Origin of the sequence: Bradyrhizobium sp. 17 (genome assembly GCF_023073515.1) — a bacterium.
Taxonomy (GTDB): Bacteria; Pseudomonadota; Alphaproteobacteria; order Rhizobiales; family Xanthobacteraceae; genus Bradyrhizobium; species Bradyrhizobium canariense_D.
Map to the genome: position 1 here is coordinate 359424 of NZ_JADPJQ010000012.1, position 57189 is coordinate 416612.

At 61.9% G+C, this 57189-nt stretch carries 54 protein-coding genes and 2 pseudogenes (1 of these 56 cut by a window edge); 34 read left to right on the plus strand and 22 right to left on the minus strand.

Going from position 1 to position 57189, the window contains the following annotated elements; genetic code table 11:
- Positions 1-187: pseudogene (locus tag IVB13_RS02945) on the plus strand (hypothetical protein); the annotation flags it as partial.
- Between the two features lie 13 nt (positions 188-200).
- On the opposite strand, the gene IVB13_RS02950 reads toward IVB13_RS02945, so the two are convergent.
- The gene (locus IVB13_RS02950) at positions 201-1283 is read right to left on the minus strand and encodes a COX15/CtaA family protein (protein WP_247487606.1); all 1083 of its coding nucleotides are present in this window, start codon (positions 1281-1283) and stop codon (positions 201-203) included.
- Between the two features lie 93 nt (positions 1284-1376).
- Here IVB13_RS02950 and IVB13_RS02955 point away from each other — a divergent pair, with 93 nt between their 5' ends.
- Positions 1377-1598, plus strand: coding sequence for a DUF2842 domain-containing protein (locus IVB13_RS02955; RefSeq protein WP_007603477.1), 222 nt, complete (start codon positions 1377-1379; stop codon positions 1596-1598).
- 21 nt (positions 1599-1619) lie between these two features.
- On the opposite strand, the gene IVB13_RS02960 is transcribed toward IVB13_RS02955, so the two are convergent.
- Positions 1620-2663, minus strand: coding sequence for a polysaccharide deacetylase family protein (locus IVB13_RS02960; protein WP_247487607.1), 1044 nt, complete (start codon positions 2661-2663; stop codon positions 1620-1622).
- Between the two features lie 126 nt (positions 2664-2789).
- Between IVB13_RS02960 and IVB13_RS02965 the strand changes: the two genes are divergently transcribed.
- Positions 2790-3971 carry a GNAT family N-acetyltransferase gene (locus IVB13_RS02965; protein WP_247487609.1) on the plus strand — a complete coding sequence of 394 codons (1182 nt, stop codon included), beginning with the start codon at positions 2790-2792 and terminating at the stop codon, positions 3969-3971.
- A gap of 183 nt (positions 3972-4154) precedes the next feature.
- Here the strand turns inward: IVB13_RS02965 and IVB13_RS02970 are convergent, their stop codons facing one another.
- Entirely contained in the window at positions 4155-6431 is a 2277-nt protein-coding gene (locus tag IVB13_RS02970) for an exopolysaccharide transport family protein (RefSeq protein ID WP_247336899.1), read from the minus strand.
- Positions 6432-6634: 203 nt separating this feature from the next.
- Between IVB13_RS02970 and IVB13_RS02975 the strand changes: the two genes are divergently transcribed.
- The 3 genes from IVB13_RS02975 (at position 6635) to IVB13_RS02985 (ending at position 10876) form a co-directional block, all read left to right on the plus strand.
- The gene (locus IVB13_RS02975) at positions 6635-7768 is read left to right on the plus strand and encodes a glycosyltransferase family 4 protein (RefSeq protein WP_026232882.1); all 1134 of its coding nucleotides are present in this window, start codon (positions 6635-6637) and stop codon (positions 7766-7768) included.
- A gap of 120 nt (positions 7769-7888) precedes the next feature.
- A complete protein-coding gene (locus IVB13_RS02980) occupies positions 7889-9439 on the plus strand; it encodes an undecaprenyl-phosphate glucose phosphotransferase (RefSeq protein WP_018455131.1) in 1551 nt (516 codons plus the stop codon).
- 180 nt (positions 9440-9619) lie between these two features.
- On the plus strand, positions 9620-10876 hold the full coding sequence (locus tag IVB13_RS02985; RefSeq protein ID WP_247336903.1) for an O-antigen ligase family protein: 1257 nt from the start codon (positions 9620-9622) through the stop codon (positions 10874-10876).
- On the opposite strand, the gene IVB13_RS02990 is transcribed toward IVB13_RS02985, so the two are convergent.
- The gene (locus IVB13_RS02990) at positions 10845-11321 is read right to left on the minus strand and encodes a MarR family transcriptional regulator (RefSeq protein ID WP_051462695.1); all 477 of its coding nucleotides are present in this window, start codon (positions 11319-11321) and stop codon (positions 10845-10847) included. The genes IVB13_RS02985 and IVB13_RS02990 overlap by 32 nt on opposite strands.
- A gap of 146 nt (positions 11322-11467) precedes the next feature.
- Here IVB13_RS02990 and IVB13_RS02995 point away from each other — a divergent pair, with 146 nt between their 5' ends.
- Positions 11468-12664, plus strand: coding sequence for an FAD-dependent monooxygenase (locus tag IVB13_RS02995; protein WP_247487612.1), 1197 nt, complete (start codon positions 11468-11470; stop codon positions 12662-12664).
- Positions 12665-12822: 158 nt separating this feature from the next.
- Here the strand turns inward: IVB13_RS02995 and IVB13_RS03000 are convergent, their stop codons facing one another.
- The 3 genes from IVB13_RS03000 to IVB13_RS03010 are packed head-to-tail and all read right to left on the minus strand — an operon-like array spanning position 12823 to position 15602.
- A complete protein-coding gene (locus IVB13_RS03000) occupies positions 12823-14001 on the minus strand; it encodes a saccharopine dehydrogenase NADP-binding domain-containing protein (RefSeq protein ID WP_204511369.1) in 1179 nt (392 codons plus the stop codon).
- Positions 14002-14015: 14 nt separating this feature from the next.
- Positions 14016-14798 (minus strand): DUF169 domain-containing protein, encoded by a 783-nt coding sequence (locus IVB13_RS03005; RefSeq protein ID WP_247487614.1) that lies wholly within the window; start codon positions 14796-14798, stop codon positions 14016-14018.
- Between the two features lie 54 nt (positions 14799-14852).
- Positions 14853-15602 carry a YdcF family protein gene (locus IVB13_RS03010; protein ID WP_247410286.1) on the minus strand — a complete coding sequence of 250 codons (750 nt, stop codon included), beginning with the start codon at positions 15600-15602 and terminating at the stop codon, positions 14853-14855.
- A 182-nt stretch (positions 15603-15784) separates the two neighbouring features.
- On the opposite strand from IVB13_RS03010, the gene IVB13_RS03015 reads away from it, so the two are divergent.
- The 3 genes from IVB13_RS03015 (at position 15785) to IVB13_RS03025 (ending at position 17677) form a co-directional block, all read left to right on the plus strand.
- Positions 15785-16726 carry an acetamidase/formamidase family protein gene (locus tag IVB13_RS03015; protein ID WP_018455138.1) on the plus strand — a complete coding sequence of 314 codons (942 nt, stop codon included), beginning with the start codon at positions 15785-15787 and terminating at the stop codon, positions 16724-16726.
- 200 nt (positions 16727-16926) lie between these two features.
- Entirely contained in the window at positions 16927-17124 is a 198-nt protein-coding gene (locus IVB13_RS03020) for a hypothetical protein (RefSeq protein WP_007603456.1), read from the plus strand.
- 73 nt (positions 17125-17197) lie between these two features.
- Complete coding sequence (locus IVB13_RS03025; RefSeq protein ID WP_018455139.1) at positions 17198-17677, plus strand: GcrA family cell cycle regulator; 480 nt, start codon at positions 17198-17200, stop codon at positions 17675-17677.
- Positions 17678-17979: 302 nt separating this feature from the next.
- Here the strand turns inward: IVB13_RS03025 and IVB13_RS03030 are convergent, their stop codons facing one another.
- Positions 17980-19536, minus strand: a complete 1557-nt coding sequence (locus IVB13_RS03030; protein WP_247369835.1) for a porin — start codon at positions 19534-19536, stop codon at positions 17980-17982.
- A gap of 405 nt (positions 19537-19941) precedes the next feature.
- Between IVB13_RS03030 and IVB13_RS03035 the strand changes: the two genes are divergently transcribed.
- Positions 19942-20448: a MarR family transcriptional regulator gene (locus IVB13_RS03035; RefSeq protein ID WP_007611061.1), complete on the plus strand. Its 507-nt coding sequence runs from the start codon at positions 19942-19944 to the stop codon at positions 20446-20448.
- 10 nt (positions 20449-20458) lie between these two features.
- Here the strand turns inward: IVB13_RS03035 and IVB13_RS03040 are convergent, their stop codons facing one another.
- The 3 genes from IVB13_RS03040 to IVB13_RS03050 form a co-directional block, all read right to left on the minus strand.
- Entirely contained in the window at positions 20459-21577 is a 1119-nt protein-coding gene (locus tag IVB13_RS03040; RefSeq protein WP_247487616.1) for an alpha/beta hydrolase, read from the minus strand.
- Between the two features lie 277 nt (positions 21578-21854).
- Positions 21855-22826, minus strand: a complete 972-nt coding sequence (locus IVB13_RS03045) for an SDR family NAD(P)-dependent oxidoreductase (RefSeq protein ID WP_247487618.1) — start codon at positions 22824-22826, stop codon at positions 21855-21857.
- Between the two features lie 144 nt (positions 22827-22970).
- Entirely contained in the window at positions 22971-23879 is a 909-nt protein-coding gene (locus IVB13_RS03050; protein WP_247487620.1) for a dihydrodipicolinate synthase family protein, read from the minus strand.
- A 325-nt stretch (positions 23880-24204) separates the two neighbouring features.
- Here IVB13_RS03050 and IVB13_RS03055 point away from each other — a divergent pair, with 325 nt between their 5' ends.
- Positions 24205-24444: a hypothetical protein gene (locus IVB13_RS03055; protein ID WP_162496319.1), complete on the plus strand. Its 240-nt coding sequence runs from the start codon at positions 24205-24207 to the stop codon at positions 24442-24444.
- Between the two features lie 284 nt (positions 24445-24728).
- Here IVB13_RS03055 and IVB13_RS03060 read toward each other — a convergent pair whose 3' ends face one another.
- Complete coding sequence (locus IVB13_RS03060) at positions 24729-25178, minus strand: hypothetical protein (RefSeq protein WP_204511372.1); 450 nt, start codon at positions 25176-25178, stop codon at positions 24729-24731.
- 1201 nt (positions 25179-26379) lie between these two features.
- On the opposite strand from IVB13_RS03060, the gene IVB13_RS03065 reads away from it, so the two are divergent.
- Together IVB13_RS03065 and IVB13_RS03070 are read left to right on the plus strand one after the other, a co-directional pair.
- A complete protein-coding gene (locus IVB13_RS03065; protein WP_247487622.1) occupies positions 26380-26670 on the plus strand; it encodes a response regulator in 291 nt (96 codons plus the stop codon).
- Between the two features lie 82 nt (positions 26671-26752).
- Positions 26753-26959, plus strand: coding sequence for a hypothetical protein (locus IVB13_RS03070; RefSeq protein ID WP_247487624.1), 207 nt, complete (start codon positions 26753-26755; stop codon positions 26957-26959).
- 275 nt (positions 26960-27234) lie between these two features.
- Here the strand turns inward: IVB13_RS03070 and IVB13_RS03075 are convergent, their stop codons facing one another.
- On the minus strand, positions 27235-27423 hold the full coding sequence (locus IVB13_RS03075; protein WP_247487627.1) for a hypothetical protein: 189 nt from the start codon (positions 27421-27423) through the stop codon (positions 27235-27237).
- A 218-nt stretch (positions 27424-27641) separates the two neighbouring features.
- Between IVB13_RS03075 and IVB13_RS03080 the strand changes: the two genes are divergently transcribed.
- Genes IVB13_RS03080 through IVB13_RS03095 form a run of 4 tightly spaced genes read left to right on the plus strand, consistent with a single transcriptional unit; the run spans position 27642 to position 29219 of the window.
- Positions 27642-27827: a hypothetical protein gene (locus tag IVB13_RS03080; protein ID WP_247487629.1), complete on the plus strand. Its 186-nt coding sequence runs from the start codon at positions 27642-27644 to the stop codon at positions 27825-27827.
- A 26-nt stretch (positions 27828-27853) separates the two neighbouring features.
- On the plus strand, positions 27854-28180 hold the full coding sequence (locus tag IVB13_RS03085) for a response regulator (RefSeq protein ID WP_247487631.1): 327 nt from the start codon (positions 27854-27856) through the stop codon (positions 28178-28180).
- Positions 28181-28230: 50 nt separating this feature from the next.
- The gene (locus IVB13_RS03090; RefSeq protein ID WP_247487633.1) at positions 28231-28719 is read left to right on the plus strand and encodes a hypothetical protein; all 489 of its coding nucleotides are present in this window, start codon (positions 28231-28233) and stop codon (positions 28717-28719) included.
- Positions 28716-29219, plus strand: coding sequence for a hypothetical protein (locus IVB13_RS03095; RefSeq protein WP_247487635.1), 504 nt, complete (start codon positions 28716-28718; stop codon positions 29217-29219). Before IVB13_RS03090 ends, IVB13_RS03095 begins: the two co-directional genes overlap by 4 nt.
- 397 nt (positions 29220-29616) lie before the next feature.
- Here the strand turns inward: IVB13_RS03095 and IVB13_RS03100 are convergent, their stop codons facing one another.
- The gene (locus IVB13_RS03100) at positions 29617-30396 is read right to left on the minus strand and encodes a crotonase/enoyl-CoA hydratase family protein (protein WP_247487637.1); all 780 of its coding nucleotides are present in this window, start codon (positions 30394-30396) and stop codon (positions 29617-29619) included.
- A 14-nt stretch (positions 30397-30410) separates the two neighbouring features.
- Positions 30411-30899 carry a tautomerase enzyme gene (locus IVB13_RS03105; protein WP_247487639.1) on the minus strand — a complete coding sequence of 163 codons (489 nt, stop codon included), beginning with the start codon at positions 30897-30899 and terminating at the stop codon, positions 30411-30413.
- A gap of 102 nt (positions 30900-31001) precedes the next feature.
- Here IVB13_RS03105 and IVB13_RS03110 point away from each other — a divergent pair, with 102 nt between their 5' ends.
- Positions 31002-31616 (plus strand): TetR/AcrR family transcriptional regulator, encoded by a 615-nt coding sequence (locus tag IVB13_RS03110; protein ID WP_247487641.1) that lies wholly within the window; start codon positions 31002-31004, stop codon positions 31614-31616.
- Between the two features lie 129 nt (positions 31617-31745).
- Here the strand turns inward: IVB13_RS03110 and IVB13_RS03115 are convergent, their stop codons facing one another.
- The 3 genes from IVB13_RS03115 to IVB13_RS03125 are packed head-to-tail and all read right to left on the minus strand — an operon-like array spanning position 31746 to position 35386.
- Entirely contained in the window at positions 31746-32849 is a 1104-nt protein-coding gene (locus IVB13_RS03115; protein ID WP_247487643.1) for a tripartite tricarboxylate transporter substrate binding protein, read from the minus strand.
- Entirely contained in the window at positions 32846-33631 is a 786-nt protein-coding gene (locus IVB13_RS03120) for a hydratase (RefSeq protein ID WP_247487646.1), read from the minus strand. The genes IVB13_RS03115 and IVB13_RS03120 overlap by 4 nt, the downstream gene beginning before the upstream one ends.
- Before the next feature lie 3 nt (positions 33632-33634).
- Complete coding sequence (locus IVB13_RS03125) at positions 33635-35386, minus strand: acyl-CoA dehydrogenase family protein (RefSeq protein ID WP_247487647.1); 1752 nt, start codon at positions 35384-35386, stop codon at positions 33635-33637.
- A 104-nt stretch (positions 35387-35490) separates the two neighbouring features.
- Between IVB13_RS03125 and IVB13_RS03130 the strand changes: the two genes are divergently transcribed.
- From IVB13_RS03130 to IVB13_RS03145, 4 genes are all read left to right on the plus strand, one after another.
- Positions 35491-36456, plus strand: a complete 966-nt coding sequence (locus tag IVB13_RS03130; protein WP_247487649.1) for a LysR substrate-binding domain-containing protein — start codon at positions 35491-35493, stop codon at positions 36454-36456.
- Positions 36457-36578: 122 nt separating this feature from the next.
- Positions 36579-37790, plus strand: a complete 1212-nt coding sequence (locus IVB13_RS03135) for an ABC transporter substrate-binding protein (protein ID WP_247487651.1) — start codon at positions 36579-36581, stop codon at positions 37788-37790.
- 39 nt (positions 37791-37829) lie between these two features.
- Positions 37830-38282: a VOC family protein gene (locus tag IVB13_RS03140; RefSeq protein WP_247487653.1), complete on the plus strand. Its 453-nt coding sequence runs from the start codon at positions 37830-37832 to the stop codon at positions 38280-38282.
- Positions 38279-39787, plus strand: coding sequence for an AMP-binding protein (locus tag IVB13_RS03145; RefSeq protein ID WP_247487655.1), 1509 nt, complete (start codon positions 38279-38281; stop codon positions 39785-39787). Before IVB13_RS03140 ends, IVB13_RS03145 begins: the two co-directional genes overlap by 4 nt.
- Before the next feature lie 342 nt (positions 39788-40129).
- Here IVB13_RS03145 and IVB13_RS03150 read toward each other — a convergent pair whose 3' ends face one another.
- Positions 40130-40327 (minus strand): beta-propeller fold lactonase family protein, encoded by a 198-nt coding sequence (locus IVB13_RS03150; RefSeq protein WP_247487691.1) that lies wholly within the window; start codon positions 40325-40327, stop codon positions 40130-40132.
- Here IVB13_RS03150 and IVB13_RS40355 point away from each other — a divergent pair.
- The 5 genes from IVB13_RS40355 to IVB13_RS03175 all read left to right on the plus strand — a co-directional run bounded on the left by IVB13_RS40355 (position 40233) and on the right by IVB13_RS03175 (position 46002).
- The gene (locus IVB13_RS40355; protein ID WP_247487656.1) at positions 40233-40844 is read left to right on the plus strand and encodes a hypothetical protein; all 612 of its coding nucleotides are present in this window, start codon (positions 40233-40235) and stop codon (positions 40842-40844) included. The genes IVB13_RS03150 and IVB13_RS40355 overlap by 95 nt on opposite strands.
- Before the next feature lie 320 nt (positions 40845-41164).
- Positions 41165-44245, plus strand: coding sequence for a DUF3987 domain-containing protein (locus IVB13_RS03160; protein WP_247487658.1), 3081 nt, complete (start codon positions 41165-41167; stop codon positions 44243-44245).
- A 295-nt stretch (positions 44246-44540) separates the two neighbouring features.
- The gene (locus IVB13_RS03165; protein WP_247487660.1) at positions 44541-45056 is read left to right on the plus strand and encodes a hypothetical protein; all 516 of its coding nucleotides are present in this window, start codon (positions 44541-44543) and stop codon (positions 45054-45056) included.
- Positions 45057-45195: 139 nt separating this feature from the next.
- Positions 45196-45717 (plus strand): hypothetical protein, encoded by a 522-nt coding sequence (locus IVB13_RS03170; protein WP_247487662.1) that lies wholly within the window; start codon positions 45196-45198, stop codon positions 45715-45717.
- 120 nt (positions 45718-45837) lie between these two features.
- On the plus strand, positions 45838-46002 hold the full coding sequence (locus IVB13_RS03175; RefSeq protein ID WP_247487664.1) for a hypothetical protein: 165 nt from the start codon (positions 45838-45840) through the stop codon (positions 46000-46002).
- A 198-nt stretch (positions 46003-46200) separates the two neighbouring features.
- Here IVB13_RS03175 and IVB13_RS03180 read toward each other — a convergent pair whose 3' ends face one another.
- Both IVB13_RS03180 and IVB13_RS03185 read right to left on the minus strand, forming a co-directional pair.
- Positions 46201-46482: a hypothetical protein gene (locus tag IVB13_RS03180; RefSeq protein WP_247487666.1), complete on the minus strand. Its 282-nt coding sequence runs from the start codon at positions 46480-46482 to the stop codon at positions 46201-46203.
- Positions 46483-46487: 5 nt separating this feature from the next.
- Entirely contained in the window at positions 46488-46856 is a 369-nt protein-coding gene (locus tag IVB13_RS03185) for a hypothetical protein (RefSeq protein WP_247487668.1), read from the minus strand.
- Between the two features lie 186 nt (positions 46857-47042).
- Between IVB13_RS03185 and IVB13_RS03190 the strand changes: the two genes are divergently transcribed.
- Positions 47043-47627 (plus strand): recombinase family protein, encoded by a 585-nt coding sequence (locus IVB13_RS03190; protein ID WP_247487669.1) that lies wholly within the window; start codon positions 47043-47045, stop codon positions 47625-47627.
- A 286-nt stretch (positions 47628-47913) separates the two neighbouring features.
- Here the strand turns inward: IVB13_RS03190 and IVB13_RS03195 are convergent, their stop codons facing one another.
- Positions 47914-49767 (minus strand): caspase family protein, encoded by a 1854-nt coding sequence (locus IVB13_RS03195; protein WP_247487671.1) that lies wholly within the window; start codon positions 49765-49767, stop codon positions 47914-47916.
- Positions 49768-50204: 437 nt separating this feature from the next.
- On the opposite strand from IVB13_RS03195, the gene IVB13_RS03200 reads away from it, so the two are divergent.
- The 5 genes and pseudogenes from IVB13_RS03200 to IVB13_RS03220 form a co-directional block, all read left to right on the plus strand.
- Positions 50205-51593 (plus strand): hypothetical protein, encoded by a 1389-nt coding sequence (locus IVB13_RS03200; RefSeq protein ID WP_247366692.1) that lies wholly within the window; start codon positions 50205-50207, stop codon positions 51591-51593.
- Positions 51594-51803: 210 nt separating this feature from the next.
- Positions 51804-52832: a hypothetical protein gene (locus IVB13_RS03205; RefSeq protein ID WP_247487673.1), complete on the plus strand. Its 1029-nt coding sequence runs from the start codon at positions 51804-51806 to the stop codon at positions 52830-52832.
- 648 nt (positions 52833-53480) lie between these two features.
- Positions 53481-53682, plus strand: a pseudogene (locus IVB13_RS03210) (hypothetical protein); the annotation flags it as partial.
- A gap of 348 nt (positions 53683-54030) precedes the next feature.
- Positions 54031-55716, plus strand: coding sequence for a hypothetical protein (locus tag IVB13_RS03215; RefSeq protein WP_247487675.1), 1686 nt, complete (start codon positions 54031-54033; stop codon positions 55714-55716).
- 104 nt (positions 55717-55820) lie between these two features.
- Positions 55821-57189: the 5' portion of a hypothetical protein gene (locus tag IVB13_RS03220; protein ID WP_247487676.1), read on the plus strand. Its footprint extends 350 nt past the window's final position; the window shows 1369 of its 1719 coding nt (coding positions 1-1369); the start codon lies at positions 55821-55823; the stop codon falls past the right edge of the window.

The window sequence follows — 57189 nt, forward strand, 5'->3', positions numbered from 1 at the left end:
GGCCTACGGCATCGGCAGCTACATCCGCAATTTGCCGGGTACGCCACTGCTCCCGGGCTCCCACACGCTGCCGGGCTATTACGGCCGCCCCTGGGACTACGATTACCAGGGCGCGTATTACGGCGGGAAGCAGGTCGATTATTTCTGGCGCCTGCCCTACTCGTGCGGCATCTACGGCTATTGCTGAAGAGCAGATCCGATCAGCCGGCCTGACCGACGGGAACGGCGCGCGGCTGCGCTTCGGTTGCGCCACGCGTCGCGAGCCGCTCTGTCTGCATCACCGCAAGCGTCAGCACCACGATGGCGACTGCCTGATGCGCGAGCGCGAGATCGATCGGCACCTGGTTGAGCAGCGTGAGGATGCCGAGCAATGCTTGCAGGCTGACCGCGCCCAGCAGCAAAAGCGCGCCGCTTGCCGCCGAACCCGCGCGTGAACGCACGGCGTCGAACGCGTGCAACGCCGCCAGCGCGAACAGCGCATAGGCCGTCATCCGGTGCTCGAACTGCACCGTCAGCACATTGTCGAACATGTTGCGCCACCACGGCGTCTCGAACCACAGCCGCTCCCCTGAGGGAATGAACGCGCCGTCGATCTGCGGCCAGGTGTTGTAGGCGCGGCCGGCGCGCAGGCCCGCAACCAGAGCACCAAAATAGATCTGGATAAAGGTCACCGCGAGGAGCAAGGCGCTGGTAAAGCGCAGCCGCGACGATGCTGCGATCTGCGGACGCCCGGCGAGCCGCCGCACCGTCCAGACGATGCCGGCGAAGATCACGAGCGCGAGCATAAGATGTGTCGCCAGCCGATATTGCGACACCTCGACGCGTTCGGACAGCCCCGAGGCCACCATCCACCAGCCGACCGCGCCCTGGAGGCCGCCGAGCGCGAACAACAGCCACAGCCGCCGCTTCAACTCACCGGACAGGCCGCCGCGCCAGAGGAAGAACAGGAACGGCAACAGATAGGCGACGCCGATGAAACGGCCGAGCAGCCGATGGCTCCATTCCCACCAGAAGATCTCCTTGAACTCGGACAGGCTCATGCCGGCGTTGAGCTCGCGATATTGCGGGATCGTCTTGTAGGCCTCGAAGGCCGCCGTCCACTGCGCTTCCGAAAGTGGCGGCACGCTGCCCGTGACCGGCTTCCACTCGACGATCGAGAGCCCGGATTCCGTCAGCCGCGTTGCGCCTCCGACCAGTACCATCAGCGCGATCAGCGCAGCCACTGAGATCAGCCACCAACGCACGGCGCGATGCGGTTCGGACGGGGCGGAATTCGTCGTCATTCGAGGCAAAACCAGAGCTTGAACCGGACTGCGTGCCCCTTATAGTCCCCCGCTCCCGCAGCGCAAGTTACGCGAAAGCCGCGATATTCCGCCATGACGATCCGCACTCGCAAGTTCCTCGGCACCATCCTGCTCCTGGTGCTCGCCACCGTCTGGGCCCTGCTCGGCATGGCGCTGGCGCAGATGCCGTGGATCGCCGAGTCCGGCTGGCGCCAGGCCATCTATTATGTGGTGGTCGGCATGGGCTGGGTGCTGCCGGCCATGCCGATCGTGAGCTGGATGCAGCGGCCCGATCGGGCCAAGTCGAGTTCGTAGCGCTTCCAGTTCGTAGTGCTTCTAGGTCGCAGCAGTCCCGGTCGGCTTCACCGGCGCAAAAGCGACCCCCGACACCAGCACCCGCATCATGCGCAGCGAGCGCACCCGGCCATCCCAGGAAATGCGCGGCAGCGCGCGCAGATTGGTGCGTCCCTCCGCGTCCACCACGCCCGGGATCGTCGTCACCGCGCTGGCAAAGCCCGCCTCCTCCGCCATGATGACATGGCTGCGCCGGAACGAGGCGCGATCACCGAACGGAAAGGCGAGATGCCGGATGTCGCGATCGAAGGCCGCCTCCGCCACCGCCTTGCCCATCGTCATCTCGCGCAGTGCGGCCGCATCCTTCATGTTGGCGAGAACGGGATAGTTCACGGTCGCACTGCCGATCGTCACCAGCGGATCGGCCGCGAGCCTCGCCAGATCCTCCCAGTTCATCGATGCCTCGCGTGAGAGCGCGGCAAGGTCGACCCGGTAGCGCGTGCAGAGGTCTGCGATCGCAGCCGACACATCCGCCGGCGGCAGCGAGCGCAGCCAGGCCTCGAGGAACGAAAACAGCGCCTGCTTCTCCGTATTGCCAGTCACAGTGAAGCGCTGCTCCTTCTCGCCCATGATCAGGCTGACACGGCTCTCGCGCGCGATCACCTGTTCGAGGCCGAGCCACCACGCCTCACCGACACCGTCGGGAAACGCCGTGGGCACATAGATCGTGAAGGGCACGGCGTGGCGCGCCAGCACCGGATAGGCAAACTCGATCAGATCCTTGCCGGCGCCGTCGAAGGTGAGTGTCACGAAGCGGCGGTGTTCCGACAGCGTCACCGCGCGCCGGCAGACCTCGTCCATGCCGACGAAATCATAGTTCCACCGCTGCAGCGCGCGAATGGCGCGATCGAGGAAATGCGGCGTGATCTCGTTCTCGCGCAGCGGCTGAAACCCGCCGCGCCGGCGCGACCGCACATGCGCAAAGCGCAGGATGGCGCCGGCTCCACGACTGCGCAGCGCAGCCTGGCCCGTGAACCAGGTCAGCTCAAGTCGCAGCCGTTCCAGCCATCTGTCGTCGGATGCCAATGTCTCACCTCGCGCCCGTCGGCGGCCGGTCCCCTCTTATAGTCATTACCCTTTGTTGACATTTCTTTGCAAAGGTCGGCCACAGGCCGAATTACGCATATTTTTGATTTCTCGACAGGTTCGCGAATGACCATGGCTGGGGCGATGCAAAGCCGGACGGCAGAATTGCCAGCGCAGTCGAAAGCGGGCCGCATCGCGCATGTCGATATCGTGACCGATCTCGGCGCGGCCGAGGCCGTCTGGCGCGCCTTCGAGCAGCCCGGTCATCTCTTCACGCCCTATCAGCGATTTGATCTGCTCAGTCCCTGGCAGCGTCTGGTCGGCGAGCAGGAACGCGCCCGCCCCTTTATCGTCATTGCCCGCGACTCCGAGCATCGGCCGCTGCTGCTGCTGCCGCTCTCGCTGCGCCAAAGCCACGGCGTGCGCACCGCCTGCTTCATGGGCGGCAAGCATACGACCTTCAACATGGGCTTGTGGAACGCCGAATTTGCAGCGCAGGTCGCCAGCGGTGATCTCGACGCGCTGCTTGCGCCGCTCAACGAACATGCCGACGTGCTCGCACTGACGCAGCAGCCGCTGCACTGGAACGACCAGCAGAACCCGTTCGCGCATTTGCCACGCCAAAGCGCGATCAACGGCTGCCCGCTGCTCACGATGGAACCGGGCGGTCCGCCGGCATCGCGGATCAGCAACTCCTTCCGCCGCCGCCTCAAGAGCAAGGAGAAGAAGCTCCAGGCGCTCGCCGGCTATCGCTATCATTTGGCGACCACCGATGCGGACATCACCCGCCTGCTCGACTGGTTCTTCCGTATCAAGCCGGCTCGGATGGCCGAACAGAAGTTGCCCAACGTCTTCGCAGAGCCCGGCGTCGAGCAATTCGTCCGCAGCGCCTGCCTTGCACCACGCGGCGACGGCCGCGTCATCGACATCCACGCGCTCGAATGCGACGACGAGGTGATCGCAATCTTCGCTGGCGTCGCCGACGGCCAGCGCTTCTCGATGATGTTCAACTCCTACACGATGTCCGAGCACGCCCGCTACAGCCCCGGGCTGATCCTGATGCGCTACATCATCGACCGCTGCGCCGAGCGCGGCTACCGCTCGCTCGACCTCGGCATCGGCTCGGACGAGTACAAGCGGATGTTCTGCAAGGACGACCAGGACATCTTCGACAGTTTCGTTCCGCTGACGTCACGCGGAAAGCTCGCGGCCATGGCGATGTCCTCGCTGAGCCACGGCAAGCGGATGGTGAAACAGAACCAGATGTTGTTCGACCTGGCGCAGCGGCTGCGGCGAGCGTTCGGGTAGCTCTCGCCATTGCACGACTGCCCACCTTCTCCCCTTGTGGGAGAAGGTGGCGCGAAGCGCCGGATGAGGGGTTGTATCAGCAAGTCAAAATGCGAGAGGCACGCGCGGAGAGAGACCCCTCACCCGTCTCGCCGCTATCGCGGCGAGCCACCCTCTCCCACAGGGGGAGAGGGTGAGAAACGCCTACGCCGCCACGACGCGCGGCGCGTCCCTCGCATCCGACGGCTGCACCGGTCTGTTCAGCATCGTCACTTCATTGAATCCGACGGCGCTGAGCTGCTCGCACATCAGTGCGCGCGCATCCGGCGCCATCGACGCGTCGGGCACGACGACGGCGCGGGCATTCGCCGTCAGGAGCTCCGCAGGAAGGTCGGAGGCACTGCCGGCATCGAGCAGCACGTGGTCGTAGGCGCGCAGCAGCGCGTCGATCGCGAGCGTCACGCGGGGCGACTGCAACAGGCTGCGATCGAAGCCGGGGCGGCCTGCCATGACCAGATGCAGCCGCGAGAGCTTGTCCCGGGTGATGATCTGCGCGAACGACGCCTCGCCCTGCATCAGTTCGGCGAGGCCGGGTGCCGAGGCATCGACGGACACGGCGGCCATGGTCGGCGAGGACGCGGCGAGATCGACCACGACGACCCGCGCATCGCGCGCCAGGTGCCGGGCCAATGTCAGCGTCGACAGCGTGATGGCTTCGCCGCTCGCAGTGCCGAGCACCGTGACCTTCTTCGCCATGGCTCCGGCGGCGCGCAGGCTGTCGGCCAGATGCTCGATCTCCGCGAATTCGGCGACATCGGCATCGGCCGTCATCTCCGGCTGCAGCGGCGCGGGTTCTGCCATGACCGGATCGACGACCGGATCGGCGAAGGGCTCGACGACCACCGGTTGGACGATTTGTTCCTGGCGAGCCGACGCCCGCATGAGCGTTGGCGTGAACACCGCCACCGCACGGGGCGCGGTCTGGCGCAACAACTCTCCGGTGACGACGACGCCGGACGAGAGCAGCAGTGTCGCGATCGTCGCGATCAGCACGATCGGCAGCTTCTTCGGATAGGCCGGCGTGTTCGAGACGACGGCGCGCGAGATGATGCGGCCATCCGTCGGCGCGGTGTCGATGGTCTCGCGGGTGTTGGCCTCACGGTACTTCGCGAGATAGGTTTCGAGCAGGTCGCGCTGCGCCTTGGCCTCACGCTCGAGGGCGCGGAGCTGCACGTCCTGGCCGTTGGTGGCCGTCGCCTGCTTCTTGAGCTGCTCGAGGCTCGCCGACAATTCCTGAACGCGCCCGCTGGCGGCGCGCGCATCGTTTTCGAGCGTGCGGGCGAGCTTGGCGGCCTCGTCGCGGATCTGGGTGTCGAGGTCGGCGAGTTGCGCCTTCAACTCCTTGATGCGCGGATGGTTGCCGAGCAACGTCGACGATTGCTCGGCCAGTTGCGCCCGCAACGCCACGCGCTGCTGGGAGGGCGTGCGCATCGATTCCGAGTTCAAGATTTCCGACGATTCGATTGGCTTGCCGCTCTGGATCATCTCGCGGATCAGGCGCGCCTTGGACTCGGCATCGGCCTTGAGCGCGCGCGCGTTGTTGAGCTGGGTGTTGACCTCGCCCATCTGCTGGTTCGACAGCGTCGTGTTGTTGGTGCCAACGAACAGGCTCGACTTGGAGCGGAAATCCTCGGCCTTCGCTTCGGCCTCGGAGACATTCCGTCGCAGTTCGTCGATCCTGCCGGCATACCACTGGCTGGCGTTTCGGGCCTGGTCCTGGCGCGCATCCTGCTGGAGCACGAGATAGCCGTCGGCGATCGAATTGGCGACGCGGACGGCGAGATCGGGATCGGCAGACTGGAATTCGATCACGATCACGCGTGACTTGTCGACGGCGTAGGCCTGGAGGCGCTCGTAATAGGCGTCCAGCACCCGCTCTTCCGGCGTCATCGAGAACGGATCGCGGCCCATGCCGACCAGCGCCGCAAGAGACTTCAGCGGCGAAACGCCTTGCAGCACCGGATCGAACTCGGGCCGCTCCGCAAGCTTGTTCTTCTTGATGATCTCGCGCGCGAGATCGCGCGACAGCACGAGCTGCACCTGGCTGGTGACGGCTTCGGCGTCGAGCGCCTGCCGTTCCTCGGCGCGATCGCTATTGGGCCGCAGAAACACGTTCTCACGGCCGTCGATCAGGATACGGGATTCAGACTTGTAGCGCGGCGTGATGAGATTGACGATTGCGATGGATGCGACGAGCGCCAGCACCGTCGGAACGATGATCCAGCCGCGCTTGCGCGCCAATGCCGCGCCGAGCGCGTGCAGGTCGATGTCGCCGGATTCGACTGGCGCCGACCGCGGAGCAACGGGCGCAGGCTTTGCTTCAATGCTGGGCTCGAGTTCAGCCCGCTTGGCTGCTGCCTTCGAGACAGCCCGCTTGACCACCGCCTTGTCCTTGCCGGCACGCCAGAACGCTAAACGCATCGAACACTCCCGCAGGCGCAACGCCACGAACCTACCTCAACCAGGGCGATTACACTCCATTAAGGTTGCCGCTGGGTTAATCGCAGCGCCGGGCGGCTCGCGCAGGTGCGTCCGTCACCGTTTGTTAACCACGAGGCCTCTTAATCCGTCTCGATATTTCGTCAGATTGTTCGAGCATTCGCCGTCGAGCGCTGGTTTTGATCATGCCCCCCTCTCCCGACCAGCCGCTTCGCATCCTGCACGCCGTGCGCGCTCCGGTCGGCGGCATCTTCCGCCACATCCTCGACGTCGCCAACGGCCAGGTCGATCGTGGCCATCACGTCGGAATTCTCGCCGACAGTCTCACCGGCGGTGAGCGCGCCGACAAGGCCCTTGCCGAGCTCGCACCGCGGCTGAAGCTCGGCGTGCACCGGATGGCGATCCGCCGCGAACCGTCGCCTGACGATGTCCTGGTCTGGTTTCGCTTGCGGCGCCTGATCGCCACGCTCAAGCCCGACGTCATGCATGGCCACGGCGCCAAGGCCGGCGCTTTCATCCGGATGCGGCGGCGATCCGACGACACCATCCGCATCTACACCCCGCATGGCGGCTCGTTGCATTATCCCCTCAACACCCTCAAGGGCGAGTTTTACGCGCGGCTCGAGCGTGCGCTGATGGATGCGACCGACCTGTTCCTGTTCGAAAGCGCGTTTGCCCGCGACACCTATCAGCGCATCGTCGGCAAGCCGAAGGGCGTGGTGCATTGCGTCTTCAACGGCGTGACGCCGGAGGAATTCGAACCTGTCGTCATGGCCGACGACGCCACCGACCTCGCTTATGTCGGTGAGTTCAGGCACATCAAGGGCGCCGATCTGCTGGTCGACGCGGTGGCGCGCCTGCACGAGGGCGGCAAGAAGGTCACGCTGACGCTCGGCGGTGACGGCGAGGAGACCGCGGCGCTCAAAGCGCAAGTCGAGAGGCTCGGCCTCTCCAGCGCCATCCGCTTCATCGGTCACGTCAAGGCACGCTACGGCTTTTCCAAGGGGCGGCTGCTGGTCGTTCCCTCGCGTGGCGATTCCATGCCCTATGTCGTGATCGAGGCCGGTGCCGCCGGGATACCGATGATTGCGTCCAAGATCGGCGGCATTCCCGAGATTTTCGGCGCGGAGAACCCGGCGCTGTTTGCGCCGAGCAACGCGGAAGCCATGGCGGAGGCGATCGCGGCCGCGCTCGACAATCCGCTGGGAACAGCGCAGCGCGCCTTGTCGCTTCGCGAGCGCATCTCCGCGCATTTCTCGCAGCAGGCGATGGTCGAGGGCGTGCTCGCGGGCTATCGCGACGCATTTACCAATCACTAACCATTCTTAAGACCCGCTTTAGAGAATCTTCCGATTTGTCCGATAACCCAAGCGCCAGGGGATACTCGCCCGGGACGCAAGGACGCGGCCCGCGGGTTTTTGGAATGGACGTGGACGCCCGTGGAACCGCTCAACGCACGCTCGATGCTCGATGCCGCGACCAGCGCCGCGGCGAAGCCGGCTGACCGGCCCTTTGTGGAGCGGCGTCAACGGCTCTCGGCCGCCGCGCTCGACGTCGTCAACCAGAAGGTCGCCCGCGCCTATTCGCCGATCGTGATCACCGGCTTCGTGCGCCTCGCCGATTTCGCGCTGCTGAGCCTCGTCGGCATCGTACTCTATCTCGGCTATGTCATGCCGCACGCCGGCTCCTTCAGCTGGATCTATCCCGCGCAGATCATCGCCGTCGCGGTCTCCGCCGTGGTCTGCTTCCAGGCCGCCGACATCTATCAGGTGCAGTTGTTCCGCGGTCAGCTCCGGCAGATGACGCGGATGATCTCGTCCTGGTCGTTCGTCTTCCTGTTGTTCATCGGCATCTCCTTCTTCGCCAAGTTCGGCAGCGAAATATCGCGGCTCTGGCTTGCCGCCTTTTACGTCCTCGGGCTCGCCGCGCTCCTCTGCGAGCGTCTGGTGCTGCGCTCGCTAGTGCGCGCCTGGGGGCGCGAGGGCCGGCTCGACCGCCGCACCATCATCGTCGGCTCCGACCGCAACGGCGAACAATTGGTCGAGGCGCTGAAGCAGCAGGAGGATTCCGACATCCATGTGCTCGGCGTGTTCGACGACCGCAACGACAGCCGCGCGCTCGACACCTGTGCCGGCGCGCGCAAGCTCGGCAAGGTCGACGACATCGTCGAATTCGCCCGCCGCACCCGCGTCGATCTCGTGCTGTTCGCGCTACCGATCTCCGCCGAGACGCGCATCCTGGAGATGCTGAAGAAGCTCTGGGTGCTGCCGGTGGACATCCGCCTCTCCGCACACACCAACAAGCTACGCTTCCGCCCCCGCTCCTATTCCTATATCGGCGAGGTACCGACGCTGGACGTGTTCGAGGCGCCGATCACCGACTGGGACCTGGTGATGAAATGGCTGTTCGACCGCGTGGTCGGCACCCTCGCGCTGCTCGTGGCCTTGCCGGTGATGGGATTGGTGGCGCTGGCCGTGAAGCTCGACAGCCCCGGACCCGTGCTATTCCGCCAAAAGCGCTTCGGCTTCAACAACGAGCGCATCGACGTCTACAAGTTCCGCTCAATGTACCATCATCAGGCTGATCCGACGGCCTCGAAGGTCGTGACCAAGAACGACTCGCGCGTCACCCGCGTCGGCCGCTTCATCCGCAAGACCAGCCTCGACGAGCTGCCGCAGCTCTTCAACGTGGTCTTCTCCGGCGATCTCTCTTTGGTCGGCCCACGTCCGCATGCGGTACAGGGCAAGCTGCAGAGCCGCCTGTTCGACGAAGCCGTCGACGGCTATTTCGCCCGCCACCGGGTCAAGCCCGGCATCACCGGCTGGGCCCAGATCAACGGCTGGCGCGGTGAGATCGACAACGAAGAGAAGATCCAGAAGCGCGTCGAGTTCGACCTCTATTACATCGAGAACTGGTCGGTGCTGTTCGATCTCGTCATTCTGCTGAAGACGCCGATCTCGCTGCTGACCAAGAACGAGAACGCGTATTGAGTTGAATTTTTCCGTCATGCCCCTCCTTGTGCGCTGTTGCGCACTGGGGCGGGGCATCCGGTACTCCGCGGCGCCGGCCGCTTCCGCAATAGACGCCGCGGAGTACTGGATCGCCCGGTCAAGCCGGGCGATGACAGCGGTATTTGTGGCGTACCAGTTGCGTAAACGTATGAGCGTGTGATGGCGTATGCGGCAACAGCCGGGGAGATGAATGCAGCGGTTCGGGCCGCGCCCGGCGTGTTGGCGCTCCAGCGCGCGCTGGTATGGCTGGTCGGCGCCTCCGGCGCGATCGTGTTCATCGAGCCGAGCCCCTACGAGATCGTGACGTTGCTGGCCACCGTGACCTTCTTCGCCACCGGACTGCGTCTGCGGCTCGCTTTGATGCCGCTGGTGCTGATGCTGGTCCTGCTCAATATCGGCTATACGATCAGCGCGATCCCGCTGTTCGAGCAGTCCGAGGTGGTCAGCTGGATTGCGACCTCCTGGTACATGGCGGTGACGGTCGTGTTCTTCGCGATGGTCACGTCGGAGGACACCGCTGCCCGGCTCGACATGCTCCGCCGCGGGCTCGTCGTCGGCGCGATGGTCGCCTCGCTATTGGCGGTCGCCGGCTACTTCCACCTGGTTCCCGGCGGCGACGACCTCCTGACACTGTACGGACGCGCGCGCGGCACCTTCAAGGATCCGAACGTGCTCGGCGCCTTCCTGATCCTGCCGGCGCTGTTCTCGCTGCAGAGCGTCGTCTCCGACAAGTTCGGCAAGGCCCTCCGCAACGTCATCGCCTTCGGCATCATGTCGCTCGCGATCCTGCTCGCGTTCTCCCGGGCCGCCTGGGGCGGGCTGGTGCTGACATCCGCCTTCATGCTGGCGCTGATGGTGCTGACCAGCCGCACCAACGCGCAGCGCTCGCGCATCATCGTCATGGCGATTTTGGCCGCGGTGCTGGGCCTCGCGCTGATCGCGGTGTTGATGTCGTTCGATTCCACCGCCGAAATGTTCAAGCAGCGCGCGAGCTTCGACCAGAGCTACGACGAAGGCAGGTTCGGCCGGTTCGGCCGGCACATCCTGGGAGCGGAGATGGCGCTCGACCTGCCGTTCGGCATCGGCCCGCTGCAATTCCACCGCTTCTTCCCCGAGGACACCCACAACTCTTATCTCAACGCCTTCATGTCGGGCGGCTGGCTGTCCGGCATCTGCTACCCCGCGCTGGTCTTCACGACCGTCATCATGGGCGTCAGGCACATCTTCGTGCCGGTGCCCTGGCAGCGCGCTTATCTGGCGGTGTTCTCCGCCTTCGTCGGCACCGTCGGAGAAAGTTTCGTGATCGACACCGACCACTGGCGGCATTTCTGGATGATGCTGGGCGCGATGTGGGGCATGATCGCGGCTGCGCAGATCTACAAGATCAGGGCTGGCGACGAAGCTTCTTCAGCTTGAGATCGGGGCGTTTCTCGGGCGGCGTGTCGAGCAGGCCTTTCAGCGCCGCGGTCGCCGCCAGCACGCCCTTGTAGCCCTCATTGGCGAAGCGCAGCAGCAGGCGCAATTCCTGGTCGGAATAGCCGCCAAAAACCTTCTCCATCGCCTGCTGCATCGGCACGTAGAACTGGCCGAGCCTTTCGATCGCCTCCGGCACGACGGCAATGAAGACCTTGCGACGATCGGCATCGTCGCGCTCACGACGGACCAGGCCCGCCTTTTCGAGCCGGTCGACCACGCCGGTGATGGCGCCGGTCGTGAGCCCCGTGACTTCGGCGAGCCGGCCGGCGGTGACGCGGCCTTCGAGGTACAGGATGTCCATGCATTCGAGGTCGGAATTGGCGATTCCGGCAACGTTCGCAACGGTCTGGCCATAAAGCACGCCCTGCGCGGACGACCTGCGCATCGCCTCCTCGAGCTCCTGCAGCAGCGCGGCGCGCGCCTTCGTCCTTGACAAGGCAAACCTCGTATCTTAGTCGATATATATCTTAGTCACTAAGAGATTTAGCGACTGTAATTCTCCTAGCACCACGGAAACGTCGGGAGCAAGCCATGTCCTATCGTCCTCGCAAGGCCCTGATCATCGGCGCCGGCATCGCCGGCCCCGTCGCGGCGGTCCTGCTGCGCCGCGCCGGCATCGAGTCCGCGATCTACGAGGCCTGGCCCTATTCGAAGGGCATCGGCGGCGGCCTTCAGATCGCGCCGAACGGCATGCAAGTCATGGACGAGATTGGCCTTTCGAATGAGCTGATCAGCCGCGGCTCGATCGCGGAATCCTTCGACTTCTATTCGCAAGCCGGAGAGAGGCTCGGCTCGATCAATCGCGACATGGCGCGGCGCTTCGGCCAGCCCGCGGTCAATGTCTGCCGCGCCACGCTGAACGAGATGCTGATCGACAAGGCCTGGTGCGCATGCGTTTCACTTTATTTCGAGAAGCGCCTGATCAAGATCGAGGATCGCGCCGACCAGCCGATCATCGCCTACTTCGCCGACGGTACCACGGCCGAAGGCGACTTCGTGATCGGCGCCGACGGCGTGCACTCGGTGACCCGGCGCCAAGTCGTCCCGGACGGGCCGCAGCCGTTCGATACCGGACTGATCGGCTTCGGCGGCTTCGTACCGCACGCCGTCCTCGATGGCCGGCCGATCGGCCGGCACGTCGAAACCACGTTCGGACAGAGCGGCTTCTTCGGCTACGGCTATTGCAGCCCCGATCCGAACGACGGCGTGATGTGGTGGAGCACGCAACCCGCGCACGGCATGGACGCGGCGATGTTTCGCGCGCTCGACCATGCAACGCTGAAGCAGCACCTGCGCGGCTTCCACCGCGGCTGGCACGATCCGATCCCTGGCATCATCGAGGCAGCCGAGAACATCGTGGTCACCGACACGCTCGACGTCGCCACCCTGCCGACCTGGTCGCGCAAGCGCTCGTTGCTGATCGGCGATGCCGCCCATGCGACCAGCCCCCATGCCGGCCAGGGCGCCTCGCTCGCGCTGGAGGATGCGATGCGCCTCGCCCGGTTGATGCAGCAAGGCCGGGAGCTCGGCGCCACCTTCCAGGCCTTCGAGGCCGAACGGCGCCCGCGCACGGAAAAGATCGTCGCCATGGCCCGCCGCAACGGCAACAACAAGCGCGAGTTCAGCGCCACCGGCGCGTGGATCCGCAATCAGATGATGAAGTGGCTGCTGCCGCTGGGCGCGAAAAGCATGGAGTTCATGTACGCCTACGACGCGCGGGCGGTGTAGTGGCACGAACGCTGTCATGCCCGCCTTGTGCGCACTTGCGCACCGGGGCGGGCATCCAGTACGCCGCGGCCTCTCGATTCAATCGGTGCCGTCTCTGGAATACTGGATCGTCCGGTCGAGCCGGACGATGACACCGTGATTGCGGCAAGTGACCGCCTCTACTTCTCCACCGCGAACGTCAGCCCGGCATTCTCGACCAGCCGCTTGATCAGCTTGTGCTGCATCGCCGCGCCCGGGGTCCAGAAGCCGGCTGCGACGTCAGTCGTGTCCCGCAGCATGCAGATGGCGCATTCGGAGATCATCTTCGAGGTCGAGCCGTAGCCGGGATCGCGGTCGCCGGTGACGCCGGCGCGAACCATGCGGCCATCGGGTGCGATCGCGACATAGAGCAGATCGAACAGACCGTTTTCACGCTCTTCCTTCGACGGCCCCTCGCCCGGCTTCGGTGCGTCGGGGCCGGTCTTGCCCGCATTGGCAGCCATCACGAGCTTGGCGTTGGCCTCACCCTTCTCGCCGGGACCGGTCAGGACCATCTCGTCGTAGACGAAGTCCTGGCCGTAGGGGAATCCCATCAGCATGTTGGAGCGGTGAACGTTGCGCGTGTTGATCAGCGCCATCGTGAACGGCGCGGCCCAGGATTGCAGATCCTCCTCGAAGGCGGCCCTGTTGCCTTTCGGCTGCTTCGGGCCGGTGAAGCCGGGCGTCAGCGCAAAATGATCGTTGAGAATGGCGACAAGGCTGAGATCCTTGGCCACCGCATCGAAGGTCGCCTTAGCGCTGGCGGCGGTGCCGCCCGAGAGCGTGCCCCGCATGTCGCGCACACGCCCTTTCACCCGCGGGGCCGGCGCGCCGAAGACACGTTTAGCCTCTTCCTGGACGAAGAATGTACCGAGCTCGAACGGCACGGAATCGTAGCCGCACGACAACACGATCCGCGCGCCGCTCTCTTTTGCAGCCGCCTCGTACTTGTCGATCATCTGGCGCATCCAGATCGGCTCGCCGCAGAGGTCGAAATAATCCGTGCCCGTGGCCACGCAGGCCGCGAGCAGTTCTTCACCATAGAGCTGATACGGGCCGACGGTGGTGATCACCGACATGGTCTGCTCCGCCATCGCCTTCAGCGAAGCCGCATCCGAGGCATCCGCGACAATCAACGCCGTATTCCCGGGCGCGCCGATCGCATCGCGGACCGATTTCAGCTTGCCGAGGCTGCGGCCTGCCATCGCCCATTTGAGCGCGTGGTCGCTCTTGTAACGCTGGGTCAGGTATTCGGCGACGAGCTGGCCGGTAAAACCGGTCGCGCCATAAACGACGATGTCGAATTTCGCAGAGCTCATGATCCGCCTTTGCTTTACTTCTTCGCGTAGCTCACGCCCATGCCGGCACGGACGTCGCTTTGAATACCATAGGGCGGGATCGGATAACGCAGGCCGTTCTTCGCCAGCGCCTTCATGCCCACAACCGCCTTGGCGAGATGTTCCGGCTTCAGGGCCATCAGCATCTCCTCGTCCGGCACGCCGCCATAGCGCCGTTCGGCGTAGCATGGCAAGGACAGGCTGGGCTCACCGCTCTTGAGCGCCCTGCCCCAGGAATCGGCGCAAGCGGTCTCGCCGACCACGCCCCATTCGAACTTCTTGTAGCCGGTGTATTGCAGCCCGTTGATCAGGATGATCATCTGCCCCGGCGTGGCATAGACGAGACAAATGTCCGGCGGATCGAGCCGGCCGCTCGCCAGCGGACTGACCGCGAGCGCCTGATATTGCCCGAACGGAACCACGTCCAGCGCCTCCTGGCGCTTGCGTGCGTCCTCCGCCGTGCCGTGCCAGACCCCGACATAGTTTTTGCCGGCGAGCCATTTCTCGTCCTGCGGTGCAAGGCCGATCACCGCGCGGCATTGCGCGCCGACGAGATCATCGGCCGTGATGCCCACGGTCCAGCCCAGACGCGCGGCCATGCTGACGATCTGGTCGGTGGTGTGGACCGCGTTCGGCCGCCGGACTTTCGGGATTGCCTCCATGTCCGCGGTCCGCGCGAACAGCTTCATGCCGATCACCGTGGTCTTCAGTCGCAACAGGCTGTTGAGATCGGCGACGAGGCCGGCAAGATCGATGCTGTCTGCACTCTGCTGTTGCATGGCGTCCTCCCGGCCGGCAGTGGCGCGCCGGCTGTTATTGCTTCTTGAACGGTTCTAGTCCTTCGCCGGTCCCGGGAGCAACTCGCCAGTCCGGCCCATCAGGCGGTAGGCGATGAGCCCGATCCATTCGCGCACGGCGACCTCGGTTCGGCCGAGCCCGTCCGTGCCGACATTGGTGAAAGAGAAGAGATCGTCACGCCCGCCCATTCGCCAGTCAACCGGATAGGCTTCGACGTCAAATCCCGCCTTGCGAAAGATCCCCATCGAACGCGGCATGTGAAAGGCCGACGTGACCAGGAGCCAGCGTTCGCCCGGTTTGGGCGCCACCAATTGTTTGGTGAAGATGGCATTCTCGTAGGTGTTGCGGGAGTCCCGCTCGAGGATCAGGCGCTGCTTCGCGATGCCCAGATTCTCCAGGATGGGCGCGGAGTAGTCGGCCTCCCGGGAGTCCGTCGAAACCAGGTTCGCGGTGCCCCCGGTGAAGACAATGCGCGTGTTCGGATAGCGGCGCGCGAGCTCGGCCGGCGCAAACAGGCGATCGGCCGCGTGCGCGACGACCGGCGTGCGGTGCGCCGCCGACAGATCGGTGTCGATCGAGCCGCCGAGCACGATGATGCCATCGGGCGCACCGCGCGACGGATCCCACGGCGGAAAACGCGACTCCAGCGGATAGAGCAAGAGGTTGCCGAGCGGCGAAAACGCGGCGAGCGCCAGCAGGATCAGCGTGGCCGCGGCGAGCTTGCGGCCGAAGGCGGCAAAGCGCGTCGCCATCAGGACGACCGAGACGATTCCGAGCTCGATCATCAAGTTGATCGGCAGCACCGCTGCGCCGAGGGTCTTGGACAGGACAAAAAGCAGGGGAGCCTCGCTGGAATGATCGTGCCTGTTGCGCGCGGGCTTGACCCGCCCGTCGATCTTCAGAAAGCTTCTTGGAAGAGGATCGATTGCCTGGTCAAGCCCGGGCCTGTGAAACGGACGGACGCCACATGACCCATCACCACCTGCATTCCAGCCCCGAGACCTGCCATTGGGGGTTCTTCGAGGCTGCGCTCAAGCCCGTCCTCACCATCGCGAGCGGTGACGAGGTCACGGTCGACACCATCAGTGGCGGTCCGGACATGCTGCCCGACCGCAGCAAATTTCACATTCCGCCCGAGATGCACGAGGTTCATGCCCAGAACGAGCGCATGCTGCCCGGCCACATCCTCACCGGCCCGATCGCGCTCGAGGGCGCCGAGCCCGGCGACGTGCTCGCGGTCGAGATCCTCGACGTCCAGCTCCGGCAGGATTGGGGCTGGAACATGATCAAGCCGCTGTCCGGCACCCTGCCCGACGATTTCCACGAGACGCGCATTCTGAACATCCCGCTCGACCGTTCCCGGATGGTCGCCCGCATGCCGTGGGGGCTGGACCTGCCGCTCAAGCCGTTCTTCGGCGTGATGGGCGTTTCGCCGCCGCCGGCCTGGGGCCGCATCTCCTCGCTCGTTCCTCGCGCCATGGGCGGCAATCTCGACAACAAGGAGCTTGGCGCCGGGGCGACGCTGTATCTGCCGGTGTTCGTCCCGGGCGCGCTGTTCTCCTGCGGTGACGGCCATGGCGTGCAGGGCGACGGCGAGGTTTGCGTCACCGCGATCGAGACCGCGCTTCAGGGCCGCTTTCGCCTGACGCTGCGCAAGGACCTCAGGCTCGATTATCCCCGTGGCGAGACGGCGACGCATTACATGACCATGGCGATGGACCCCGATCTGGACCAGTGCGTGGTGCGGGCGCTGCGCGACATGATCGTGCTGCTCGGCGAGAGGCGCAATTTGTCGCGCGAGGACGCCTATACGCTGTGCAGCCTGGCGGCCGATCTGCGGGTGACCCAGACCGTCAACGGCTCCAAGGGCATCCATTGCATGATCGAAAAGACGATCGTGCACGGCTGAGCCGACCGGCCCACTCCTGACCGGTCGAAGCCACGCCGCCGCCGGCCTGCCGCGCGGCGTGCCTTGTCATGCCTAAATTTCCCTCGCGATTCCAACGGGCTGACCAGGCGCCGCAGCCTGCATTTGACTTCTGCCTCCAAACCTAAATAGAGTCTTAATCGTAACTTTTATGTACCCGAGTAAGAGGCTAGCGTTCGGCCATGGCCACCGAAAAAGCCGAGACTGACCGCATTCCCGTAACCTTGGCGCTCTCGACCATCACCTATCTGGAGAAGCTGGTGAGACAGGGCACCCACGGCACCAGCGTTCCCGGCGTCGCACGTACCTTGATCGAGGAAGGCATCCGTCTCGCCATCAAGGACGGGCTTTTGTCGATTCGCGACAATGGCAGGACGTGAGCGCGCGCCGAACGTGAGGCGGACGGATCTCGAGAGGCGGATGGCCGACATCTGCAACCTGGGACCGTTACACATGCCTGTTCTCTCACCCACCTGGACCGACGAACGCATCGAACTTCTGAGGCAGCATTTCGAGGCCGGGCTCTCCTGCCGCGAGATCGCCGCCGACATTGGCGTCAGCCGCAACGCCGTGATCGGCAAGCTGTCTCGCCTCAATCTCACGCGCGGCCGAACCATCGACGATCGCAAGGTTCACGACAGGGGCCTGGCGCCGGCGCGCGCGCCGCGGACCGTGCCGCGGCTGCAATATGAGATGCTCGCCACGATCTACGGCGAGACCGGTGCGCCGATGGTCACCGGTCCGATCGACGACGCCAATCGCTGCTCGCTACTCGAGCTTGCCGAGAACCGCTGCCGCTGGCCGATCTCGACGCCTGGCGCGGACGATTTCTGCTTCTGCGGCAACTCCGCACCCGACGGCCAGTCCTATTGCGCCGGCCACAGCCGCCTCGCCTACCGGCCGAATTCCCGCGCGCGCGTCATGCGCGGCTAGAGCCAAGTCCTGGAGGCGAGTCCTGGAGCCATGCCCAAAACGAAAAACCTCCGGCAGGGCATTGCCGGAGGTTTCTGGAGGTTTAGCATCAAGTCAGAGCCGCAACTTTCGTCATCGGCTGGAAGTAATATAGCTTAGTAGCTCAGGTAAGTAAATAAATTTGGGCCCATCGATTCGCATGGCACGTCTTCGCCGCCCGCACGCGCCGGATTTTCCGAAGGCCCGCTCGCAAAGAAGCCCACCTCATAAAAAAGCCCCGGCGGTGTCCCGCCGGGGCTGCGTCCTATCCGAAGGTCTTGAGCTTACCAGTTGCGCTGGGCGCGAACCAACAGGCTGTAGGTGTCCTGGTCCTTCAGCTCATAGGTCGCCGCGGGCTTGGCAACGCTGGTGAGCGCCGGCGTGGTGATCACGCCCGAGTACTTCTGGTCAAGATGGCTGTAGGTGAAGTCAGCCGAGAAGGTCAGGTTCTTGATCGGGGTCCAGCGGGTGATGACACCGATCTGGCCGATGTTGAAGTCCGGGTTGCAGGCGCCGGTCAGGGTCGCGAACGCGGCGCTGCCGCAGATCATGCCCTTGGCGGTGCCGCTGTAGTTGACGGCAGCCCACGCACCATAAAGCGCCGAATTCCAGTACGGGCTCCAGTTGTGAGTGTAGGCCCCACGGAAGCCGTAGGTCTTGGTCAGCTCGAGGCCGCTGCCGGGTGCGAACACCGCGTCAGACACGCCGGCGAAGCCGATGCTCTGATACGCGCCGCCCGAACCGCCGAACATCGAGTAGCTGGTCGCTGCCAGCTCCTGGAAGTTGTAGCGGCTCGCGCCGTCGGTGTAGACGCCCGAGATGTTGATCACGTCGCCTGCACCGGTCGGGATGTTCTTGATCGACAGCGCCAGCTGGACGGCCCAGCCCCACTTGTCTTCAGGATGACCGGTAACTTCGCTCGCGCCGTAATAGCCGACGTGGTTGTCGTGCGCAGCGACCGAGGCCTGGAACAGGCCCCAGGCCTGGTCGACGCGGAGCGTGCCGACGAGATCGGGGGAGCGGGTGCCGCCGAGATCGTTGGAGCCGTAGGCACCGCCGAGGACGCCGGCGGTGGACATGCCGGCCGTATTCCAGAGCGCGGTCTGGAACACCTGCGTCTGGTCCTGGGCCGAGACGATCGCCGTCACGCCCTGGCCGAGATCGGCGGTGTAGGTGAACTGGGCAACACCGTTGGTGGTGCCGCTGCCGCCGACGAGCTGGTCGAAGTTGTTGCCGGGATAGTTGATCCAGGGCGCGTCGAACTGCGACACGGCCTTACCCATGGTGAAGCCGGCGAACTGGATGAAGGCGTAGTAGACGCCGAGCGCGCCGCCCGAGATCGTGCCGTCGGTGCCGTTGACGGCGCCGCCGCTGGAGCCGATCAGGCTCGTGCCTGCGGCGTTGAGGCCGAGCGTACCGCTGTACTGGGTCGCACCCGTTCCCGAACCGGCGCCGACATAGTTGCCGGTCGTCCAGGTGAAGACCGCATCGAAATAGGTGCGGACCACGCCGTACTCGGTTGCGGTGCGGGTGTCGATGTTGAGATCTTCACGAGCGCGCATCGAGTAATAGTTGGTCAGGCGGTTGTTGGCCGCGAAGACGTTGTTGTACTGGGCGCTGTAATTGCCGCCGGCATTGAGCGCCACTTCGGCACGCAGATAGCCGCCCAGCTTGATGCAGGTGTCGCTGCCCGGGATGTAATAGAAACCCGCGCCGTAGAGCGAGCAGACCTTCACATACTCGACCGCCTTGGCCTTGACCGGAAGATCAGCTGCCTGAGCTCCACCGACGGCGATCAGACCCGCCGCAGTGCCGAGCAAAAGGCTCTTCACCACTTTCATATTAAAACCTCCAAGTTGCTCATTTTACGAAGACCGGACCGTGAGGCCCCCCAAGATCCCCGTCTTTGAAATCCGCTCGGCCGCTTTGCGCTTCGAACACACCCTCTTTCGACGCGAGGGACGTGAGCAAACCACCTGCAACGGGACGATCGAGTACCCCCACCGCCACGAAGCAATATGCCTGCGCCTTTCGGTAATCAAAATACCTTATTTAGTCAGCTTTGTTGGTTTTGCTAAACCTGTGCCCCGTTCGCAACACCATTGCGAACCGATTCCGTGAGCTGATCATCTTTGTAGTTTTACTGACAAAATTACCCTGCTCTGCACTTGCGTCAGAGCAGGCTTGCGTGGACTATGGCTTGCACGACACCGGCCGCATACAAATCAGATCACGGGAGTGACGCTGTGTCAGCGACGAGGAAAGAAGGGGCGCGCCTCCGCACCATCGGCAATCTGGATATCATCAGGCGCTTCACCTGGGAGATATCGTCGATCAACATGTATCTGGAGGAGCTGCGTCAGTTCTGGGCGAGAACGCTCGGCATCAGCGGCCCGCAATGGCTGATCCTGATGGCGATCTCCGACCTCGACAAGGACGACGGCATTCCGGTCAACGTCGTCTCGAAACTGCTCCACGTCGATCCGTCGTTCGTCACCACCCAGTCCAAGCTGCTCGAGAAGAAGGGCCTGTTGCGCCGCCGCCCCTCGCCGACCGACGCAAGGGTGGTCCGACTATCACTGACCGAGAAGACGCAAAAGCACCTGGCGAGCCTCAACGAGCAGTACAAGACGATCAAGGAATTCGTCTTCCAGGAGTTCGACGAGAAAGAGCTGACGGAATTCACCACCAAGCTCGCGATGTTGAAGACCCGTCTCGAAAAGGCCTGCGTCCGCCTGACCCTCGACTTCTGAGGCGACGTTCTCAGATGCGCCGCGCGGCGCCGAGCCGCGATTCCAGCCAATCGAAGATGTATTCATTGGCAAGGCTCGGATTGTCCGCATGGGCCTGCGCCGCGCCGGTTTCGGCCGCGGTGAACACCTTCAACATGACATCCGAACTGCCGAGCCGGGAGGTCTGGACGATCTGACGCGCCCGATCGGCCTTGAGCCAGCCGTCCTCGCCGAGCGTGATCAGCACCGGACAGTCGGCGCTGGAGGCCATCAGCGGAGCGTGCGGCACCGGGACGATGCTGACGTCGCTCATCGCGAATCGGCTGGCAAAGAAGGCCCGCTCGTGCAGGTCCCACAGGCCGCCATCGCAGACGGCGGCGGCAAGCCGCGGCTCCTGCAGCACCGCGCGCGCCACGAAGGAAGAGCCCCAGCCATCGGCGACGATCGCGACGCGCTCGAAGTCGACCTCGCTGCACGTCTCCAGATAGTCCATGACGCACGGAATCGCACTCTCGAGATCCCGGCGCCGCAACAGCGCGTCGAGATAATCGTCGCGCTGGTCGCCGAACAGGTCCAGCGCCAGCAGCGAAAAGCCGCGCTCGCGGGCGTGCGGCGCGAGCTTGAACAGAAACTCTTCCTTGCGATGGCCGGGCTCGCCGATGCAGATCACGGTCGGGGCTCGCACGCGTTCCAACGGCGCGTGCGCGGGCAGGAAATAGCCCTGCAACGAATGTCCGTCGAGCCAGGGTATCGTCACGACTTCCCCGGCAGGGTCGCGCGCGGCGAGGAAGCGGCGGGCGCAATCCTGCATCGCGAGGACCGCGACCCAGCGGCGCTCGTCCGCCTGATCGAGCGGCATTGCGGCCGCGCTGTAGTAATTCATGGCGCGGAGCCAATTGCGCTGCGCGGTCGCCCTGTGACCTTCCGCGAACGCGGCCTCGGCACGATGGCGATTGGTCTGCGCCAGCTTCTTCCACTCGCGATGCCAGGACTGGTCGTCGCCCCGCTTCAGCTGCCGCGCGATCATCAGGCATTCGGCGATCGTGGCGCCGCCGTCCTGGGCCGCGGTGAGGAGCCGCGTGAACTCAGCGGAGATGTCCTCTCGCTCCGGGCAAAGGATCCAGTCGTCGGAGAGGCATGCGGGTATCATCGGGAGCTACGCTCTGGTCATCGCCTTACACGTGACTGAATAAACTATTTTGGTTCCCTGACCAAGCTGCGGCGCGCCCAATGAGAGCCGTTCGAGATCACCATCGCTTGAACGCAGGGATGTGTCGCATGCGTGACATTCCACAATGCGTCAGGAGTGGCCGACACGGCCAAGAAACGCCGGCAGCGAACTGGCAAGAGGTGGCACGTGAAATTGCCTGCGCGCCTCTTGCCATGATGCGCATCATACCTATATCGGCGCGCGCTCGTCGCCTGCGTCAGCCGAGCCGCCAGCCGACCTCCTGCGTGAAACTTTCGTAGAAGGCGCGGTCGTAGGCCTGCTCCGGCGTAGCACGAACGCGCTCGTCAAGGCGCTTTGCATCCTCACCCACGAGAATGCGCCATTGCTCCGCCTTGACCCCGCCGAGGATGATCCTGGCGGCCTGAGCCGCCGTCGTCGGCGCATCCTCGAGGAAGCTGCGGGCGCGCTCGGCGAACGCCGCCTGGATGTCCTCGTCCGACATCTTGTCGGCATCCGGCACGCCGGCCGCGACCATGCGCTTGCGGGTCAGCGCGACCTCGTCGCCGTTGAGCCGCTCCGAGCCGTCGGCGCTCTGCACCTTGCGCGAATTGGAGACGATCGAGGTGCCGATATGGCCGGGCATCACCACCGAGCATTTGACATGCGGCGCGTGCAGGCGGAGGTCGTTGATGAGCGCTTCGGTAAATCCCTTCACGGCGAACTTCGCCGCGCTGTAGGCGGTGTGCGACTGGTTCATGCCGATGGAGGCCCAGAAGCCGTTGACGCTCGCGGTGTTGACGATGTGGGCCTCGTCGGCCGCGACCAGCATCGGCAGGAAGGTGCGGACGCCGAGATAGACGCCGCCCCAGCAGATGTTGAAGGTGCGCTCCCACTGCTCGCGCGTGTTGGTGAACAGGCTGCCGCCGCCGCCGATGCCGGCGTTGTTGAACAGGAGGTGGATCCGGTCGGTCTTCTGCTGCTCGGCGAGCTCGTCGCGGAATCGCTTGAGATGATCCTCGATCGAGACGTCGGCGACATGGGTGGTGACGCGCAGGCCCTGCGGCAGCTTCTCGAGCTCGCACAGCCGCTTGGTCTCGGCCATCGCGGCTTCCGAGACGTCGCACATCGCGACATTGCAGCCCTCGGCGACGAGCTGCCGCGCGAGCTCGCGTCCCATTCCCGTGCCGCCGCCGGTGATGACGGCGATCTTTCCTGCAAAATCCTTCATGGGACTTTCGGCCCCTCCCCTGTCGGTATGTTTCTTCATGGCTACGCCGCGTGCATCGAAGCGCGCACAAAATGTAGCAGCGCCGCATCCGCAGGTAAAAGCGGATCGGCGCTGCCATGTTCATCAGGGATTTCGGGGCGCGGACTATTCGGCCGCCTCGACGCGCCGCCCGTTCAACGCGCCGAGGCCGTCCAGCGCCTTGCGGATCGCCGCCTGCTGCGCGCTTGAGGGCTCCGGCATCGGCGCGCGCGGGTAAGTCCTGGGCAGGCCCTGCAGCCTCTGCGCATAGCGCGTGCAGGCCGGGAGATTGTCGGCGATGACAGCGTTCCACAGCGTCAACAGCTTCTTGTGCAGATCGAGCGCGCGCGGATGGTCACCCGCCTTCACCGCATCCCACAGCGCGACGGAGGCATGCGGCGCGGCGGTCAGGATCGCGGCGATCGAGCCATGGGCCCCCAATGTGTAGGACGGATACATCAGGGCATCGACCGCGCTGTAGATCAGCTTCTCCGGCGCCATCATCATGAGGTCCGCGAACAGTTTCAGATCGCCCGCACTCTGCTTGACGCCGACCACCAGCGGCACCTCGGTCATGATCCGCGTCAGCAGCGCCGGGGAAAGATAGGACCACGGCACCACGTTGTAGATGATGATGGGCATGCCGGTCTCGTCCGCCATGGCGCGGAAATGCGCCACCATCGCCTCGTCGTCTGGCTTGAACAGATAATGCACCGGCGTGACCTGGAGCGCTGCGACATTCATGTCGCGCACCAGCTTGCCGCGGCGGATCGCATCGCGGGTGGAGTCGACGATGATGCCGGCGATGACGGGAATGCGCCCCTTCACCGCGGCTACCGTCGCCTCCATCAGGTCGCGATATTCCTCGTGATCGAGCGTATGCCCCTCGCCGGTCGAGCCGCCGGCCGCGACGCCGTGTGCGCCGGCGCCGATCATCCAGTCGACCTGGGCTGCTACGAGGGTGTAGTCGATTTCGCCATCCTTCCGGAACGGCGTCGTCATCGGCGGGATTACGCCGGTCGGTCGTGTCTTCATGGTCTGCCCTCGCGTTTCCATATCTGGCGGTCCCGATCTTTTGGCGGGTGGCCGCGGTCTGAAAGCCTAGCGGCTACAAGCGGCCTGTGAAGCGCCACCGGCGCGGCGCTGCTCCCAGCATTCGACATCCCTGCGGTTATTATTGACCCGGTTCCCCGTATTTGCCCGGCTTCGGTTTAGGGGCAATTTTTTTACAATCCGAATCGTTAAATGGAGTCCGGACGCTGGGTCGAGTCGGCCAGGTCAGCGTGTTGTTTGCGTCACAGGCTCTGGCACTCCGCTTGCATCCTCTTCGTGGTCAGAAACTACCGATGAGGTGACTGGAATGTTCGTGACCGTCGTTGCCGTGCTCTGCCGGCTGAGTGCAGCCAGCTCAGGCAGTTGCATCGAGGAAATCGTGACCGACAGCAACATGACGCCCGAGATGTCGATGATGCAGTGTGCGATCGGCGCACAGGCTCCATTGGCGAAATGGATGGGCGAGCATCCGATCTACCACGCCAACTGGCGGCTCGATCGCTACAAATGCGTTCCGGGTCGCTACGAGGTCAAGGGCCACGCCTAAGGGCCCGCAAAACTACTGATACCAAGACGACGGACCAAGACTAAAAACGAGGAAACGCCCCGGAGGCCGACTGGTCTTTCCGTGCGGGCATCAACAGCGCCAGCCCCCATTGCGGCGGCGCGCTTTGTGACAACGATCACACCTTCCCCTTAAGCCACCGCCCGCAGAATGATCGCACGCGCGCCTCGCCCCTCCGGCGTCGGCATCAGCGCGTAATTGTGCGGCTGGTCACGGAGCAGATGCAGCTCGACCGGCACGCCCGCCGCCCGCGCCCCGGCATCAAACTACAGAGTGGCTGATCCAGGTTTGAGTCGAGGGAGCCCATCAATTACTCGAGCGACGACGCTCAGCATGCTAGTCGCAAAGATTCGAGCCTCGACCAGTCTTTCGTCTTGTTCAAGGTCCAGCTGTAAGACTGACGCTAACCATTCGGCCTTGTTTCTGCGGGAAAAGCTCCTGCAAAAGCCTTCTAGCTCTCCCTCCCTTAAGATCAGAAGACCTATGGCCTGCGACGCAACACATATCTTCTCGAAGGCATTGATCAAATCTGAATCGGCAAATCCTCGATACCCGTCTTCTTTGATCCTTTGCCAAGGTGAAGCGCTCTTTCCCATCTCAGCTATTTGCTTCCGAGATTGGTCCGCAATGGCTTGGCTATTCCGCAACACAGCAGCGATCCGTTCAAGCTCCAGCGCGACTTCTATGGTTGAAGGCTCCAATCGTTTTGATTTCACTTTGGTTATCCCTATAGGTGAACCAGTGAACCAACGACATGAGTCAACTTGGAAGTGAATTGAAATGGACAGGACACTAATGTGTAGACAGGAAAAAGAGAGAGAAAATAGAGCACAAGAGAGACCGCGCCCAACTGCCCGGGGTACCACGACGGTGGTAAATGGTAAGGGCGGGGCTACAACGCAACAAATAGAAAGAAATCGCTGCGCCGCCCGACGTAGGCTTCACAATCGTTATCGCCTGGGCCAGCCTATCAAGAAGCCAGTGGCCTTGTTCCTGAAGGTAGAAAGGGTAGGAGCAGCTGCCGTCCGGCGCCTGACCCAGACGCAGTGGCCTTTTGAAACTTAGGACAGGAACATTCCTGCATTTGCCAAGCTTTCCCGATGCCCTTCCCTAAGGGCGCCCCCCAAATGGCCCCAGCTCGATGCCCCCAACATAACCGCGAGCTGGGGCCTTATTTCTTTACGAGGCTATGGCCCAAGAAAAAGCCCCAGCCCCAGGCCGCCGCTTGCCACAGCGCGCGGATCGGCGCCCCGAGAATCTTCACAGCCGTACCGCAGCCGCAGAACGCGACGGCCGGACAGCCGGCGGGATGCTCGACAGTCTCAGCGCGACCGACGGAAGGCGCGAAGCGTTCCGGATTGCGTCCTCAATCTCCTGGTCGGTTGCGAGCGGATCGACAGCGTTTCGGTACCCGCCACATCGGACAGGCGCACTTTCAGATCAGCGATTGACATGCACGCCCCCGGGAATTGTTCGACGTCTCTCCGCCGTGTCACGCCTCTTTTGACCCTCGCCTTTGTCGATTGATGGCGCCGAGGTGCCCGCTGGACGTCGCGGATTCTGGAAATGGAAAACCCGCCCGCGTGGGAGACAACACGCGGGCGGGTTGGAGGGAGCGGCAACGTTCGAGGCCGCCGCTCACCGGGTACTTTCGACACAAGCCCCCGGCGGGTGAAAGCTCTCCGGCCAGTGACGGCATTAAAAACCGATTTGCGTAATTACTTTCAATCGCTTGAGCAAAAAACTGAAGGCGTCGGGGGATAACCGGAGGATAACTTCCAAAGCTGCCCGAGCGCCCGGGCTGCGCCCGGCCAGTTTTTCCAGCCGAAAAGCAGCGCGTTTTTGCTGGTTGACCGACGACGAAGCCGATAGGTACAAAGATACATTCTATGCGGTTGGCCGGGCTAGAGCGGACCAATGGGCAATTGTCGCGTTCTGATTGTGGAAGATGAATACTTCATCGGAGAGGAGTTGGCCGAGGCACTCCGAGCGTTGCATATCCATACCCTCGGTCCGATTGACGACATTGAGGAAGCTGTTTCTATTTCACTCGCGAGCTTCGATGCCGCCGTGCTCGACATAAACCTCCATGGATCAGTGGCCTATTCCTTCGCCGACACGCTGACCGATGCCGGCAAGCCTTTCGTCTTTACAACAGGCTATAGTCGCGAGTTCATTCCTGACCGCTTCCACGATGTGACCAGGTAGCAGAAATCTTTCGACCCGAGCGAAGTGGCGGCGGCGGTTGTCGCTCTTCTGCGTAGAACTGGAATGCTTTCGTGATGCGGCTATGAAGCTTCTCACCGAATACCTTGAGCGGGCAATCCAGTTGGAAAAAATGGCGGCTGAGGAGTCGGATTCAGAGTTCAAGAGGGACCTGCTAAAGCAAGCGGGCGCCTATCGCAACTTGCAGCGAAACGGGCCGCGCTATACGGCCTCCCGCCTCCAAGCCCGCCAAAGCCGACGGATCTGGATAAATAGCGGATTAAACGGCTGAACGTTGCCTCGTCGAAACAGGCCCGGGAGGAACACAAAGCTACGCCGCGCATTCCCGATAGATGCCAAGATATTTCTTTCACGTCCACGACACGCCAAGCAAGGCGAAGAGTTGCCGGACGACGAAGCGGCATGGCGGGAGGCCACGACCCTCGCAGGCGCTCTGTTCAAGGAACATCGATGGCAAGTTTCGCCCCGGCGAAGAATGGAGTCTGGAAGTGACAGACGCAGCGACCAGCCTGTTTTTCGAATTTGCATAAGCAGCTGGCGAGCCCGCTAGGTTGGCTTGCCGGATTCCTTCAACAGCTTGCCAAGGGAGGCTGGCGACCGGAGATTCGGCGCGCTCAGCCAATCGCTTATCTGCGCCGCCTGTTCGGCTTGCCGAACTCTCTTCATCAGAAGCTCACGCTCGGTGCCAGGTGGCAGTTGCTGGGCGGCCTCGCGAAGCTTGGTCGCTTGATCCATAAGCCGCTCCCTAAAGGACCTTTCGTGCTTGATATGACGACGCCGCTCGCCCATCGGATCCTCGCTTCACTGCAATACTCTGCCGCAATTGACACTTTAAAGCCGAGCTTCAATATAGGTTCCAATTGTCGAACGGGGTCTGTTCTTTGGAATCGTGACTCTGTTAGGAACGGCTCAAACTGCGCAGGATTAGCGATGTGCTCGCACGAGAAGCAGTTATGGCTGATGAAGAAGACCGGGAAGCAAAACGCATCCGAAGGCTTGTCCTCGAAGTCGGGCAATCCGCGCAGCAAATCTCGGAAACGGTGAAGCAGACCCGGCAGATCATAGAGCAGAGCGAACGGATTCTAAAGCAATCTGACGCTGCCGCGAGAGTTCTCAAGAGCCGTCGGATTTCAAACTAAGGGGCGACACGGCATCAGTACTCCTTGTGGAAGACGAATCCTTCATCCGAATGATGGTCGCAGACATGTTGGCCGAGTTGGGCCACACGGTCAGGGGAGAGGCGAGCGATCTGGCAAGCGGTCTCAAGCTCGCAGTTGCACCCGGTCTCGATGCCGCCATTCTGGACGTAAAGCTCGGCAGCGACAGTTCAGAAGCGATTGCTGAAACTCTGCATAAGCGCGGTATTCCATTCGCCTTCGCGAGCGGATACGGCGTGGAAGGCGTGCCCGAACCCTTTAAGGATCACCCCGTCCTGCGGAAGCCCTTTCCAGTGGAAGAGCTTGAACGCTGCTTGGCGCGCTTGCTGGGCTAACAAATGCCCATGGTTTCCTGCATCACGCAAGATCATCTTCGGAGAATGGCTTGCGCAGCATAGGGAAGCCGAACAAGGACTCGTGGAAGAATGATGAGCACTATCTGAAGCGCCCCCGGGCAGCATGGGGACGGTTGCCGGCAGCCACGGTGACCGATGACATGGCAGCCGAGCTGCTGGATGAGATCGCAGAGACCGCACCTGTGAGTGCGAACCGAACGCAATCAGTACTGCACAAGATGTTTAGTTGGGCGAAGCAGCCGGGCCGAAAGCTTGTGCAGACCAACCCCCTCGCTGATCTCGAACGCCGGGGCGGTAAGGAAAAGTCGCGTGACCGCGTCTTGACCGATGATGAAGTCAGAACGTTGTGGTGGGGCCTCGATCACCCCGGCCTGCCGGCAGACCGTGAGGTGGCGTTGGCGCTGAAGGCAATCTTGACGACCATGGTCCGCCCGTACCAGGCGGCGCTGATGGAGCGAGCTGAGCTGATCGGAATCGATATGATGACGCCCAATACAGCATGCCACGTCACCGGGTGAAGAAACGCCGGGAGGTAATCGTTCCGCTGTCCGACTTGGCTGTTGAGGTGATCAAGGAAGCCATCAGCGGCGACGACCAGACCGTGGTTTTCCCGTCGAAGTTCAGCGATGGTGAGAGTCGCGGCCTTGCGCTTCAGCTCGCCGAGTTCAACGAGGTCGGCAGTGTTGGCTGCCAGTTCAGCCAAGATCTTGTCGCAGAACCTCGCTTGCGAGTTTCGCACGCCAGTAAAGGCCTCCTTGAAGTGGGCATCGTGCTTGCCCTTGATCTTCCAGCAATCTGCCTCGAACTGCGTGCGCAGCGCCCGGAGCTCTCCCCGCTTACCAGACGAAGCGTCCGCTGCACCCAGCGTGTCCGCCAACTGCGCAATGCCATCGTCAAGATCTTTGACTTTGCCTTGGCCTTGTCGATCTTGTCGAGCGTCTCCGCCGCAGCGGCACCGAGGGTGAAAATCCCGGGAAGTTGCGTCGCGAAGTTGCGCTCCACAAAGTCGCGATTGTAGACGCGACAGGCGAGCGCCACACCCTTCTGCCACGTCAACGTGCAGGAGGCGTGGGAGGCGGGATCATTGATAATGCGAGAGATCGTGGTCTTGCCGGCCCCGTTTGTGCCGAAGACGAAATTGATCTGCTTAAGTGGAGCGAGCTTCTCGCCTCCAACCGAATAGGTTGCGCAACCCGCAATCTTGATTTCTTGAAGCACCGAATCCCCCAGAGCTGCCCGGAGGATACCTCCTTTTGCAAAGGGTGACGAGGAAGATCTACCTGCGCGTGTAGCTCAGTACCGCCCCAAACGGATGATAGAAGGGATCAATTCTGGCGCCTTCGTCAAGCGTCGCTCGCGAATCCGGCAAATACCCAGCCGAGCCATCAGAATTGTTGACGGTCGTCGGCATTGGCTCACCGCCCCTGGAAGACTGCTGGTCGCCGCTCGATGAAGGACTGAATGCCCTCTCGCGCGTCGGCGCTGTTGAGCACACGATCACGAATCGCGGGTATGCAGCCGATCGCGGCCGCCTCGCCCTGCTCGGCATATTTCGCGGCCGCCTCTTTGGTCACCTGGATCCCGAGCGGCGCGTTACGCGCAATGATCGCCGCAAGCTCCATGGCACGAGCGATCTGCTGGCCAGCCGGTACGACCTCCTGAACGAGGCCGATCTCGCGAGCCCGCTGCGCGTTGAATTCGTCGCAGAGGAAAAGATGATACATGGCGTTACCCCAGCCCGCACGGGATAGGTACCGGAAGTGCGCGCCGCCTAGCGGGGCGATGCCACGCTTCGCTTCCATCTGGCAGAACCGGCTGTCGTCGGCGGCGACCACGATATCGCCCGCCAGCATCAGTTCGATGCCCACCGTATAAACAATCCCTTGAGTTGCTGTTACTATCGGCTTCCTGCAGCGCTTGCTGAGGCCGAAAACGTCGACATTGTCTTCCTTGATGTTCCTTTTTTCCGCGTTTGGTCCAAAGAACTTCGGCATGTCGAGCCCGGCGGTGAAGTCCCTGCCCTCTGCGCAAATGACACCAACCCAGTAGCTGTCGTTGTTGTGCAATTCGGTCAGGGCGTCCGAGAGCAAATCCATCATCAAGGGCGAGAAGGAATTCTTCTTCGCGGGATTGTCGATGATGATCTTCAGGATGTGATCATGCGTCTCGGTGCGGATTGTGCCCTCGGTGGTCATTTCGGTTCCTCCTGTTATCTGTCGTTCTTGATGGCAAGCGCGGTACGGATCGCGGCGGCCCGCTCCGACGGGAATGCGGCCGCGCCCTCATCGAGAATATCGAGGAACGACAGGACCCCGCCCCGTGAACCCCAACATCCCTCCTCGATAATGCGAAAGTTGACCCACCAGCTTGGTGCGGGCTCATTCATGTCGCAGGCATCTGCTAGAGCCCTAAGTACATTGCGAATGACTGTGGCGCGATCATCCCGCGTCCAGCAGCAGTCCATAACCACGACATCCACCACCATGACGTCGCTTGGCTGGTCGGACAGCAATTCTCCGCCGTGGGCAATCATGTCGAGCGACCGCTCGAGGAAATGGACCTGATAGCCACGCCGCGCCTGAGGAACGAGCCGTCCAACCTCCGGTACCAGCACAGCATCAGTCAGCGTCTTCGCCAGTACGCGCCGCTGCTCGCCGGTCAGTCGCCCTTGCGGAGTCATCACATGGATAAACGTCATCTGCATCTCCTGACCGTCGCCAATTATGTCAGATGACATAACTGCACAATGCTCTGGCTATGTCAATCGTCATATTCTATGTTCGATGGCACGAGGTGCCTTATGACGTCTGATACGAAAGCGAAAATGGTGGCCGGAGCCGCCGATCTGATGAGCCGCCGCGGCGTGAATGCAACCAGCATGCGCGAAGTCGTGCGTCACACGGGCACGCCGCGCGGATCGATCAGCCATCATTTTCCAGGCGGCAAACAACAACTTATCGAAGACGCCATTGCCTTCGCAGGAGCCCAGGTCAGCGGTCCGCTGCAGCATCTGACCAACGCACGCGGGGCTATCGCCGGCTTGCGCGCCTTCATCGCACTCTGGAGGAAAACTCTGGAGCAGACGAACTACCGGGCCGGCTGTCCGATCCTCGCGGTCGCTGTCGAGCAATATGTCAGCGAGACGACGGAGAGAGAGAGCGTCGGCGAACAGGAAGTGCAGCGTCATCTGCTGGATCTCGCTCAGCGCGTATTTGCAGACTGGCAGCAGATCCTGTCCGCTGCGCTGAAGCGGGAAGGCCTCGCCGCGCCGCGCGCGCGGCGCCTCGCAACACTCGTAGTCGCATCGGTCGAAGGCACGGTCGCGATGTGCAGGGCCGCACGGAGTGCGCAGCCTCTGGAGGAGGTCAGCCAGGAGCTCGAGCTCCTGCTGAAGGGTGCGATCGAAAAGCAATAGCCAGCTGCACCTCGTCCAAAAATATTCACTGCCAGTTCGCTCACTTGTTCAGAAGTGCCAGAAATTTACGAGGTTGATCCCGCCAACCCTTGGCGGACCATGCCCAACAAGCGCACCAACCCTGCCGACTCACTCAATCCGCAAACCGACCGAATTGATGACATCTCGCCATTTCGGGATTTCCTGGTCCATGAACTTCGACAGATATGCGGGACTGTTCGACGGCGCCGGGATAATCCCTTGGGCTTCGAGGATCGGTTTGATGGAGCTGTCGTTCATGGCGGCCACGAAAGCCGCATTGAGCTTTTCGATGATCGGCTCCGGTACGCCTTTGGGCACGACGACACCGAAGAAGACGCTCACGTCGAATCCCTTGAGACCCTGTTCATCGAAAGTAGGCACGTCGGGTAACACCGGCGTGCGTTCGATCGTCGTAACCCCAAGCGCGCGAAGCGTTCCCGCTTTTATATGACGTGCCGAGACGAAGATGTCGGCGAAGCTCATCTGTACCTGGCCGCCGATGAGATCGTTTATCGCGGGTGCGCCGCCACGGTAAGGCACATGCAGGATATCGGTGCCGGCGATGGCGTTGAACATAACTCCGGCGAGATGAGTAGATGCACCATTACCGGACGAGGAGAAGCTCAGTTTCCCGGCATTCGATTTCGCATACGAGATCAACTCTTGCACATTGCTCGCGGGCACAGAGGGATGAACCGAGAGCACGTTAGGCAGTTTGCCGATCATGATGACGGGATCAAAACTCCTGACCGGATCATAGTTCAGCTTTGTGTACAGGCTCACATTGATGGCAAGCGGCCCAGACGTCCCAAACAGAAGGGTATAACCGTCAGCTGGTGCGGCTGCTACGAAGTCGGCGCCCACATTAGCGCCGGCGCCAGCGCGGTTTTCGACGATGACGGGCTGGCCAAGTCTGGATCGGACCCCTTCAGCCAGAGACCTCGCCAAGGCGTCCGTAGGCCCGCCGGCGGCAAAAGGTACGACGAATTTTATTGATCCCTCTGGATATTCCGCCCTCGCAATCGTGGGCGTGAACAGCGCAGTGATCGTCACAATAAGCAATTTGCGGCAAACGCCGATCAACCCCATAGGTTTCCCCCCTTCTTTTGAGGCAAGGCTGGCGCCACCGCGGGTCCCAGCCTCTAGACCGTTGAGTGTGGCGATCGCGACATGCTTCAGGCAAAATGGATTCTGCCTGTTCGATCGGATCACGCGTACTTCACTGTCACGGTGCCGAAGGGCCCAAAATCGGCGACGAACGTCTCGCCGGCCTTCGGTCTCAACATTCCGGTCAGTGTACCGGTGCTGATCATCTGCCCTGCCTTCAAGCCGATGCCGGCCCGAGAGAGTTCGTTGGCCAGCCACGTCACCGGCACGATCGGATGATCCAGCGCAATCGCTGCAGTGCCCTTTCGCCTCGGTGCCCCGTTGCAGGTCAGGACGACCTCTTGGCCGGCAATATCACGCTCCCGCCAATGCTCGATCGGCGAACCATAGGCGATCGTCCCGCTGCCGGCCCCGTCCGCAAGGATGGCGGCCAGAGGAGGAAACGCCGCGTCGTGGACGAAGCGACATTCCGCCAGTTCCACACCTGGATGCAGCGAGGCAACGGCCTCCCTGACTTCTGGGAAGCCGTAAGGCGTATCACGTGGCGGAAGATCAGCACCAAGCAGCGCCTGATATTCGACTTCCGGAATGGGACTACACTGACGGGCATGCTCAACCGTAACCGGCGATTGCTTGATCAGCGGCGCGTATACCCGGCCGTAGATTGGCGAGTCAGTGCGCAACGCCTTCTGCAGGTCAGCTTTCATTGCGGCGATCTTCCACCCCGCCACCTCCCAGCCGAGCTCTTCCTCCACCATGCGGGCAACCCGGTAGGCCGTCTCCTTGTCCGGGGGGAGCAATCGGACGTCCAGACCACTCTGCTGCCGGCCTTCCTTGCGGAGGGTCGCCAGAAGTCTAGCGAGTTCGCGCTGCGATCCTGTGTCCATTTGTTAACCCTGCACCAGAGAGATGGCTTGCGCGAAAGAGATCGGTACGTCGGCAAGGAGCAGGTCGATCGCGGCATCTTCCCACCGCTGAGCATCCAAGTTCATCGGAGAACGCTCTGCGGCACGATGCTCAAGGACGAACCGCGACAGCAGAAGGCGCCGGGCGTCGCCACCATTTTTCCCCAAACGAGCGCCTTCCGACGCGAGCAAAGCCGCAGTAATCGCATGGTAAAGCTTGGCGGAAGCGATTCTGCTGAAGCGTTCGTTCTCCGGATTGGTTGCGACATCCTGCGCGAATCGCACGGCATCGGTCACTGCACTAGAAAGCCGGGTACGGTACTGTCCGGGCAGACCGGGCGCATTCTCCAGGCACGCGCCAATATCCTCCTGCAATGCCTTATGGGCGCCCAGCTTTCCGACGGCGCGCTGCACGGCGTCGAGGGCGTTGATGTTGCTGGTGCCTTCCCATAACAGACCGAGATGAGCATCTCGAATGAGCCGGGCATTCGGCCAATCCTCAATGTAACCGTTCCCGCCTCTCGTTTCCATTGCACCGGTCGCGACGGTGACATTATCGCGGCAGGCCCGGTATTTGACGATCGGCGTAAGAAGCCGCAGCACCCTCTCCGATGCCGTTGCGGAATAGAGCAGCGCCGAGAGCGCCTGCTCGGTCGGCACCATGAGCTTGAGGAGCTGACGGCGCATGAGCGGATGATCGATCACCGGGCGGCCAAAGGCATTGCGGTGACGGGAGGCCTGCAGCGCCTCGTTGAGACAACGGCGCATCATGCCGGCGGCACGGGCGAGATGCGACACGCGGCTCGAATTCACCATCACGAGCATGTGCTTCAGGCCCTGATCGAGTTCGCCCAGCTGGTAAGCGACCGCGCCCTCGAACACGATCTCGCCGCTCGCCATCGTGCGGCTGCCGAGCTTGTCTTTCAACCGCACGATCCGGTAGGAATTGCGGCTGCCGTCGGGCAGCGTCTTGGGCAACAGGAAGAGACCGAGGCCGCGGCCGCCCGCCGTTGCCCCCTCAGGCCGGGCAAGCAGCACGGCAAGCTCCGCATCCACGTTGGAGCAGAACCATTTCTCGCCGTGGAGCTTCCAATGTTCACCAACGCGAACCGCGGTCAGTTCCGCCGCACCCACATCGGAGCCGCCGGCCTTCTCCGTCATGAACTGCGCACATTTGAAAAGAGCCGCCGGATCCTGACTCCACATCCGCGGAAGATATCGCTCGCGCAGTTCGTCCGTGCCGAAGCGACGGACCAGTTCCGAAGAGCTGTCGGTCAGATTCACCGGGCACAGCAGGCCGAACTCGGCCTGTGCGAACAGGTAGTGAAACACGTATTTCGCGATTGGCGGCATCGCCGAGGGCCAGCCGAGAACGCCGCCGCGGTTGCACATCGCATGCATTCCGAATTGTCCGAACGCAATCCGCTCCATTTCCCGGTAGGCCGGATGGTATTCGACCCACTCCTCATCGCGGCCATAGCCATCGCGAGGATGCAGGACGGGCTGGTGACGCTCGGCCTGATCGGACAGATCGTACAGCTTGCCGCCGGCCAGTTCTCCGAGCTCATTGAGATGCGGCTTGAGATGCGCCAGCAATGGCGCGTCCATGTAGAGCGGAAGCAGGTCCTGAACGCTCCGGTCGATGGAATAGTAGTTCAGCCCACGGCATGTGGGCGCCAGGGCGGCCGAACGCTGGGCCGATGCTTCGCGGCTCGCCAAACCGACGTGAATGGTCATGAGCTTCCTCCCCGGATGGATATGTCTTGGGCTGGGCGAGCCTGGCCAGCTTTGGGGGTATGACTTGACACGGTCGCGCGCAAACGACTTCTTGTGAGGGCGGCTTGAGCCAAACTCAAGGCGCGATCACCCCGCGGGCGGTTATCATGGCATCACGACGTCTTCCTCCCTTACATGCTGTCCGGGCGTTCGAAGCCGCAGCACGACATCTGTCGATCACGCGAGCGGCTGACGAGTTGAATGTCACGGTCGGAGCCATCAGCAGACACGTTCGCGCCCTTGAAGCGCGCATGGGCACGGCGCTTTTCCTGCGTGGGTCGCGTGGGCTAGTCTTGACCGCGCCAGGCAAAGCCTTCGCGGATTCCGCGCGCGAGGCCCTGGACCGGATTGCGGATGCCGCAGAAGGCCTGCATCTCAGACGGTTCAGGCGCTTGTCTGTCGGCGTCTACGGATTTTTCCTGTCCCGCTTTCTCCTGCCGATGTGGCCCAGCCTCAAGTCGACACATCCGGAATTGGAGTTCGATCTGCACACCAGCGCCAATCCTGTCGACCTCCTTGCCAGCCGCTACGACGCCGTGATCGCCGTCTCGGACGGACAACACAGAACCGGCCTGGTGACCCGGACCTTGCTGCCGATTGCCACTGTACCGGTTTGCTCGCCCGATCTGTTGAAGGATGGCGCGCTGGACTTCACTTCCGTTCCGCTTCTGCACAACAGGCCGCGGCCCGACGATTGGCGACGTTGGCTGGACCATGCGCAGCTCACCACCGTGCCCGTCCAGGGCGGGAGCAGCTTTGAAAATCTGGGTTTGGCCATCGAAGCTGCGGCTGCCGGGCTTGGCGTCGCCATCGCAATCGAGAGTCTCCTCGCTGCAGACCTTGCGCAACTCAACCTGGTCAGAGCGCATTCCATCGTCCGTCCGACGCGGCGCCACTTTGTGCTCGAATACGAACAACGGATGGCGGACGACCCGGGCGTCATTGCGTTCGCAAACTGGCTGTGCGGCGCCTGCAAACAGCAGGGGAAGAACAAGCCAGCAGCCACAAAGGCGACGCGCAAGGCGGTCTGATCGCTTGTTGCGTTATCGGGTGTTGAGTTTCACTCAAGGCGCACCGAAAAAACCTCGTTTGCTAGTCTGAACCGGCTCTGACACAGACCCTTTCATCACGTCGCGATGATGGGGAAACACTGATGAGGCTGGTATTCGGGATGCTCCTCGCCGGAGCCACGATCTGCGGAAGCGCGCCTGCTCGCGCGCAGTTCTCCGGCGACATCGTCAAGATCGGCGTGTTGACCGACATGTCCGGCATCGTTTCGGATGCCACCGGCGAAGGCTCGGTCGTCGCTGCTCAATTGGCGGCGGAAGAGTTCGGCAATCGGGCCGCTGGAAAGCCGATCCAGATCGTCTTCGCTGACCACCAGCTGAAGCCCGACGTCGGTGCCAGCATCGCCCGTAAATGGTTCGAGCAGGATGGCGTCGATACCATCGTCGACATCCCGAACTCGGCGGTTGCGCTGGCGGTTCAGGAAATCGCGCGCACCCGCGACCGCATCGTCCTGTTCTCGTCGCCAGGAACCACGGCGCTCACGAACAAGTTTTGCTCCCCTACCAGCATCGCCTGGACATTCGACACCTACGCACTGGCGCGCGGCACCGCGAAGGCTGTAGTCGAAGGCGGCGGCAAGAGCTGGTACTTCGTCACCGCCGACTACGCCTTCGGTCACCAGTTGCAGAAGGATGCAAGCGCGGTAGTCGAAGCCAATGGCGGCAAGGTTTTGGGAGCCTCGGCTCATCCACAGGGCACGACCGACTTCGCTTCCTTCCTTCTGCAAGCGCAGGCGTCCAAGGCAAACATCGTCGGTCTGGCGAACGCCGCCGGGGATACGGTCGCAACCATCAAGCAGGCCGAAGAATTCGGCCTGACCGCCGGCGGACAGAAGATGGCAGCGATGCTCCTGCTGCTCACCGATGTCCACTCGCTTGGCCTGCAGGCGACGCAAGGAACCTTCCTCACGACTCCATTCTACTGGGATCTCAATGATGAGACCCGAGCCTGGTCAGACAAGTTCGCCGCACGTCGCAAGGGGCAGCGGCCGACGTTCATGCAGATTGGCGTCTACGAGGCCGTCCGTCACTATCTGCAGGCGGTGGAGGCGACCGGCTCGGACGACGCAAACAACGTGATCGCCAAGATGCGGGCAACGCCGATCGAGAGCGCCTTCACCCACGGCGCCACGATCCGCGAGGACGGCCGCGTCGTTCGCGACATGTATCTGGCAGAAGTCAAGGCTCCAAAGGACTCCAAGGGAGAGTGGGACCTCTACAAGATCCTGCGCACGATCCCGGCTCAAGACCTGACCATTCCGCTGGCCGAAAGCACCTGCCCGCGCCTGAAGCACTGAGCGACACCCGACACCCGACTCCAACATCCGAGGACAATCATGACGACGCCCGAAAGCGAATGGCAGTACCCCTATGGCACCAAGCAGCGCTATCACCTCCAGCACGTGCATCTGTTTGCATCCAACGTCGATGCGACCATAGAGTTTTATAGGAAATGGTTCGACGCGGAGGTGATGTGGGATGGAGATGTCGCGGGCGCGCGTAACGTTTTCATCAAGGTCGGCATTGGTGCCCTGCATCTCTACGATCAGCTTCCGCGCGGCGAGGGCAAGAACGCGGTCCATCACCTGGGCATGCAGGTCGTCGGCATCGACGAGCTCTACGAACGCATGACCGCCGCGGGCCTTCATATTCCCAATCCCATCCGCCGTCTCGGCGGAGGTGGCGGCTATTTCATGCTTGGCGGACCCGATGGGGTCGTCATCGAGATTTTCGAACCAGGCAAGCTCCGCGAGCCGGTAGTTCGCGACTACTATGGCTTCGGGGGATGAGGCCCGTGGACATCGCTCCTCCGCTCGAGACCGTCGCTGACGTTGTTACCGTCCATGCTGCGAGAATTCCTGCCAGGAATGCCCTGACATTCGTGGACGTGACGGCTGACGGTGCTTACCGGACCGAGGAGCGCTCCTACGCGGAGCTGGAGCGAAACGGCGCTGCGCTCGCGAAGCGTCTCGCAGCGCTTGGCCTTCGGCGGGGCGATACTTTCGCCCTGATGATGGCGAATCATCCGGAATTCGTCGAAGCGATGCTGGCGGCGGCAATGCTGGGAGCGGTCTTCGTGCCGATCGATCCCAGAACGATCGGTGAGAAGCTGAGCTTCATGCTGTCACATGCCGGGTGCCGCGGCGTGATCTGCTCACCCGAATGTGCAGCCGCCATCGCCGATCTCGGCCGCAATGATCTTTCCTGGGCCGTGATCCTTACAGGGCGAAGCGCTTGGCCTCCCTCGATCGCGCGGGTGAACCTGGCGTACGGGGACGTCTTGAAGGAAGGCGGGTCCTGTGACCGCGTCAGCGTTTCATCGATCGACCCCATGATGCTGATGTTCACCTCGGGCACAACGGGCAACCCCAAAGCCGTCGTGATATCCCACGGCGCCTATATGAGCCGGGCGCGCGGCATGCACGGGATTGAGCTCAACGTCGACGATATTCTCTACACCGGCCTTTCCTTGACGCACATCAACGCACAGGGAACGCTTCGCATCGGCTTGACGGCAGGCCTGCCGGTCGTTGTCAGCCGCAAATTCAGCAAGCGGCATCTCTGGCCGATTTGCCGGAGATTTGGTTGCACGATGTTCAACATTCTCGGGGGCATGATTCCCGAGATTTACAGCATACCAGAAGCTCCCGATGATGCCGATAATCCGGTTCGCCTCATCATCAGCGCCGGCATGCCACCCGACCTCTGGAAGGAGTATGAGCGCCGCTATGGCGTGAGGATCTGCGAGATCTACGGCTCGACCGAGGGTGGCGGCGCCCTCACCAACCCACCAGGCACCGGGCCGATCGGAAGCTTGGGCAAGCCGCCCCCCGAACTCGAAGCCGGCGTATTCGATGACGAGGGGCGGCGCTGCCCGCCGATGCAGCCCGGGGAGCTTCGCTTCCGGCGTAAGGATGGCGTGCCCATCAAGACCACTTACTTCAGAAACCCAGAGGCGAGCGAGGCGAAAGTTGCGGACGGCTGGTTTCGTACCGGCGACGTGGTGCATGAAGATGAGGAGGGCTGGTTCTTCTTTCACTATCGCATTGGCGGGGGCGTCCGGCGCAATGGTGACTTCATCAACACCGCACTGGTCGAAGCGGCTTTGATCAAGTCGGGCCTCGTCTCCGACGTCTTCGTCTATGGCGTTGCAACACCGCGGAAGGTGGCGGGAGAGAAGACCCTGGTTGCCGCTGTAGTCCCACGCATGGCGGACTTCAGTGAAAACGCACTGACGACACTTGTGGCAAAACGCTGCAAAAGCGCGACATTCCCGAAATCATCCAAATCTTGACCGAAATACCGAAAACGATCTCTGAGAAGCCGATCGAGCGAGCTTGTATTGATAAGCTCCGTGAGGACGGCCTTCTCGGGTGAATTCGGCGGGCTTCCGCCCTGAACGCGTTTGGTGCACGACCACGGCCGTGCGGATTACAATGCAACGCGGAAACCGCCCCAGGAGCATAGTCCGATCGAAGTAAAGAAGGGGCGTCCGGAGTGCCGGCCCGCTCAAACGTTCCTCGGGTGGCCGCGCGATCCTCAACCGCTCGGTCATTCGTCTCAGCAACCGGCTTCAGGCCCTCCCTGCGGCCCAGGCAGGCATCGCGGGCAACGGCCTCGTTATCTCCTCAGTGGATCAAGGTGTCTTGATGAGAATGCAAACTGGGCTTCCGATATGAACGACCCGATCGGCGGCGACAAGCCGGCCGCTCGCTGCGTCGCGCTTGAAGAGATTGACCGTGTCGGTGTCCTCGTTGGCCGCGAAAAGAAACTTTCCCGATAGTGCCAGCGCAAAGAAGCGCGGCGTCTTTCCACCGGTCTTCGTCCAGCCGATGGGCGACAGCCTGCTGCTCGCCGGATCAATCGCAAAAGCCGCGATGCTGCCTCATGCACCGTTGCCCGCCATTGCCCTGTCAATTGACGAGGGCATCGCGACGATAACGTTCCAGCCTCACGTGCGGGAGCTGACGGGAGCAGAAAAGAAGGCCATCCTGGCCGCAAATCGAATCCGGGTTTTCATTGACGCCCGCGTCGCCGGCAACTTGTCGGGGCCGCAGCCCGAGCCGATCAAGCTTTCCGATTATCCAGCCGACACACTGCGGTTCTGCGTCCAACACACCACGCTCGTCTGTGTGGGAGTCGTCGATTGTCGTAAAGAACACTCGGCAGAGGAAATCGAATCGCTGCTGAGGCAGTTCGACGGGAAGGACGTCGAGGACAGTCGCTTTGTGATCAGGATGCTTACCGATGCGCCGTACGATGTCGGCGATTATATCTCCCGACACAGGCCGCATGTACCGTTTCGTGTCGCCTCGCCGCATTACACGGAGACTGAGGAGAGCGACGCGTAATGCGACGATGTCGTTAATGCCTCCCTGCAGTAGCGGCCTTCTGGCCGTGGTGGTTCGCAACCGCGCCAACCCTCGACGAGATTCGAGCATCTGACCACAGACCGGGTCGCCGAGCTGCATCGCTTCAAAGCGAAAGCCCGGCCGGAGTGACGAGCTCCGAACCGGGCTTATAAGGTTTTGCAAGTGACCAATATACATGAAGACCGCGCGCAACACAATGTTGTGCCGTTTACCCGTGCAGACGCGCCTTTGCTCTATAGGGCCCACGACGCCATTTGCATCGGCTTAAGCCGATCCGCTCACCCGTCGCGGTGTGACCAATGACCGGTACGACGAATGTAGAGCACGCGCTCGACGCCGCCCGCCGCGGCCTCCGCGTCTATCCGTTGGCCGCTAACGCCGAAGAACCTGCTTTTCCCGAGGCCGACACTGCGGCCACCGCTGACGAAAGTCAGATACGAGAATGGTGGGCCCTCTGGCCAGACGCCAATATCGGCATCGCAACCGATAATTTGCTCGCAATTCGGATTGATCCTCGATGCACTGACGAGGTGTTCCGCGACACGCTCGGCACACTATTCCAGCAGCATGGTGGTCGAACCGGTAGCCTCGTGCTCGTGGGAGAGCTCGTCGGCAGCTACGTCATCTTCGAGCTGCCGGCTGGCGCATTGGTGCAAGGCAAGTCTAACTTTCTGTCGGAGCACATGAGCATATTGTCGTCTGTCGATGATGTGCTGATCGGGCCAGGATCCACCATCAACGGTCTCGCCCCTTATCGCTTCCACAATGAGAGATCGCTATCGCCGGCGCCCCCGTGGCTGATGCAAATGTGCGGCGTCGAGCTGCCGGAAAGCAAAACAATGACCAACGTTGTACCTCTGAAGAGACCAGCGGCGGCGCCGACAGCTGCACCGATGAAAACAAAGCTGGAATGGGCTCTTGAGGCCTCGCACCATGTGCCGGTCCACCCCTGCCGCTGGTACGTCGACCCTGGACCTGACGCCAACCCCGATGAACGCAAGAAGGCAATAAGGGCAGCGAAAGAACCGCTGACCAAGTGGAAGGACCTGGCCACGCAAGACTCAGAGCAGATTCGGAAATGGTGGGGCCAGTGGCCAGACGCCAACATCGGCGGAGTTACTAACCAACTCTTGGTGCTCGACGTCGACAAACAGAACGGCGGTTGCGAGACGTTTGAGTTCTTGCGGCTCGTTGAAGACTTCCCCGAGACAATGACGAACAACACGCAGGGCGGTGGCCAACATCTATTTTATGTAATGCGTGCAGGTGAGCCACTCAAAAACGGCACACATACGCTAGGCCCGGGCATCGATGTCAAGACCGATGGCGGATACGTCCTGATGCCAGGCAGCACGATTGGAGGCCGCTCGTACACGCGCGCCAACGATGCGCCGATCGCATTCGCTCCCACCTGGATTGTCGAGCAGTGCAAAAACGCAAAGCCGAAAGCGAGTGCAGCCGGCAAACGCATCGTTGAGGAAGATGACATCGCGATCGAACTGTTCACAAAGTTGATACGCGATCGAGCGCCATACGCCGAACTCGGCAAGATCGACGACACGACCTTTATTGTGTGCGCGCGAGGTTACGACTTTGCTTGCTCGCCGGAAACTGTCTACGAAAAAGCACTGGGTTGGAATGAAACCCACTGCAACGGGCTCGGTGACTTGGAGCGCTTGGCTGTAGTCGTCGAATCTGCCGGCCGTAACCGTCAAAGACCCATCGGGTGCGATCACCCGTTGGCACCAGGTTTCGATGCGGTTGAGATCGACGAATCCAAAGCGCCCCTTGCAGCCGAGATCGACGAGAGTGAGGCGGCCGCAGTGGACGCCACAATACCGACCGCGAGAAGCGGCGATGTAAGAGCGTGGGAAAATGAGCCCAATGCGATCTTCGTTGACCATCTGAAGCCCGGTGACTTGCCGGCCGGCGTTCTCCCGGAAGTGGTGGAGCAGTTTGCGCACGACAGTGCTCGCCGGCTAGGCGTAGACGCTGGCGCGCCTGCCGCGGCATTGGTAACCGCGCTCGGATCGCTTGTGCCTGCCGGGAACCGTCTGCAGATGCGTCAACGCGATACCAAGTGGACCGTGAAGCCCATCCTCTGGACGGCCATCATAGCCCCGTCTGGCTCGAACAAGTCGGCGACCATCAATGCCGCGATGGACCCCGTAAAAACGCTTCAACAAAAGTGGCGGAAAACGTTCACGGCTGACGAGCACAAGCGGAAGCTTGACGAGACGCGCCGCGCAACGGCTGAAAAGGCAGGCAAGGGCAAGCCGGAAAGCACTGACCAGGTGTTCGAGGGCGAAGCCGAACCGGAGAAGCCTAGATTCAGACAGAAGATTTACAACGACGCGACGACAGAAGCCCTGGCGGTGGCGTTGTGCGAGAACCCGGAAGGGCTGCTGTATCATGCTGACGAGCTTGCGGGTTGGCTGGCTGGCATGGACGCATATCGCGCCAAGGGCGGAAAGGACCGCGCCTTCTGGCTGCAGGCGAAGGAAGGCGGCGACTTCATCGTCAACCGGAAACTGTCAGAGCGGATATGCGTCGAAAACTGCGCCATCTCGGTCTTGGGTGGTATCCAGCCCGACAAGATCAAGGCGCTTAAAACCAGCATGTCGGATGACGGGCTGCTGCAGCGATTTACGCCAATTGTCCTTCATCGCCGGGATAGCGGCGCCGACATCAACCCCGATACATCCTTGGACGAAAGGGTATCGACGGCCGCAAACGCGATCGCAGAAGCAGGCAACAGCACCCTGTTTCGATTTTCACCTGAGGCTGATGCCGAGTTGCACGCCATTGAGGCGTTCAAGGCCGGGGAGATCGCGCGGCCGGACGCATCCCCCACGCTCTGCCAGTGGCTCGACAAGATGCCCAACGAGTTCGGCAGGCTTTCCCTCGTTTTCCACTTCATCGAGCATTACGGGGCTTCTGGCGCCGCTGTAGGCACGCCGCCGGCCAGCATCAGCCGCGACACCGCGGTGCGGGCGCGACGGTATCTGACCGAGTTCGTCTATTCGCACGCGTTGACATTCTACCTGAAGGATCTGGGTGCATCCACGATGGACGAGCACGCCCTTTGGATCGCCGGCTTTGTGCTGGCGCGCGGGCTGCCTGCCATCTCGAGCCGGGACATTTATCGCGCCTATCCCGCCCTGAAGTCGCCGGAGAAGCGGAGCCTGATCATGGCGACGATGCGCGTCCTGGAAATGCACGATTGGGTCAAGCCGGCCCACATCGATCGACATGGCGCCGAGGACCGTTGGACCGTTAATCCGGCGGTACATGACGGCAGGTTCGCAGAAATCGCGGCAACGGAACGGAGCCGGCGGGATGGGGTGCAGGAACGCATCAAGCTGGGTGCAGCTGCATGATTGTCACCGGTGTCACCGCCTGTCACCGCGTTTCCAGACAGTCGCGGCGTAACGGTTTGTCACCATTGTCACCGTCTGTCACTTGCGCGCGTGAGAACCATAAAAGCCCTTCTTCTAATAATAGAAGCCAGAGACCCACTGGCCGTCTTTCCTGCAAATTCCCTCAAGTGACAACGGTGACAACCGGTGCCCGTCCTGAGCAATGCCAATTACGTCAACACTGGCCGATTCCAGAAAAGGAAAGCCGACTCGCCGCCGGCGCCCATCAATCGATCCACGAACCCGAGACCAAAACATGCGACGAACCGATACCGCCGCCGGTGCCAAATTCACCGTGCGCGGCCAAGTCTACATTCAGACCGGCCATTTTTATCACACCATGGGCAATGACCGGGAGGTGCGAGTCCTCGAGCTTCAAACCTCATGCCCGGAATGCTCGCAGCCTTTCGATGTCACGGCGTCAATGCGCCAGATCAGCACCCGTCAATTGGTCCGCCGTTGTCCGCGGTGTCGCAAGATCCACACAGGCCCGGTGTCGATCGCCAAGCCGGTCGCGCGCAAGACCGTCAAAAAGAACACCACTGGCCGGAAGATGCCGGCACCAGCCGCATCACGGCGAGCTGCGGTTCGCAAACTCGAGTCGCCTTCCCAAATCACGCTTTTAGAAATCCGGCCGGTAGATGTGCGACGAGGGGAAACGCCGGTGGCGGCGATGCAGCGGGCGTTGTCCGGGACGCTGGACGGACCAGCCGAGCCGCCGGCGGACTTGGCACAGCGCCATTGGTGCGACATCTCGGGCATGCTGGATTAGGATGAAGCGGTCAACGAATCGTCTTGTGTTATAATTTCGCGAGCTATTCCGTTTATCCAACCGCGTTTTTGTGGCGGTTACCAAGCCGTCTGCTGCGGATTAAATCGTTGGATGGATCGCATCACGACAAGGGGTAGGCATGCCTGCTTTCAATCTCCAGTTCCCGGCGGACCCGGAAGAATGGCTCGCACATATTTGGCGCCTGCTCGATGAAGCCGACCAAACGTGGCGATTTACGAAGAAAGGCGACAAGCGGCCGCTTTGCGACATCGGGGCGTCAGTCGAGGCGAAGCGCCGAAAGCGGGCTGTCCGGCAGGAAGCAGCTGCCGAACGCATCCTGGCTGCCGTTCGAGCGCGCAACCTGTGCCGAGCCCTTCCCGGTCAATCGATCGCCGATCGCATGCTGCGAGTAATGCGGCCCGGCGAATGGTTAGGCATGGGCGATATTGCGCGCATGGCCGGGATCCACAAAAGCGGCCGCGGGAAGGTGCACCAAGTTTTGCTGCGCCGGGGATGGGTCGAGAAGGCTCGCAATCCGGCATACCAGGGGATCCTAGACCCGTGGCAAATTAAGGCCGGCGCCGAGCCGGAGCCTTTGCACCTCTTTCGGCTGACAGAGTTGGGTGAGCGCGTGAAAGCGGCGCTGCCGGCATCACAGTAGTCTGGTCGCTGCGCGCCAAGCGCGTGCAGATCGATCATTGCGTTGGGTCAGAAAAACATTCAGTTGCCACCGACGCGGGTCGGGTACAAACTCGCGATTTACTCAACGAGGTTAGCCGCCATGACGGAAGCCATCGTGTGGATATTGGTTTCTTTTTTCATTGTTTTGCCGGCGGCAATCCTTGCCGGAAAATTTGTATGGTGGGCATTCCGGATGGTTTTCTGGTTGTGCATCATCGGAATATCGATCGCCGGCGCCGCGTGGCGCGGCGAGATGAAAGTCTAGTCGTTTCGGAACGTTGCACAGCGCGCTTTGACGTCGCGAAATCTGTCTCGAGCAAGAAACGTACGAACGCCGAATGGCGGAAAGCGGTGACGAGTTCTCATCCTGATAAATTCTGCCACGCTTGTGAGCGGAGCGGGTTATCGTTCGTAATTGCTGCGCACTTTTCGCGCGGCGTCGCCAGAAGCCTCTTGCAGCACGCTAGTCAGACTCTTCACCGTGATGATGTTTTGCCGGATTATCCGGCCCCGTGCGTTTGCCTTTTGCCTTTCCGGATTTAGGCGTCGTTGAATCCAGGCTTCGAACCGTCAGGCTCGAATTCTGAGGCGCCTGCACTTTTTTGGAATGAACGGGCAGTTTTTCTCGACTGGCCGCCTCTGATATCATTCTAAAAACGTCGACTCCGACGGAGAATGGAACGCAAGCGTTCAGGATCAAGTTTTCCCCACTCTGCGTGAAATCGAATGAGAAGAGACGCGCCATATTTTTTACTCCGGTTGTGAAAGGCCGCCATTTTTGGCGGCTCTCATTTTCTCGAAATCGATCGCCACGGCCAAAGGAATGCAGGCGTCGATAAGGTAATTGCCGTTGGGCTCGACCTGTGTGCATTCGAAAGCGAACGCATCCCGGTCGTGACGCAGAATGCTCGCATTTGGACAGGGCAGTGTTGACTTCCGCTCATAGTTTCCAAGCAAGGTCATGAGCTGAATCCCAAGGACAGGGGAAACGCATGCGTCCAGGATAACGAAGCCACGACGATCGACGGGTGAAACGTCTACACTGCCGTCGAGGACGTTGGACTCTTCCGTGCGCGCTACGTCGCCGACGCGGACGAGCGTCGCGGACCAGTTACGCACGCGCGTCGAGCCGGCGCACAAAAGGCGCGAAGAAGACTATACGGAAAACCCTGGCTTGCATTAGCGCCGCCAAGTGTTGCGATCGCTCAACAATTTTCGCGCGCTCGCGCCATACGCAAACCATTTGTTTTTCGTATGCCTCTCGCGTATCCTGTACGGTGACCAGACCAGCGTCAGGAGCTAGCCATGAAGAAAGTTGCGATCTATCTGCGAGTGAGCACCGACAGCCAAACGACAGCGAACCAGCGCCGCGAGCTCCAGGCAGTCGCGGCGCGCTCCGGCTGGGAAGTCGTGAAGGTTTATGAAGACGCCGGCATCAGCGGCGCAAAGGGTCGCGACAAGCGCCCCGGCCTCGACGCGATGATGAAAGCGGTTAACGCAAAAGAGTTCGGTATGGTCGCCGCCTGGTCCGTCGACCGTTTGGGAAGATCGCTGACGGATCTCCTCGCCATTCTCCAGGCACTCCGCGACAAAGGAGTCGATCTCTTCCTGCACCAGCAAGGACTCGACACCTCGACCACAGCCGGCCGCGCAATGTTTCAAATGCTCGGCGTCTTTGCCGAATTCGAGCGCGGCATCATCCGCGAGAGGGTCAACGCAGGGCTTGCGCGGGCTCGTGAGAAGGGTACTCGCCTTGGGCGCCCGCGTACGCCAGTCGCAGTCGAGAAGCGCATTCGCAGCCTGCGAGGCAAAGGCATGGGCGTCCTCAAGATCGGCCGCACCCTTGGCGTCGGCACCAGCGTGGTGCAGCGCGTTGTCGACGGCATGTGACCGGCGCGGGCCGATGGGGGTCCCCACCCCCACCCACCCCCCTCCTCGACGTTTGCAAGGGTGCCGTATTGCCATCCGACTAGTGCGCGATTTTTTGAGATTCAGGGTCGTGGGGAGGCAGTTCGAGAAAGTTTAGCTTGAAAAGACCAAGTCGATCGAGAGTGGTCGAACGGCTTCCGCTCTAATGCGCATACCGGACTCAACTTGAACATCGGGTAGAGTCGGAAAGAGGCCAGAAGCGGTCATCGTTCTCACTGGCGGCCGCACGCCGGACGGCCGACGACCTTTAACCACAAACCTCCATCATCGCCCTCGGCCTACCATCACCAGATGCTAGACCAGAACCACCCGGCACCAGCTTACAGCCGGACCGCACCGGCCTGCACCCGGCTCCATTGCAGAACATCTGCCCCGTGGTGGCCTGCGGCTTCGCCGGAGCGGATTCGACTTGCTTGCGCTGCTCGTCCCGGTTTTTTGTTTCATCCCTCGTCGCAATTGGCTTCTTCTCCGGAATCTTCTCGCATTCGTTGTCGTCATTGACGCGATAGCCTGCACGGCAGGTGATCTTGACGCAAGCATCGCCATCAACCCTGAAACCGCGCTCACAGATCAGCGGGCAAACCCGGCCCGGCCTGGTCTTGATCGCGTCGAGCGCGTCGAAGCTGGCGAGCTTGGTGTCGAACTTCGTGCCGGCGTACTTATTGAACAAAGTCAGCGAGCGCTGCGACGGTGCGTTCCAGTCTCCGTCGGCGGCCGTTGCGAGACATCCAACCCGACGCAGCTCCGATTGCAGCAGCTTTGCCGTCTCATTCGGAGTTAGGCTGGGCTGTGCTGCGGTCGGAGCGACTGCCGCAACCTTCGTTTCGCTATCAATCGCTGCCTTCTTCTCGGCTGCTTGTTTGGCGGCCAGCTCGGCGAGCGCCTTGTCGGTGGCGATCCTGTTGGCGAGCGCCTTCTCGGCCACCAGCTTGTCAGCCAAGACCTTGGCGACAGCGGCTTCAGCCTCCTTGCGCCGCTGCTCCGCAGCGGCTGCTTTCGCTTCCTCGGTCTGCCTGGCCTTCTCTGCCGCGAGCTTGGCAGTCTCGGCTGCCTTGGCTGCCGCGGCCGCCTTGTCCTGCTCGGCCTTGTTGGCGCGTTCGGCCGCAAGACGGGCCCTTTCATCCTCGGCCTGTTTGGCTTTGTCCGCAGCGGCGGCGCGCGCCTCTTCGGCCCCAATCCTGCTTAACTGCCCCTTGGCGAGGCTGGCGTAAAAGCCATCGGGATATTGTGCCACGAAAGCTGTCCAGACCTCGCGCGAGCCTAGCTGGAGCGCCAGCTCGTAGTCCCGGCGGATCGCATCTTGCGGGTTTGCCTGCGGCCCGGCAACGACCGGCTTGGCAGGGACGAGCGACACATCATCGCCACCAAGCGAACCGTAGACATAGGGCTCCTGCTTGTTACCGGTATTCTTCAGGACATCGTCGCGAACGAAACCGAACGCCTTACGCAAATCGAGACCGGGTGTCGGCAGCCGCTCGACGAGAGCTGCGGCGAACGGACTATTTTTTGCATCGCCGTCCGAGGCTGTCGAGCCGGCCTTCGCCGCGAACGCAATCATGGTGTTCGGGCTTGCCGGCTCAATCTTGGCAAGGCCGCGACCTATCGCGCGCGAGGCGATGGTGCGCTTCATGGTCTTGGCAAATGGATTGTCGCGGCAAGCATCCAGAATGATAAGGCGTAGCTGTTTCGCGGGCTCGACGGCAAACATCGCACGGTCAAGCGGAAGCGTTTCGTCGAGGACGTCGCTGTCGGTCTCTAGCGTCGCGTCCGTCGGGATCAGGTAGTTGGTGCCGTCCAGTTCAATGCCATGACCGGCGTAATAGATCACGGCCACCTCGGCGTCGCGTGCCCTGCCGCCGAACTCGCGGAGCGCCTTGCGCATCTCGCCCACGTTGAGGTCAAGCCTGACATCGACACTGTCGAACCCGGCCTTCTTGAACATACCGCCGACCAGCGTCGCGTCGTTGGCAGGATTGGCAAGCCGGGGCACGCTCTTGTAGGCGGAGTTGCCAATGACCAGGGCAACGCGATGCCCGGCCTGTGCAGAACTACAGACGAGCCACATGAAAAAGAACAATAAAAACCACCGAAACGCGCGCATCGTTGCCCCGAATAATCTCTGCGCAGGGTATGCGGAGACTACCGAAAGGCAAGCTTCGACTTCGTGACTTTGGTCACACTAAGGTCGCGATTCAAAAGGGACGTAGGCTCGGCGACTCGAAGTCTGCAACGGGTCACATGCGGGCGCCGCGGCCACGTTGGTCCGTTCGCACCCCGCAAGCCGACGTCAGGGGTAGAAACAGAGAGCAGCTACGGCCCATTCGCGACATTCTAGCGCTGCGCCGACGAATTCCGGTCTACCCCGATAGGCAGACATAACTCATTCGTGAACCGCCACAGGGCGACCGCTGTCCTTGCGAGTGAACACAAGGGACGGCAAGGGCGACCAACCCTACAGCGGGAAGACTTGCCACGGCGCCTGCCTCCGGCTGCATGTCAGGACGTTCGAGGCAGCATTCCCGTTCCGGGAGGCGCGATATGCTGCAGTTGAAAGACAAGGTCGGACGGTTCGCGACGACAGGGCGCAGCTGCCAGAACTGGAAAAAGGATCAGGAACTGGTTATTTCGCTGCTCAACAAGATCGCCATTTCCGACGGCGGCGCCGAGAACACGCTCAAACCACAGATGGTCGTGACCGGTTATGCCAGCGACGGCCTTTACAACTCGATTCTGTACTTCCAGAAGAAGAACTTTCCCGGCACGCCTGACGGCTATGTTCGGCCTGCCGGTCCGACATTCAATCGGCTCGTTGAACTGTCGACGAAGGCGGCCGCCAAGCCCGCCCCGCCAAAGGGCCAATGGGACGCAATCGCGACTCCTTCCGTCGATGCTGCACTTCGCAAAGGTCTCATCGACGATTCAAAGCTGGACTACGCAGAGGTCGTTGACATCATCCGGGCTACCGTCGCAGACGGCATGGTCACCGCATTCGAGCTGGACGACCTGACCACCATTGCGAACACCTCCAGAACGCTCTCCCCCACCTCGAAAAAGCTCATCACGCTCTTCGTCGGAGAAGAATACAAGGAGAAGCGCGGGATCGGACCGTATGATCTCAATTCCGACCAGAAAAAACTAGCCGCGGAAATGGTCTGCGATTTCCTGAAAAATACGAGGACGACGTTCTTTCCGAAGCTCGACCCACACCGCGTCGGCATAGGTATTCTCAGGCGCATTGCGAAACCGAGCCTCATCAATCAAGACCAGGGAAGTCTGTGCGGGCCATCCGCCCTGATGTTCGGCTACGCGTCGGACAAGCCAGGGTCTTACGCGCGCTTCGCGATCGATCTCTATCAGAAGGGGCAGGCGAATCTTGGCCGCCTGCTGATCAAGCCGGGAAAGGATGTGAGGAACTTCACGCCACCCTGGTCGCTGGACCACGTCGACTGGCTGACATGCGCCTCCATACGCGATTCGGAGAACTGGTTCCTGGATTTCGACGACACAGGCAAGATCAGCGATCTTGCGGGTGTCACCCTGCCGAGCGAAATGGAGCAATGGTTTCGCAAGGCAGGATACCGGGACGTGCGCGAGAATACCAACATTTCACGATTCAACAAAGACATCGACGATGTAAACGAAGCCAACCGGCTGCTCGACAGCGGATATCGCGTATGTCTTTTCATAAGCGCCAATATGATCGACTATGACGACCAGTCCGATAAAGGCTCCGCGCTTACGATGCACTGGGTCGTGCTGCGCGAGAAGATACAAGTGATGAACGGGTTCGTGAAGGCGAAGGTCTTCTCATATGGCGATGGAGACTATTTGATACCGCATCCGCAGGAAAAAACCCATGCCGTCAAGCCCCTCGCGGTTCGGGACTTTCTTATGAATTTCTATGGGTACGTTGCTGCCAAGGGGTGACCGGGGCCAGAAGCGCCAAGGCAAGACGATGCTGGCCACGCACGAGATGGCCTTCTCAGCCGATGTCTCCACCCCGCGTCGGCTTCATGAATGCCGGCATCATCGCCGAGGATCGGCACGCCCGAGGAAACCATCCGCCAGCCGCGCAGCGAACGGCCGAAGGTTCAAAATTTCGCGTTGACGGGCCGAACTAGAACAGGAGAACCGGACATGGCCGCTTTCCAAGAGGTTTTCCGCCGCTCCGGCATCGATGAGGGCCGCAGCCCGCCAGGCATGGTGGTGCCGTTCGGCGGCTCCAACATCGTGGCGCTGATCGATCCCGGAAGAAAGCTCAAAGTCGATCCTAACCCCCATGCCCTCGGGATCAAGGAGATCGATGGCGCCGATACTCTTAGACGCGTCATGCAGACCAAAGACACCTTCTCCGCACCCGACATCGATCCGCAGCTCAGGGCGGCGTCACTTCCCGCCACCTTCAATGGCGATGCACGGTTTTTCGAAATCAATGGCCGGATCAAGCCGATTCCCTTTCCCGGTCTGGAGGTGGTGGCCCGGTCGGCCGGCCGGAAGATCGAAGCCAAGCTCTATGTCGTCGTGCTGCCGGAAATCAAGATCAAGGTGGCGTTCCGCAACGTCATGATTCCGGGCAGCGGCGGCGCTCCGGCTTTTCACGCCAAGAAGCCCTGCAGTGAGCAAGATGAATTGCTGACGATGAACAATATATGGAGGCCGCAGGCCAACATCCGCTTCGAGCGGGTGCCAACAGACTGGCTGGTCATCGACGACTCGCAGGCTGCCGTCAAACAGGAGCTCGCCAATGCGACTGGCATGAAGGATGCGAGCCTTGCGATCCTTCCCGATGTGATCGATGTCGAAAAACTGAAGAGCTTCTTCGCCAAACACAAAGTTCAAGGCGCCCATCTCACCATTTTCTGTGTCGACAAGCTTCGGTCCAAGGGCTCCTTTCCCAATGGCTCGTTTGCTCGATCGCTGGACCTTGCCTTCATCAGCTCGCAACGCGGGCCTAACACGTCTGCCCATGAAGCCGGGCATTTTCTCGGCTCCTACTCGAAGAGCGCGACCAAGCCTTGGGACAGCAACGGCCACACATTGGAGACCGATCCGAAAACCGGAAAAGAAAACAGGGCGGAAGACATCAAGATGCTGATGCGCGACGGAGGCGCCGGGTGGAAGATTCCGTTTAATCTCGTCAAGGAGTTCCGCGACTTCCCCGGCTAGCATCCAAAGCTCAGACGGCAGCTGGAAATCACTCCTGACGTCGAATGTCGCCTTTGGGCCACTTTCAGAATCATGCAAGGCAGCAAATGGAATCAGCCTGTCGGGACGCTAGTGGAATCAAAATCGCAGGTACAGATACCGTTGTTGTGCGGGCCGCTTCGTCATGTAGACCGAGCGGGGGGTAATCCAAATTCTCCAATTGCGGGTTTGGTGGACTGGCCGTCTAATCGCGAGGCGAGCAAAGCTGGCGTCAGCCTGCTCTGATCCAGCCCTCGGAAGCGGGCCACCTACTTCGGAAGCGCAGGCGCGTGGCCCGCTGGGCGGTTAAGCGATTTAGGGCACGCCATCGGACTGGCAACGCCAGTGACTTCGCGGACCATTGCGGTGCTGTGCGAGTGGACTGAATCCGGGCAACAGTTCCTCCCTGACCGATTTGATAGCCAACGATTTGGAATAAGTCGATGTTCCGTAATCTGTTCGCGGTCGCGCTGATGGTATCGACCAGCGCCGTGCTCGCGCACGATCACAATCGGCTTGATCTGTCGAAGTGGTTTGCGGAGCTTTATGACCGAAAGGGAGATCTGTGCTGCGATGGTAGCGAAGCGATGCATTTGTCAGAGGTAGATTGGGAGATCACCGGCAACCATCCATTACCGTGTCCGCGTGCCGACAACGCCTGGGGGCTTCGGGCGCGATGGCTGGCGCCACCAACGTGGAAACCGAGTGGGTTTACGTACCCGACGACGCCGTCATCGACGAGCCGAACAGGGCTAAAGCGACGCTGGTCTGGCCGCTCTATGGCCCGATGGGTGTGAGCATTCGCTGCTTCATACCCGGGACGATGATGTGAAGCGCCTCCGATTTTAATCGGCGCAAGGCGGAGTTCGGCTTAGGGTCATTCTCGACCGAATTGGGCTGTCCGCATGATGTCCGGTTTAGGCCCATTAACGGCCGAAAGGCGAACAATCTAAGGTCGGGCGCCTCCCCTCAACATCAGCCGGCGGCCCCAGAAGGTCGGCCTCGTTAGGGCCAATATTGTCGCCTCCGAGGAGGTCGCATCCGCCAGGACTATAGCTCGCGTTGAACAGCTGCGACCTTAGAACGCTGACTTTCCCACCGGTTGTGCTACACTCCACTCTCCGCTGACGCCTTCCGGGATTCGCGAACCCGGCCTCTCAACATCAACTTGAGGCGCTGGATGCCCCGCATCATCAACGCATACGCCGACAATTCGCCGCTGGCCAACTCGCTGAAGGATCTCGGCGAGGCGATGTTCGGCGACCAGGCACAGAAGGAAGTTTACCGGCAAAAGGCGTTCGGGCTGAAGCGTGAGAACGACAGCTCCGAGCCCCTCGCCGCTGCAGTACGCGCCGGCAATCGCAACGACATCGGCTACTACGGAGTGCTCGCGGGCAAGACCGGCCAGGACGCGGCCGACTTTGGCCGGTTCTCCGCTGCGAACCATGCATCCAGCTTCGACGATCCCCGCCTCGCAATCTCGATGATGGGCGCCGGCGGCCCCGCAGCAAGCACTGCCATCGGTCAACGTCGCTCTCTCGACAACGTCATCACGACCACCGGCATGAATAACGCCACGACGCTGGAATCGCAACGCATCGCCTCGGACCGCGCACGCGAGACTCAGCTTGCGATCGATCAGCGTACGTTGACGCCGGTCCTCGATGATGCCGGCGTGGCTCACTATGTTCCCAAGTCGCAAGCGGTCGGCGGCGAAGCGCCAATGACTTCCGACAACGTGGTCGCAAACATGCTGCGTCGGCAGGCCGCTGCGGCGCAGCCGAGTCAGACGTCATCGGACCCGCTTGGTGCCCTCGATCCCCGCATCCTGAAGAAAGCCGGTCTGGACCTAGCGGAGCAAACGTTGATCGAGCCGCGCACTGGCCAAACAGCGATCTCCCGCGACGGCGGCCGGACAGCGATCCTGCTCGACGGCAGGACTGTTTCGGCGACCGGATTTCAACCGGTAGGCACGGACGCGGCCCTGGCCCAGGCTCGCGATAACAACGTGCGCTCGAGCGCGTCGACGCCACTGGTTGTTGGGGACCCGAAGAAAAGTCAGGCGGCCGCCGACGCGTCGAGGACATCGGGAATCGGCCCGAAGATTGCAACGTTCTTCAACGAAGAGCTTGGCGCGCTACCTGCTGCAACGAGCGTGATGAAGGCGGCCACTGGCTCGTCTGAAATCGCTCCGGACATCCAACGGGCGCGATCGTCACAAGATATTCGGAACAACCAAGCGCGGGCCGTGTTGCTCGGCGGACCCGGACGGCAGACTGTTCAGGCACAGCAATGGGTAAACGACTTGCTTCCGCAAGGCAACGCACTCAGCAATCCGGAGACCGAGGCGGCGAAGATCCCGACGATCGTGAATGCGCTCAAGGGCGACCACGAACAGATTCGCCAGCTTGTCATCGATCCCAACACGCTGCCCGCCGAACGCGTGAAACTGTCCCAACAGCTTCACCAGATCGAAAACACGATCCGGATGTACACGGAGCCTCAGCAGCAGGCGCCTGCTACGCAAGCTACTGCAGCACCTGCTGCACAAGCCGCGTCGACTTCCGCAGCGCCGACGCAGACAGCCACCAATCCACAGACTGGCCAGAAACTCGGCTTGGTAAACGGACGGTGGGTGCCGCTATCGAGCGCCGGCAGCGACCCGGCATCGCCGAAGAGTTCGGCAACGTCGGGCAGCGATCCGCTATCTCAGGCACGCGACGCGATTGCACGCGGCGCCGACCCGGCAGCAGTGAAGCGGCGGCTGCAGCAAAACGGCGTCGATCCGGCAGCCCTCGCCAAACCGCAGACAGTTCTTCAGAACGGGCACACGTACAATCTGCAGCCGGACGGAAGCTATCAGTGACGTACGTCGTGCTAGATTGCGGACGCTCTGCGTTTATCGTATAATTCTGGCATAGGCTGATTTAGTCGCGTCGCCGGCGGCGTCCCTCCTTCCGAGGATGCCCCGTGTCTCAGCCGTCTTCGTACTCGCCAGCGCACGCGTTCGTCAGTGATGCCGCGACCATTTCCAATTTCCCCGGCCAGCAGCTCGACTTCGAATTCAGCGCGCTCAAGACGACCACCGACCAGATTTGCACCAATCTCGCGTTGATCCAGCGCGACGATGGCGCGCTGTTGAACGGCGTCGTGACGTATGACAGCCTTTCGGCGTCGGTGCAGTCGAACGGCCTGGCGCCGGCGAATGCGTGGGCGACCGGTACGCTGTGCACGGTCGGCACTGCCGTTTTGCAGAACTACAACCTGTATCGGTGCGCGGTGGCGCACACGGCAGGCACGTTCGCGACCGACCTGGCCGCAGGCAAATGGACGTTCGTGATTGCGCTGCCAGTGGCGGCCATGCCTATGCCAGCGCCGACCGTGCTCGGCGGCGTTTTCAGCCATACCGCGACCACCCACCAGTTCGTCACCGCCATCAACACTGACGGCACGGTCACGACCGCGCAGCCGGCGTTCACCGACATCTCCGGCACACTGGCCGCCGCGCAATTGCCGGCCCCGACTACCTCGACGCTGGGCGGCGTAAAGGCAGCCACCGTGGTCGCCCACAGTTTTGTTAGCTCGATCGGCACTGACGGCGCGCCAGGGATGACGCAGCCCGTCGCCGCCGATGTGTCGTTCACGCAGACCGGAACTGGCGCTACCGCCATCACGGAAGACACGATATGGCGCAAGATCTATACGCCTGAGATGTTTGGGGCCGTGTCGTCTCCCTTGGGAACGGCTGCGGGTTCTCTAACCAACAACCAGACCGCTATCAACGCCGCAATTACGGCGCTGGGCGCCATTGGCGGCGGCACGCTGTTGTTCGGTCCTGGCGCATACAGCGTCGGCAACGGAATCTCTGTCGCGAGCAGCAACGTGTTCCTCAAGGGCGCGGGGATGCACGCAACGACGCTGGTTCTTGTCCCGACTGTGCCAACTTCGGCAGTCCAGTTTGGCAATGCTGGTATCATCGGTAACAACGGCATAAGCGACATGACCGTTGGGTCTTCGGATACCACAACGACAAAGAACGGCATTACGCTGATCGATACCACGCAGTTCACGATGCGGAACGTCATCGTGGATCGATATCCGCAAGGCAATGGTATCCTGGCCGCAACGTCAGGTGCCGTCGGTCTTTCCGTGCAGGGCCGCGAGCTCGGCCTGGTCGAGAACTGCCAGTTCTACGCCAACCTTCCCATTCAGATTTCGCAAAACCCGCACGCCGTTGGCACTGCGTCAATCGTCGGTCTAAATGTCCTCAGTTCGGACCCGCTGCCCGCAGGCACGGCGACAATCCCACCGACCGCCACCTATAGCGCGATCTCTGGTG

Bases quoted from the DNA above. Each gene is read 5' to 3' on its own strand.
- IVB13_RS02970 (WP_247336899.1), bottom strand. From the start codon at position 6,431: ATGCGTTTAGCGTTCTGGCGTGCCGGCAAGGACAAGGCGGTGGTCAAG.
- IVB13_RS03140 (WP_247487653.1), top strand. From the start codon at position 37,830: ATGACGACGCCCGAAAGCGAATGGCAGTACCCCTATGGCACCAAGCAG.
- IVB13_RS03045 (WP_247487618.1), bottom strand. From the start codon at position 22,826: ATGAAGGATTTTGCAGGAAAGATCGCCGTCATCACCGGCGGCGGCACG.
- IVB13_RS02995 (WP_247487612.1), top strand. From the start codon at position 11,468: ATGTCCTATCGTCCTCGCAAGGCCCTGATCATCGGCGCCGGCATCGCC.
- IVB13_RS02955 (WP_007603477.1), top strand. From the start codon at position 1,377: ATGACGATCCGCACTCGCAAGTTCCTCGGCACCATCCTGCTCCTGGTG.
- IVB13_RS03065 (WP_247487622.1), top strand. From the start codon at position 26,380: ATGGGCAATTGTCGCGTTCTGATTGTGGAAGATGAATACTTCATCGGA.
- IVB13_RS03015 (WP_018455138.1), top strand. From the start codon at position 15,785: ATGACCCATCACCACCTGCATTCCAGCCCCGAGACCTGCCATTGGGGG.
- IVB13_RS03070 (WP_247487624.1), top strand. From the start codon at position 26,753: ATGAAGCTTCTCACCGAATACCTTGAGCGGGCAATCCAGTTGGAAAAA.
- IVB13_RS03080 (WP_247487629.1), top strand. From the start codon at position 27,642: ATGGCTGATGAAGAAGACCGGGAAGCAAAACGCATCCGAAGGCTTGTC.
- IVB13_RS03020 (WP_007603456.1), top strand. From the start codon at position 16,927: ATGGCCACCGAAAAAGCCGAGACTGACCGCATTCCCGTAACCTTGGCG.
- IVB13_RS03050 (WP_247487620.1), bottom strand. From the start codon at position 23,879: ATGAAGACACGACCGACCGGCGTAATCCCGCCGATGACGACGCCGTTC.
- IVB13_RS02985 (WP_247336903.1), top strand. From the start codon at position 9,620: ATGGCGTATGCGGCAACAGCCGGGGAGATGAATGCAGCGGTTCGGGCC.
- IVB13_RS03100 (WP_247487637.1), bottom strand. From the start codon at position 30,396: ATGACCACCGAGGGCACAATCCGCACCGAGACGCATGATCACATCCTG.
- IVB13_RS03000 (WP_204511369.1), bottom strand. From the start codon at position 14,001: ATGAGCTCTGCGAAATTCGACATCGTCGTTTATGGCGCGACCGGTTTT.
- IVB13_RS03105 (WP_247487639.1), bottom strand. From the start codon at position 30,899: ATGACGTTTATCCATGTGATGACTCCGCAAGGGCGACTGACCGGCGAG.
- IVB13_RS03160 (WP_247487658.1), top strand. From the start codon at position 41,165: ATGACCGGTACGACGAATGTAGAGCACGCGCTCGACGCCGCCCGCCGC.
- IVB13_RS03025 (WP_018455139.1), top strand. From the start codon at position 17,198: ATGCCTGTTCTCTCACCCACCTGGACCGACGAACGCATCGAACTTCTG.
- IVB13_RS03190 (WP_247487669.1), top strand. From the start codon at position 47,043: ATGAAGAAAGTTGCGATCTATCTGCGAGTGAGCACCGACAGCCAAACG.
- IVB13_RS03040 (WP_247487616.1), bottom strand. From the start codon at position 21,577: ATGATACCCGCATGCCTCTCCGACGACTGGATCCTTTGCCCGGAGCGA.
- IVB13_RS02950 (WP_247487606.1), bottom strand. From the start codon at position 1,283: ATGACGACGAATTCCGCCCCGTCCGAACCGCATCGCGCCGTGCGTTGG.
- IVB13_RS03010 (WP_247410286.1), bottom strand. From the start codon at position 15,602: ATGATCGAGCTCGGAATCGTCTCGGTCGTCCTGATGGCGACGCGCTTT.
- IVB13_RS03110 (WP_247487641.1), top strand. From the start codon at position 31,002: ATGACGTCTGATACGAAAGCGAAAATGGTGGCCGGAGCCGCCGATCTG.
- IVB13_RS03125 (WP_247487647.1), bottom strand. From the start codon at position 35,386: ATGACCATTCACGTCGGTTTGGCGAGCCGCGAAGCATCGGCCCAGCGT.
- IVB13_RS02975 (WP_026232882.1), top strand. From the start codon at position 6,635: ATGCCCCCCTCTCCCGACCAGCCGCTTCGCATCCTGCACGCCGTGCGC.
- IVB13_RS03145 (WP_247487655.1), top strand. From the start codon at position 38,279: ATGAGGCCCGTGGACATCGCTCCTCCGCTCGAGACCGTCGCTGACGTT.
- IVB13_RS03200 (WP_247366692.1), top strand. From the start codon at position 50,205: ATGCTGCAGTTGAAAGACAAGGTCGGACGGTTCGCGACGACAGGGCGC.
- IVB13_RS03195 (WP_247487671.1), bottom strand. From the start codon at position 49,767: ATGCGCGCGTTTCGGTGGTTTTTATTGTTCTTTTTCATGTGGCTCGTC.
- IVB13_RS03030 (WP_247369835.1), bottom strand. From the start codon at position 19,536: ATGAAAGTGGTGAAGAGCCTTTTGCTCGGCACTGCGGCGGGTCTGATC.
- IVB13_RS02965 (WP_247487609.1), top strand. From the start codon at position 2,790: ATGACCATGGCTGGGGCGATGCAAAGCCGGACGGCAGAATTGCCAGCG.
- IVB13_RS03205 (WP_247487673.1), top strand. From the start codon at position 51,804: ATGGCCGCTTTCCAAGAGGTTTTCCGCCGCTCCGGCATCGATGAGGGC.
- IVB13_RS03215 (WP_247487675.1), top strand. From the start codon at position 54,031: ATGCCCCGCATCATCAACGCATACGCCGACAATTCGCCGCTGGCCAAC.
- IVB13_RS03055 (WP_162496319.1), top strand. From the start codon at position 24,205: ATGTTCGTGACCGTCGTTGCCGTGCTCTGCCGGCTGAGTGCAGCCAGC.
- IVB13_RS03075 (WP_247487627.1), bottom strand. From the start codon at position 27,423: ATGGATCAAGCGACCAAGCTTCGCGAGGCCGCCCAGCAACTGCCACCT.
- IVB13_RS02990 (WP_051462695.1), bottom strand. From the start codon at position 11,321: ATGCGCAGGTCGTCCGCGCAGGGCGTGCTTTATGGCCAGACCGTTGCG.
- IVB13_RS03170 (WP_247487662.1), top strand. From the start codon at position 45,196: ATGCCTGCTTTCAATCTCCAGTTCCCGGCGGACCCGGAAGAATGGCTC.
- IVB13_RS03165 (WP_247487660.1), top strand. From the start codon at position 44,541: ATGCGACGAACCGATACCGCCGCCGGTGCCAAATTCACCGTGCGCGGC.
- IVB13_RS03135 (WP_247487651.1), top strand. From the start codon at position 36,579: ATGAGGCTGGTATTCGGGATGCTCCTCGCCGGAGCCACGATCTGCGGA.
- IVB13_RS03175 (WP_247487664.1), top strand. From the start codon at position 45,838: ATGACGGAAGCCATCGTGTGGATATTGGTTTCTTTTTTCATTGTTTTG.
- IVB13_RS03005 (WP_247487614.1), bottom strand. From the start codon at position 14,798: ATGCAACAGCAGAGTGCAGACAGCATCGATCTTGCCGGCCTCGTCGCC.
- IVB13_RS03180 (WP_247487666.1), bottom strand. From the start codon at position 46,482: ATGGCGCGTCTCTTCTCATTCGATTTCACGCAGAGTGGGGAAAACTTG.
- IVB13_RS03120 (WP_247487646.1), bottom strand. From the start codon at position 33,631: ATGGACACAGGATCGCAGCGCGAACTCGCTAGACTTCTGGCGACCCTC.